Annotated in this window: 39 protein-coding genes, 1 tRNA gene and 2 pseudogenes; 9 read left to right on the forward strand and 33 right to left on the reverse strand. The window is 40.8% G+C overall.

Going from position 1 to position 41,387, the window contains the following annotated elements:
* From HMPREF2728_RS05465 to HMPREF2728_RS05500, 8 genes and pseudogenes are all read right to left on the reverse strand, one after another.
* Positions 1-1,137: pseudogene (locus tag HMPREF2728_RS05465) on the reverse strand (oligoendopeptidase F); the annotation flags it as partial.
* Between the two features lie 10 nt (positions 1,138-1,147).
* Positions 1,148-1,891, reverse strand: a complete 744-nt coding sequence (locus tag HMPREF2728_RS05470; RefSeq protein ID WP_075227298.1) for a 16S rRNA (uracil(1498)-N(3))-methyltransferase — start codon at positions 1,889-1,891, stop codon at positions 1,148-1,150.
* A gap of 1 nt (position 1,892) precedes the next feature.
* Complete coding sequence (prmA, locus tag HMPREF2728_RS05475) at positions 1,893-2,843, reverse strand: 50S ribosomal protein L11 methyltransferase (protein WP_007555662.1); 951 nt, start codon at positions 2,841-2,843, stop codon at positions 1,893-1,895.
* 137 nt (positions 2,844-2,980) lie between these two features.
* A complete protein-coding gene (locus tag HMPREF2728_RS05480) occupies positions 2,981-3,454 on the reverse strand; it encodes a GNAT family N-acetyltransferase (protein ID WP_075227299.1) in 474 nt (157 codons plus the stop codon).
* Positions 3,451-3,885, reverse strand: a complete 435-nt coding sequence (locus HMPREF2728_RS05485; RefSeq protein ID WP_075227300.1) for an NUDIX hydrolase — start codon at positions 3,883-3,885, stop codon at positions 3,451-3,453. The genes HMPREF2728_RS05480 and HMPREF2728_RS05485 overlap by 4 nt, the downstream gene beginning before the upstream one ends.
* A 49-nt stretch (positions 3,886-3,934) precedes the next feature.
* Positions 3,935-4,468: a hypothetical protein gene (locus HMPREF2728_RS05490; RefSeq protein WP_049527777.1), complete on the reverse strand. Its 534-nt coding sequence runs from the start codon at positions 4,466-4,468 to the stop codon at positions 3,935-3,937.
* A gap of 28 nt (positions 4,469-4,496) precedes the next feature.
* Entirely contained in the window at positions 4,497-5,570 is a 1,074-nt protein-coding gene (locus HMPREF2728_RS05495) for a site-2 protease family protein (protein WP_049527780.1), read from the reverse strand.
* A gap of 18 nt (positions 5,571-5,588) precedes the next feature.
* Entirely contained in the window at positions 5,589-6,059 is a 471-nt protein-coding gene (locus HMPREF2728_RS05500) for a DUF3013 family protein (protein WP_000257132.1), read from the reverse strand.
* A 115-nt stretch (positions 6,060-6,174) separates the two neighbouring features.
* Between HMPREF2728_RS05500 and HMPREF2728_RS05505 the strand changes: the two genes are divergently transcribed.
* From HMPREF2728_RS05505 to HMPREF2728_RS05520, 4 genes are all read left to right on the forward strand, one after another.
* Positions 6,175-7,446 (forward strand): replication-associated recombination protein A, encoded by a 1,272-nt coding sequence (locus HMPREF2728_RS05505; RefSeq protein WP_049527783.1) that lies wholly within the window; start codon positions 6,175-6,177, stop codon positions 7,444-7,446.
* A gap of 262 nt (positions 7,447-7,708) precedes the next feature.
* Positions 7,709-7,781 (forward strand) — tRNA-Lys (locus tag HMPREF2728_RS05510).
* Between the two features lie 96 nt (positions 7,782-7,877).
* Positions 7,878-8,294 (forward strand): helix-turn-helix domain-containing protein, encoded by a 417-nt coding sequence (locus HMPREF2728_RS05515; RefSeq protein WP_239684830.1) that lies wholly within the window; start codon positions 7,878-7,880, stop codon positions 8,292-8,294.
* 223 nt (positions 8,295-8,517) lie between these two features.
* Entirely contained in the window at positions 8,518-9,033 is a 516-nt protein-coding gene (locus tag HMPREF2728_RS05520) for an HdeD family acid-resistance protein (RefSeq protein WP_006150850.1), read from the forward strand.
* Positions 9,034-9,748: 715 nt separating this feature from the next.
* Here HMPREF2728_RS05520 and HMPREF2728_RS05525 read toward each other — a convergent pair.
* The 3 genes from HMPREF2728_RS05525 to HMPREF2728_RS05535 all read right to left on the reverse strand — a co-directional run bounded on the left by HMPREF2728_RS05525 (position 9,749) and on the right by HMPREF2728_RS05535 (position 13,441).
* On the reverse strand, positions 9,749-10,837 hold the full coding sequence (locus HMPREF2728_RS05525; RefSeq protein WP_004250750.1) for an AI-2E family transporter: 1,089 nt from the start codon (positions 10,835-10,837) through the stop codon (positions 9,749-9,751).
* Positions 10,838-10,846: 9 nt separating this feature from the next.
* A complete protein-coding gene (locus HMPREF2728_RS05530) occupies positions 10,847-12,136 on the reverse strand; it encodes a hypothetical protein (protein WP_075227301.1) in 1,290 nt (429 codons plus the stop codon).
* A 645-nt stretch (positions 12,137-12,781) separates the two neighbouring features.
* Entirely contained in the window at positions 12,782-13,441 is a 660-nt protein-coding gene (locus HMPREF2728_RS05535) for a hypothetical protein (protein WP_004250746.1), read from the reverse strand.
* 238 nt (positions 13,442-13,679) lie between these two features.
* On the opposite strand from HMPREF2728_RS05535, the gene HMPREF2728_RS05540 reads away from it, so the two are divergent.
* Positions 13,680-14,213 carry a hypothetical protein gene (locus HMPREF2728_RS05540; protein WP_004250745.1) on the forward strand — a complete coding sequence of 178 codons (534 nt, stop codon included), beginning with the start codon at positions 13,680-13,682 and terminating at the stop codon, positions 14,211-14,213.
* Positions 14,214-14,394: 181 nt separating this feature from the next.
* On the opposite strand, the gene HMPREF2728_RS05545 is transcribed toward HMPREF2728_RS05540, so the two are convergent.
* The 11 genes from HMPREF2728_RS05545 to rpsL all read right to left on the reverse strand — a co-directional run bounded on the left by HMPREF2728_RS05545 (position 14,395) and on the right by rpsL (position 27,465).
* The gene (locus HMPREF2728_RS05545) at positions 14,395-14,949 is read right to left on the reverse strand and encodes an ABC transporter substrate-binding protein (RefSeq protein ID WP_075227302.1); all 555 of its coding nucleotides are present in this window, start codon (positions 14,947-14,949) and stop codon (positions 14,395-14,397) included.
* 179 nt (positions 14,950-15,128) lie between these two features.
* On the reverse strand, positions 15,129-16,157 hold the full coding sequence (gene queA, locus HMPREF2728_RS05550; RefSeq protein WP_049548401.1) for a tRNA preQ1(34) S-adenosylmethionine ribosyltransferase-isomerase QueA: 1,029 nt from the start codon (positions 16,155-16,157) through the stop codon (positions 15,129-15,131).
* Positions 16,158-16,196: 39 nt separating this feature from the next.
* Positions 16,197-17,105, reverse strand: a complete 909-nt coding sequence (locus tag HMPREF2728_RS05555; RefSeq protein ID WP_049548400.1) for a LysR family transcriptional regulator — start codon at positions 17,103-17,105, stop codon at positions 16,197-16,199.
* A 171-nt stretch (positions 17,106-17,276) separates the two neighbouring features.
* Complete coding sequence (locus tag HMPREF2728_RS05560) at positions 17,277-17,507, reverse strand: GlsB/YeaQ/YmgE family stress response membrane protein (protein WP_049504434.1); 231 nt, start codon at positions 17,505-17,507, stop codon at positions 17,277-17,279.
* Positions 17,508-17,516: 9 nt separating this feature from the next.
* On the reverse strand, positions 17,517-18,758 hold the full coding sequence (locus HMPREF2728_RS05565) for an aminopeptidase (protein ID WP_075227303.1): 1,242 nt from the start codon (positions 18,756-18,758) through the stop codon (positions 17,517-17,519).
* A gap of 22 nt (positions 18,759-18,780) precedes the next feature.
* Entirely contained in the window at positions 18,781-18,933 is a 153-nt protein-coding gene (locus tag HMPREF2728_RS10610) for a hypothetical protein (RefSeq protein ID WP_000776639.1), read from the reverse strand.
* A gap of 13 nt (positions 18,934-18,946) precedes the next feature.
* Entirely contained in the window at positions 18,947-19,624 is a 678-nt protein-coding gene (locus HMPREF2728_RS05570) for a hypothetical protein (protein ID WP_049527292.1), read from the reverse strand.
* Between the two features lie 37 nt (positions 19,625-19,661).
* Positions 19,662-24,056, reverse strand: a complete 4,395-nt coding sequence (locus HMPREF2728_RS05575; protein ID WP_049527295.1) for a PolC-type DNA polymerase III — start codon at positions 24,054-24,056, stop codon at positions 19,662-19,664.
* Between the two features lie 113 nt (positions 24,057-24,169).
* Positions 24,170-26,251, reverse strand: a complete 2,082-nt coding sequence (fusA, locus tag HMPREF2728_RS05580) for an elongation factor G (protein WP_049527297.1) — start codon at positions 26,249-26,251, stop codon at positions 24,170-24,172.
* Positions 26,252-26,558: 307 nt separating this feature from the next.
* Positions 26,559-27,029, reverse strand: a complete 471-nt coding sequence (gene rpsG / locus HMPREF2728_RS05585; protein ID WP_000087876.1) for a 30S ribosomal protein S7 — start codon at positions 27,027-27,029, stop codon at positions 26,559-26,561.
* A gap of 19 nt (positions 27,030-27,048) precedes the next feature.
* Positions 27,049-27,465, reverse strand: a complete 417-nt coding sequence (gene rpsL, locus HMPREF2728_RS05590) for a 30S ribosomal protein S12 (protein WP_001142333.1) — start codon at positions 27,463-27,465, stop codon at positions 27,049-27,051.
* Between the two features lie 344 nt (positions 27,466-27,809).
* Here rpsL and HMPREF2728_RS05595 point away from each other — a divergent pair, with 344 nt between their 5' ends.
* Together HMPREF2728_RS05595 and HMPREF2728_RS05600 are read left to right on the forward strand one after the other, a co-directional pair.
* Entirely contained in the window at positions 27,810-28,250 is a 441-nt protein-coding gene (locus HMPREF2728_RS05595; RefSeq protein WP_049527299.1) for a LytTR family DNA-binding domain-containing protein, read from the forward strand.
* A complete protein-coding gene (locus tag HMPREF2728_RS05600) occupies positions 28,247-28,705 on the forward strand; it encodes a DUF3021 domain-containing protein (protein WP_049527302.1) in 459 nt (152 codons plus the stop codon). The genes HMPREF2728_RS05595 and HMPREF2728_RS05600 overlap by 4 nt, the downstream gene beginning before the upstream one ends.
* Positions 28,706-28,745: 40 nt before the next feature.
* Here the strand turns inward: HMPREF2728_RS05600 and mutS are convergent, their stop codons facing one another.
* Together mutS and argR are read right to left on the reverse strand one after the other, a co-directional pair.
* Positions 28,746-31,280 carry a DNA mismatch repair protein MutS gene (mutS, locus tag HMPREF2728_RS05605; protein ID WP_049527307.1) on the reverse strand — a complete coding sequence of 845 codons (2,535 nt, stop codon included), beginning with the start codon at positions 31,278-31,280 and terminating at the stop codon, positions 28,746-28,748.
* Between the two features lie 199 nt (positions 31,281-31,479).
* On the reverse strand, positions 31,480-31,926 hold the full coding sequence (gene argR / locus HMPREF2728_RS05610; protein ID WP_001231485.1) for an arginine repressor: 447 nt from the start codon (positions 31,924-31,926) through the stop codon (positions 31,480-31,482).
* A 142-nt stretch (positions 31,927-32,068) separates the two neighbouring features.
* Here argR and argS point away from each other — a divergent pair, with 142 nt between their 5' ends.
* Entirely contained in the window at positions 32,069-33,760 is a 1,692-nt protein-coding gene (gene argS / locus HMPREF2728_RS05615; RefSeq protein WP_049527309.1) for an arginine--tRNA ligase, read from the forward strand.
* Between the two features lie 603 nt (positions 33,761-34,363).
* Positions 34,364-34,612 carry a hypothetical protein gene (locus HMPREF2728_RS05620; protein WP_049527311.1) on the forward strand — a complete coding sequence of 83 codons (249 nt, stop codon included), beginning with the start codon at positions 34,364-34,366 and terminating at the stop codon, positions 34,610-34,612.
* Between the two features lie 34 nt (positions 34,613-34,646).
* Here HMPREF2728_RS05620 and HMPREF2728_RS05625 read toward each other — a convergent pair whose 3' ends face one another.
* From HMPREF2728_RS05625 to HMPREF2728_RS05660, 9 genes and pseudogenes are all read right to left on the reverse strand, one after another.
* Positions 34,647-34,856: a hypothetical protein gene (locus tag HMPREF2728_RS05625; RefSeq protein WP_049527314.1), complete on the reverse strand. Its 210-nt coding sequence runs from the start codon at positions 34,854-34,856 to the stop codon at positions 34,647-34,649.
* A gap of 70 nt (positions 34,857-34,926) precedes the next feature.
* Entirely contained in the window at positions 34,927-35,394 is a 468-nt protein-coding gene (nrdI, locus tag HMPREF2728_RS05630) for a class Ib ribonucleoside-diphosphate reductase assembly flavoprotein NrdI (RefSeq protein ID WP_049527317.1), read from the reverse strand.
* Positions 35,395-35,466: 72 nt separating this feature from the next.
* The gene (locus HMPREF2728_RS05635) at positions 35,467-36,000 is read right to left on the reverse strand and encodes an ABC transporter permease (protein WP_049527320.1); all 534 of its coding nucleotides are present in this window, start codon (positions 35,998-36,000) and stop codon (positions 35,467-35,469) included.
* A 61-nt stretch (positions 36,001-36,061) separates the two neighbouring features.
* The gene (locus HMPREF2728_RS05640; protein WP_075227304.1) at positions 36,062-37,348 is read right to left on the reverse strand and encodes a response regulator transcription factor; all 1,287 of its coding nucleotides are present in this window, start codon (positions 37,346-37,348) and stop codon (positions 36,062-36,064) included.
* Between the two features lie 2 nt (positions 37,349-37,350).
* A complete protein-coding gene (locus HMPREF2728_RS05645; RefSeq protein ID WP_075227308.1) occupies positions 37,351-39,024 on the reverse strand; it encodes a sensor histidine kinase in 1,674 nt (557 codons plus the stop codon).
* Complete coding sequence (locus HMPREF2728_RS05650) at positions 39,002-39,616, reverse strand: YesL family protein (RefSeq protein WP_075227305.1); 615 nt, start codon at positions 39,614-39,616, stop codon at positions 39,002-39,004. Before HMPREF2728_RS05650 ends, HMPREF2728_RS05645 begins: the two co-directional genes overlap by 23 nt.
* 630 nt (positions 39,617-40,246) lie before the next feature.
* Positions 40,247-40,453 carry a CsbD family protein gene (locus HMPREF2728_RS05655; RefSeq protein WP_075227306.1) on the reverse strand — a complete coding sequence of 69 codons (207 nt, stop codon included), beginning with the start codon at positions 40,451-40,453 and terminating at the stop codon, positions 40,247-40,249.
* A gap of 104 nt (positions 40,454-40,557) precedes the next feature.
* A pseudogene (locus HMPREF2728_RS10625) lies at positions 40,558-40,692 on the reverse strand (alkaline shock response membrane anchor protein AmaP); the annotation flags it as partial.
* 86 nt (positions 40,693-40,778) lie between these two features.
* Positions 40,779-41,018, reverse strand: a complete 240-nt coding sequence (locus HMPREF2728_RS05660; RefSeq protein WP_075227307.1) for a GlsB/YeaQ/YmgE family stress response membrane protein — start codon at positions 41,016-41,018, stop codon at positions 40,779-40,781.
* Positions 41,019-41,387 lie beyond the last annotated feature (369 nt).

Consider the following 41,387-nt stretch of genomic DNA (forward strand, 5'->3'; position numbering starts at 1 on the left):
ATCGCTCAAACGACCTGTCCAGCTCATGAGAACATATGGATGCACACGGTATGGATCAGCTGCATAGCCACCAGAATCCTTGCCACTATTGGCAGCAAAGTCCACCCAGCGTTCTTCTTGATAGCGAGCAACTTCCTGACAATATTCTTGTCCCAAAGGTTCTACCGACTTCATGACCAAATCGTAGGCATCGTCAATGGTCACTTCAGGATTAAGGGCGCTGTCCAGGTCTAGCTTCCAATCAGCAAAGGTCATCTTTTCAAGACCATTTACTTTGGCAACATGCTTGAGGTATCGCTGAGCAACTGGCGCAAAGTCCTTCATGATGAGGTCAATCTGACGATCAAACATGGCACGGTCTACTTCTTGTTCAGCCAGAAGATAATCAAAAACTGAGCCGTATCCCTTCATATCTGCCAATAGTTTTTCAGACTTGACTTGGGCTAGATAGGCTGCCGCAGCTGTATTTTGGTGCTTACGAAGTCCTTCTGAAAAGGAACGGAAGGATTTCTCACGAACCTCAGCGTCCTCGTGGTTTTGGTAGAAGTTTTCATAGGTCACAAAGCTGTTTTTGTAGGTTTTTCCATGGGCTTCAAAATCAGCCATTTCAAAGTCGCCAGCTCGCATCTTAGTATAGATATCCTGTGGACTATAGAAAACTTCACCCAGATTGGTCAAGGCCTTTTCCACATCAGCCCCAAGATAGTGGGCTTTTTTGATTTTCGCCTGACGAATAGCCGACGTCAAATGTGGTAAGTTACCCAAACGGTCCAAGACTTCCTCATCTGCAGCCACTAAGGCATCATCAAAGAAGGTTAAGGCGACACTGGCATCTGTCTCAAAGTCCATTCCAGCTTGGGCGATATTGGCAAAATCTTCATTGCTATAGTCTGTCGTCTGAGGCATAAAGCTGTAATTGCCGATATGACTCATCTGAATGTAGATTTGTTCCAATTCTGCAAAGGCCTTTTCAAAATCCTCAAAAGTATGAAGATTACCCTTGTAATCACGGCTAAATTGATTGATGTCTTCTCGAGCCTTCTCTATCGCACGCAAGAAGTCCTCACGGTCTTGATATAGGGCTGTTAAGTCCCAAAGTTCCTTTTCGGGAAATTCTGAACGGTGTTTTTGTTCCATCTTTTTCCTCTTATTTCTCTAATTCTAATAAAACACTAAGGGCTGACAGGGCATAAAGCGGTGCTGTTTCTGCTCGCAAAATACGAGGACCAAGACCTGCCAAGACTGCTCCTTTAGCTTCAAAACTCTCGATTTCTGCAGGTGAGAGACCACCTTCTGGACCAAAGATAAAGAGCAATTTAGCTCCTTTTTCCAGTCCAGCAACTGCTTGTATAAGTGCGGCTGATTCGCCTTCTTTAGCCGACTCTTCATAAGCCACCACGATGCGGTCAAATTGGCTCAGTTGTGCTAGAAAATCTGCCTTTTTCTCAAAAAGGGTGATGCTTGGGACAAAGTTGCGCTTGCTTTGCTCGGCTGCTCCAAGGGCGATTTTTTCTAGTTTCTCGACTTTTTTCTCTAGTTTTTTACCGTCCCATTTAGCAACTGACCAGTCCGCGGGGAAGCCCCAAATCTGGTTAGCGCCAAGTTCAGTTACTTTCTGGGTGATAAACTCCAACTTATCTCCCTTGGGAAAACCAGATGCGATAGTCACCTGGACTGGCAGTTCCACATTGTCATCCAATTCCTCAACCAGCTCAAACTGACGCGCCTCCACATTGACCACGCGCGCCAAACGCTTGATGCCATCATCAAATACTAAAGCGACCTCATCATCTTCTTTCAAGCGCATAACCTGAAACATGTGCTTGCTGGTCTCCTTGTCCTCGATGGTGACAGGTGAGACTGCACTGCCCTTGACAAAATACTGTTGCATACTAGCCTCCAATTACACCGGAGATATCCTTGGTCTTCTTGAAGACACAAGCATTCCACTCTCCTTGGATCATGTGGGTTTCAAGGAAAAATCCAGCCGCTTCTGCTGACTCACGGACCATGTCCCACTTGTCCTTGATAATGCCACTCATGATGAGGTAGCCTTCATCCTTGACCAAGCGATAAGCATCCTCCGTCAGATGAATAAGGATATCCGCTAAGATATTGGCCACGATAACATCTGCCTCAATTTCCACTCCTTTAAGCAAATCGCCTGGGGCTACATGGATGTTTTCCATACCAGGATTGAGCTCAATATTTTCCTGAGCGACACGAACCGCCACATCGTCCAGGTCATAGGCAAAAATTTCCTTGGCACCTAGAAGGGAGCTAGCAATAGAAAGAACCCCTGAACCAGTCCCTACATCTAGCACTGTTTCACCACCACGAAGAACTTGTTCCAAGGCAAAGAGGCTCATCTTGGTTGTTGGGTGGGTCCCTGTCCCAAAGGCCATACCAGGGTCCAGCTTGATAATTTTTTCTCCCGCTGTTGCCTCATAGTCCGTCCATGACGGTACGATGGTTAGGTCATGGGTGATGCGTGCCGGTTCATAATACTTCTTCCAGTTGTCCGCCCAGTCTTCCTCAGCCAAAGCAGTCGTCCCCATTTTGACTTCTCCTAAGTCCATAAAGTCAGTTAATTCTGCTAAGCGAGCCTTCAAATCTGCTTCAACTGCCGCTACATCAACCGTTTCCGGATAGTAGGCGGTCACCACAATTTCTTCTTGTTGCTCGACCTCAGGGAAAATCTCACCGAAGCGGTCCACATTTCCAACATAGTCCATGCTATCTTCAATTGCTACCCCTTGGGCACCTAACTCAATCAAGAGGTTGGAAACCAACTCCTCTCCCTCACGCTTCACTGTAACTTTTAACTCTTGCCATGTTTCCATCATTAAGATACCAAGCCCGTAAAACACAAAGCCAAAATAGGAAACTCTCTGAAGACGTTTGTGTCTAAGAGAAGTTTATCTTTTTGGCACAGTATTTAGGGCGGGTTCAGTTTAGAAATCTAACCGAACCATCCTTTCTATTTGTCAATCAATTTTTTCATGTAGACCATATCCATGCCTTCTTTTTCAGGCTCAATATGAGTTTGATGGTAGCCATTCTTCTCGTAGAACGCGACCATGCCTTCATCCTGTAACACCGTACACAAATCCCATTGTCTAACGGTTGGAAATTCCTCTTCTAGCAAGCGCAATCCCTCAGAGCCATAACCTTTTCCTTGATACTGGGGCAAAATCGCTGCCGTTCCTAACCAAGCTTTCGTTAACTCGTCATTGGTCTGAATTCGAAGAAATCCGATGTTTTCTTCATCTTCTTTTACAAAGTAGTAATAGCTATTGGGACGCTCGACTAATTTCCATTTGATTCGCTCGCGATCTTCTAGATAGGGATCGTATTCATCCTGGTATTTGTCATAGACAGCCTTAAAGCTAGCTCTTTGAATCGCAATGATGGTCTCCAAATCCTCTGCTCCTGCTTGTTCAAGTCTTATCATAGACTTTCCTCCAAATAATCCCTCAATCTCCCCTGTAACTGAGGTACTGCCTGTTTAGACTTCAAAAATTCCTCAATATTCATCAGTTTATAGGCCTGCCCTTCATCTCCAAAGGTGATATTGTCAAATTGTTCTTGTCTTAGCTGACCAACCATAAAGACCGATTGCTTGTCTTTAAAGATTACGCTAGGATAAATCTTGCTCCAAAGCAGACAGTCTTCATCTAAATGAATTCCCAGTTCCTCATAAACTTCACGCGCTGCGCACTCGAAAGGACTTTCGTTTCCTTCACGACCACCACCTGGCAACTCCCACATGTTGGGACAAGGGATATCGTCCTTGTCATCACGTAAGATAGTCAAGACCTTATCCCCACAAATCAAGGCAATCTTGCAACCTTGGAAATCCATTCTGCTATCCAATAATTCCATGATATTTACTCTTTTCTATGATAACAATTACTCTCTAGGAAAATACGAGCTAGCTTTCTTCGATTACTTTTTGGCACTCTGCATCCCAGTATGCTTGCCATCTGCCATGTTTTTTAGCAAAATAAACCGTAAACTCATCATTTACATAATCTGCAACATAGCGAAGATTAGGCGGGTTTTCCTCAAAACTTAATATCCAAGGATGGAAGTAAAAGGTTTTCTCCCACCTCTTCTGAGTATAGCCTAGATCCTTAGCATACTGAGGGATGGGTTGTTGCAACTCGCTTTCCAAATGGGACTGAATGGCATTATCAATACTATTTAAACGAGCTAATAGTTGCTGAAACTGCTCTTCTTCCTCCGTCTTAAAACCAACTAGAAATTCAAATTCCGCAAAATCTTCAGGAAATTCAAGTTCTGTGATTTTCCCATCCTCAGCATAGCGTCCTTCCTCATTAACAAGGCGACGAGCTCCTGACTTCAATACTCTCTCGAAATCTAGATCCGCAAAGCGATTGCGGGGAAGGAACGACTCACGTTCTTGGGATTTTTTACTAAATAACCGCTTAAATTTCTGAAGCATCGGACAGCTCCCTTTTCTATTTCTCAGCTCACTGAGTCTCTTCTTCCTGTATGGCTTGTTCCAACTCATCTAACCACTGCTGGTAGTAGGATTTCTCATCCCGTAACATCCGGCTGCTATTCATTTTTTGTCTAGCAATCTTCATAGCCTTGTGAGTTTGAACTACATCTTTCTTTGCCTTAAATTGATACCAAGCTTGAATGACCTGCATATCTGCTGTTTTTAGAGATAAAAAGGATTTGACCCCTCGAATACTTGCATATTCTTCCGCCTTCTTATTATCTCCTTCTATCAGAGCAATTTGAAGAAGGTATAATTGAGAAATAGATTTAGACATTGGATTATCTGTTTTCTCTAACACAGACTGAAACTGTTGCTTTGCAAGCTCTATATTATCATCCAATATGAATACCAATCCCTGAAGAGCCTGAACACTTTCTGCAAGCCCCCCTCTCACATCCTCATCAACAGAAATGATAAAGTCTTTTAAATCATATTCTTGAGGAGCTAGCAAGGTCTGGGCAGAATGCCTCAACATCAGGTAGGCGTATTTCGTATTTTCAGGGTGTTGTAGTAATTCCCAAATTTTTGCTCCATCGGTAATCCCAACTGGCAGAGCATTGAAAAGAAGAAGAGATAAATTAAGAAAAATCCAAGTCCCTGCAAAATACCAGTTTGTTGTCAAAAAACCAAAAAGTGTTGCCAATAATATCAAGCAAAGGTGAACTATCAAGCCTCCTGAAAGCATCAAGATGATTCTTTGATCACTTTCATTCTCTTTTAAACCAATATACTGAGCACCAACATTTTTCAAAACTGCTGTTCGACTAAGATGAAATCTGTCTGACTTTTTGGTCAAAAGAAAATGTCCTAACCCAAAAGCCACCAGCCGATAGCCTGTCAAGTAGCCACAAAAAGCATGACCCAACTCATGAAGAATAAAGATTAAATACATACTTAAAAGAGCGAAGGAATAACCAAAAGTAAAGACTAAAACTGCGGAATACCCCAACTCTGCAAATGCGATTGTTCCACAAGCAAAAGCTAGCATAATAAAGACAAAAGCTAGCACATAAACCAAATACGTCCCAATTTTCTTCATAAAATCTCCAACCAACTCCTAATACCTCGGATAAGGATAAAATTCTCCCTCTTCCAAGCCTGCTTTTCCTTCTTCAAAGACTTCTTGGTTCCATTCCATGACGAATTCTTCTGCTTCTGGGTCTTCCAAAAAGTCCATGAGGGCATCTAGTCCAACCTCTGCAGTATCTTTAAGGAATAGTGCAAAATAAGCTAAAAATTCACGAGAAAAACCTTTCTTAGGCAGGTAAGGGATGACCGTCAAATAGTCTTCTGCATTGACTGTTGACTTGGCAGGATTGTAAAAAAGCACCGCTTCTTCAAAAAGGATATCATCTGACGAAACCTCTCCGTCTTCATCTAGCATCTCCACCCCTGCAGCATTTTGTGCCTCTAATAGAAAACTCACTTCAACCGCATGATTGCGCTTGTCCCAGCTAATCTCATAATCAAAAGGAAAGTTCTTGTCCAACTCTTCTTGTAAAACATCTAAAAATCCGTATGTTGCCATTTTGTCCTCTTTCTATACGATTCTTTAATCGCCCCGAATACTCGGAAATATGCTAAAATAGATACTACCATATTACCACATATACATCAGAAAATCCATGTTAGAAAGGACTGCTATGCCAGACAATCTCGCACTTCGTATGCGCCCCAAAACCATCGACCAGGTTATCGGTCAGGAGCATCTGGTCGGCCCAGGAAAAATCATCCGTCGCATGGTGGAGGCTAACCGCCTATCGTCTATGATTCTCTATGGACCTCCGGGTATCGGAAAAACCAGTATCGCCTCAGCCATCGCTGGAACGACCAAGTATGCCTTTCGGACCTTTAATGCGACAGTTGATAGTAAAAAACGTCTCCAAGAAATCGCCGAAGAAGCCAAGTTTTCAGGTGGTCTTGTACTACTCCTAGACGAGATCCACCGCTTAGACAAGACCAAGCAAGACTTTCTCCTGCCACTTTTGGAAAGTGGCCTGGTCATCATGATTGGTGCGACAACTGAAAATCCTTTCTTTTCTGTCACTCCAGCCATCCGTAGCCGTGTTCAGATTTTTGAATTAGAACCCTTATCCAATCAAGACGTCAAAAAGGCCATTCAAATAGCCCTGACAGATCCTGAACGTGGTTTTGATTTCCCTGTCGAGTTAGATGATGATGCCCTTGATTTTATCGCAACATCTACCAACGGAGACCTCCGTTCTGCCTTTAACTCACTGGACTTGGCAGTTCTCTCCACTCCAGAAAATAATGACGGTATCCGTCATATCACGCTGAATATCATGGAAAATAGTCTCCAGAGAAGCTATATCACTATGGACAAGGATGGAGACGGGCACTATGATGTTCTATCTGCCCTTCAAAAGTCTATTCGCGGATCAGATGTGGACGCTAGTCTCCACTATGCTGCTCGCTTGATAGAGGCCGGTGACCTTCCTAGCCTAGCTCGTCGTTTGACTGTGATTGCTTATGAAGATATCGGTTTGGCCAATCCCGAAGCCCAGATTCATACCGTGACTGCTCTGGATGCAGCACAGAGGATCGGTTTCCCCGAAGCCCGCATCCTCATTGCCAATGTTGTGATTGATTTGGCCCTTTCTCCAAAATCCAACTCAGCCTATGTAGCTATGGACAAGGCTCTGTCTGACCTTAAAACCTCAGGTCACCTACCAATCCCACGTCACCTGCGAGATGGCCACTATAGTGGTAGCAAGGAATTAGGCAATGCCCAAAACTACCTCTATCCACATAACTACCCAGGTCACTGGGTCAAACAAGAGTACTTGCCAGAAAAAATTCGCAACCATAGCTACTTCTCACCAGAAGATAGTGGAAAATACGAACGTGCCCTGGCTCAACGCAAGGAAACCATTGATAAATTACGAAACTTATGAAATCCTTTTCAAAATTTTTAATTTTCCCTTGATTTTTTTTGAAAAAGTGGTATCATATAATCATAGAAACGCTGTGGTGTACGACTTCACATTTAAGTGTTGACCGACTATTTTTTGTATTATTAGGGAAACAAAAGTCTTCTAACAGCATGTAGGCCGTCTCACACGGAAACAGCTTCAGTTAGAGCGAGTTGCCCACCTGCTTAATTGCGCGGGTTCAATACAAACCGTGAAGTTTCGGCACCAATACAGCTTTTTATTTGCCTCCTTAGCTCAGTTGGTAGAGCAGTAGACTCTTAATCTATGGGTCACAGGTTCGAGCCCTGTAGGGGGCATCTAAATCAACAGGAAAAAGCCTTTATTTATAAGGCTTTTTTGCTTGTCTATAACTGATTTGCCCCATCATTTGCCCCACATTTTTTTTATGAGCAATCTTTCCAGACATCTCTGATTATGAAAAACAAAAAAGCTATCCTACCTTTGCAAATTTGGATAAGATAGCGGAATATTTTAATGCAACTCCAACCCAACTCTTTGGAACGAGTAAAGAGATTGAGTTAGAAAAGAGTGTTCTTGAATCTAATGAATACTCTGATAAAGTAAGTGAAATCTTAAAAGCTGTCAAATACATCGAGCATTTCCTACATACTGATGGACAGTACTTAGAGGATTTACTTTACCTAACAAGAGGCAACCAACTATACACAGAAGATGGAAAAGAGTTGTATATTGATCCAACTTCTCAGAAAAGAACACTTCATACCCAATATGAACCTGGTTTTATTGTAGCAAGAGAAAAATCTCCACTAGAACTCTTGATTGAAAATAAGGAATTGTTTGATAAATAGAAAAAGCGAGGATAACCTCGCTTCAGATTGAAGTTAAAATCTTTAGAAGACACTTTTATAAGGACTTTGTCTTAAATCTGTGAAAAGGAGTGAAAACTCCTTTTCTTTTTGTAAGTCAGACTGAAACTTCCAAATTGTTTATTTATTTTATTGACATTTTCTATAAAAATAAGTACAATAGTTTTATTAACAAACTATACTATACTATATAGGGGGTATTGAAATGAAATTTTCTAATCGTTTACTGCTATTCCTTGCAGGAGTTGTTTTTGTCCTTTTAGGACTTTTCCTATTTACAAACCCAGTAGCTAATCTTGTTGCTTACAGCTGGTGGATTTCATTTGGTTTACTGGTTTCTTCTATAGCAGCTATTTTAGGCTATTTCTCTGCACCAAAAGAGCTTCGCTCACCTGTTTATCTTTTCCAAGGATTTGTTAGTCTTCTCTTAGCTCTTTACCTCGTTGCTTATGGCTTTGTGACCCTGCCGGTCGTCATTCCGACCATTGTAGGAATTTGGTTAATTGTAGAAGCCATTATTGCTTTCTTTAAAGGCAATCGTCTAAGATTGATTTTCCCTATTATTGGTAGCAATATCACGTGGGTAGCCTTGCTTGAATTTTTACTAGGTCTAGTGATTCTGTTCAATCCAGTGGCTACAGGTGTCTTTGTCGTTTATGTCATTGCCTTTTCAGTTTTAGTTACTGGCTTCACCTACATTATTGAGGCCTTTCGTAAATAGTCTAGTTGCTATTTCTATCGCATTCAAAAAAGCTGGGAAATCATATTCTCAGCTTTTTTGTCTCTTTAATTATCACTTTTTCGCATTCCATTCTGCGTAGAAATTTGTTTTTCCATTTTATTCTCCAATTTGATCTCGCACTGACATTTATTTATAACAAAACTATATATCTAGAATAGCATAATCATTAGGTATTATAGGTTTTCAAACAAAATACGAGTCATTCGTTTTTGCCCCACTTTTGCCCCATTTTTAAATCCTGACATTGAAAATACCTAAAAGTATTTCCCTAAAATCAGCTATATTTCAACATTTTTGTTTATTTTCAATATGAAAAGTTCTTACAAATTCATGTAGGGGGCATCTAAATCAACAGGAAAAAGCCTTGATTTCAAGGCTTTTTTGATGTCAAATAACTTTTTGTAGCAAATCATTATAAAGGTTTTCCAACCTTATCAAACTTATCATTTATTCTCAATCAATTGCTAGCAATATTTGATAAGACCAACTGTTTTTTACAGTACAGAGCTAGTCTATAATTAACTAAACTATACTAATTTGTGCCCATATTACATGGCCAATCCGCATAGAGATTAAAATGGGCTATTATGAATTCATAAATTTTCGCAACAGAACAAGAGCAAGTCATTTAGAAATAAAAGAGAAGAGAATCTTTCACTCTCTTCTTAGTTTGTCTTATTAGATTCAGTCTTTCTCAATCTACCTGATTTTCCTTTGCAACGACAAATTCTTTAACCAATCGATAGATAACAGCAAATATGGGTGTAAAGAATATCATCCCAAGTAAGCCAAAGAGATTGCCTCCAATACTAGCAGCCGCAAGCGTGAAAAGGGCTGGCAAACCAATAGACTGACCTACAACTCTAGGATAAATAAGGTTTCCTTCAATCAGCTGTATAACTTGATATAGAAGAAGAGAAAGTAAGGCTTGAGTAGGACTCACTGTGAAGATAAAAATCGCTCCCACAACACAAGCAATCATAGGCCCTACATAAGGAATGAACGATAGCACTCCTGCAAAGATACCTGTCATTACTCCATAGGGTATCCCAAACACGCTGTAACCAACCGCTATCATAACTCCTATGATAACTGCTTCAATCAGCTGACTCATCAAAAATTGGTCATAAGTCTCTAGTGCTACTTGTCCAATGTAAGTCAACTTTATCACCACCTTCTCTGGAAGAAAAACTTTTAGAAGTCGACTCGTCATCGCTGCCAAATGTTCCTTACTGGATAAAAATAAAAAGGTGAAGACTATAATCAAAAAGGCATTCATCAAACTTGAAAAAATATTGCCGATATTACTAGTCAGACCTGATAAAAAACCTATCAAAGCTTGGCTAATAGAGCTAGACTGTCCCTGAATTCCTGATACGATAGTTGACAACATGTCTTTGGTTACAAATTCCGAGCTGCCTAGCAATTTCCCAAGTTGAGTAAGGACTGTTGAAAGGACTGTTCCCAGCTGACTAATAGTCTGGGCTAGGGTTGGCAGCACCAAAACCAAAAGAGCAATCACGATTAAGATAAGAGCTAGGAAAACAAGTACCATGGCAATCGGACGACGCAACTCTGCCTTTACCTTCAATTTAACTAAGTACTGTTCAATTTTTTTCATGGGAACATTGAGCACAAAAGCAATAACAGCACCATAAATCAAGGTTGATATTACATCAAAGAGAGAGATTGCTCCTGATATAAAGCTCGATGCATTCAGAATTACAAGAGCAACCAGCCCTATAAAAAGTATTAACGGGGTGTATTTTTTTACTAAGTTCATAAATTCTCCTTAATAAACATGTTTAGATACGACTATACTATTTGGTTTTTCAAACTCTCGATTAAGGTAGGCTTGGTAAGTTCCTGGAGCGATAAATCCTTTGGGTGAGAGGATATCGGTGCCAGCCTGACCGACTATGGTATCAGCCAAGAGCACACAGTTTGTAGATAAGACAAAGTAGGATTTAAACTTAGATTTGATAAATTTATAAAGTTCCCCATCCGTCTCATGTCTGATTTTATAAGCGTAGGTGTAGTCTTCCTTACCATCTTCCGTTTTAATTTTATCTGCGCTTGGCTCCCAAGGAATCGTTAGTTGTTTTAATTCAGCTAATTTTTCCTGAACCGCTTCTTCCATTTCCGGTGTCAAATCTATTCCGTAACCAAATAGCGTTTTTTGACTCTCCCGTTTACATAAGTCAATGTACTTATCACGGTCGCAAAAATATAAAACACCATCTCCAACCATACCAAATAAGGTCTCAGATGACGGATCATAGTTTCCATAAGAAATCACACGTCCTTGATAACAAAGGTCCACATGACCAATAGCTGAAAATAGAGAGGTCTCAGCTGTATGAATAAAAATTTCAAGCTCCGCTGTCTTACCAGACTTCACCATTCCAAGATGGATATCCTCTCTCTCATCAGCATTTTCCTGCATGAATTTGTTGATTTTTGCTAAAGTACTTGCAGGGATGAGAGCGGCTAGGGCAATAGGTAAGCTCATTCTGACACGACGTTTGAGATGGTTTTTCCCAATTTCCTTTTCAAATAAGAAACCGTCACGGATATTGGACACACCATAAAGGCAAAAATAAGCCCCTAAAACAAAGAGTTGAAAGACAGAATTTCCCGTAGAGGACAAAAGACTAGTCCCACCAAGAAAAACTAGTACGAGACCATCTAGTAAGAAACGAAAACGAGGTCGAATTTTGTTTTTGCGGTAGAGAACATAGGTGACAAGGTTGATACTAGCATGAAAAATCTGATAAATTCCAATCACAAGAGCCAAAATATAAATTGGCACATCAGTAGCAAGATTCGAGCCTAGCAAATATCCCATCACTAACAATTTAACCAGTGCAACTCCCAAGGTGTCCGTTGACTGACTTTTTTTGAAAATACGTAATACTAAATCTAAGACCGTTGCTATCCAAGCTAAAAACAGAACCAGTCGAATAACCGTCACTGGCAACCAAGTTCCCGTGACCATCAAGATAAGACCTAGCAGAACAAACAAGAAACCCTGAACAAGTAATTTCTTACCTGTCAGACCTAAAGAAAGAATTTTTTCCATAAAAGACCTTTCAAAAATAATAATTAAGCCCTTTGATCAAATTGACTGGTAAATAGCTGACGGCACAAACAGCCTGTGCCAGCAAGACATGGCGACTGACTGTAGCAATGTCACCATCTTGTCTTTTGCACTTCTGAAATTTGTTTTATTGATTCGAAAACAGAGCTTATAAAAACTAGCTAAACTTGAGAGATAAGTACAATTGAGACGAAAAAATGTCTAACCAATACTACTTGTAAAGGTAAGAAAATATTATTTCTATTCTATTAATGATTTATATACTATCTATTATGACACAATACTCACTATAGTTCAACTTTTTACCTATTTAAAACCATAAAGCCTACATAACTCTTTGAAGAGAACAAAAATCTGAATGTAATAAGATAGTACCCATTACCCATATTATAATTAGATTATGAATTGAAGCTTTTTGGAACTAAAATTAGGAATAATTGAGAAAGTAGGGAGGGAAATTTTGCTTTTACCCCATTTTGAAATAATTTCATTTTAGATTTTTCTAAGTTTCTTTCAAAGAGCCTGCAGGGGGCATCTAAACAACAGGAAAAAGCCTTGATTTACAAGGCTTTTTTGTTTTTCTAAAAGATTTTCTCTAGATATTTAGCAGAATCCCAAGATAGTTTCTCAATGTTCCACTTCTTCCTTAAATCGTACTTTTCCTTGGCTGTATAATCTCATAATCTTCACAAAGCGAACTGGATTGTTTTGGTTATACAAAAGAAATACTGAAAAGAATAACAAGCCAGCAAACCACAAACCATAGCCTTCATCACCAATCGGTTGGCCAAATTTTAGAGGAAGAATCAAGAAATACAAAAAGTAATAGATAGACACTATATTTACTACAAAGCGGGCAAATCGATAAGGTAAAGCAGACAGTTGTCTAGGATCAAACTGGTTTTTTACAAACAAATTATGAGATGCTGCAAAGAAAAAGACTTTCTCTGTCGTTGGCTGGGCCTTTCGAACATTTTTATAAAGTGCTCGTTCAAGTATAGCAACCAACAAGGAAAACTGCATCAACCAAAATAGAAGAATACAGGCTAGACTGAACCAGTTATAGACACCAATAAACTTGAGGGAAAAGAAGCCCGAAATTGCAGGTCCACCTACTAGTAAGAGAATTACCAATTCAGGAATAAAAGAATTCGTTTCACCAGCTTTTTCAGTATTGAGCAACTTACTCTTTGGAGCAGCTAAAGCCTCTCCTGTCTTTTGGTCATAATAAACAGCCTGACCATTGCATTCGCCGATAAAGACACGACGGCGTCCGAGAAAAAACATATTGACCTCTTTCTATTTATGAAAACAAGTCTTCAAATTTTGGAATTTTATTATCCTAGTATACCATAAACCAACTTGCTAGGTCATAAGATAGCTAAGAGCCACATCTTGCTAAAAGGTTGACAGAACTTCGCTCCATAGGATATGATGGGAATACCTAAAATTTTAACTCTGCATGATCTTTACGACTTCTACTGAAAAAGCGTTGGAGAGTTCAATTCTATATCTGGAGGTTTCTATGAAAATCTATTATTCAAAATTTGTCGGTGTCGGCTATCTAGTTTTTGCGGTAGGTATATTCTTTCAATTTTTCTTTTTTCTCGCGCATGGATTGATCGACTTTTCTCAGCTCAGTCTTCTCACTGTGGTACCAACCATCCTCTTTTTCACTGCTATCTATGCAACGATTGCAGGCATCAAAAGACTTTCTAGTCGCAGACTCTCCTTTGAATTCACCTTTGAAGGTATTTATGTCTATCCTGGGCTCTTCTTTTCCAAGGAAATTTTCATCCCAAAAGAAGAATTGTTGCGAGCATCTTATGTTGAAGTGGATGTCAGTGACCCTGACCATACCAACAGCAAAGCTTACTATTTAGATTTTGATCTGAGAGAGGTCACCCAGCTAGAAGATATTTCTAAGTCAAATGTTATCATCAATACAAGTGCCCTGATATTGCGACTCGCTCTTAGCCTCTGTCGATTTAGAGAGGAAGAAAAAGCCGAGTTGGCAACCTATCTAAAAGAAAACTACGGCATTGATTTCTTATACTAGCAAGTAAAAAAAGCCCTACATCAGGGCTTTTGTGTTGTTAGCGATTTAGTACTTGCGCTTCAAAGTGGGCAGGTTTATCGTCCAACTTAAACGTCGTGTATAGTTGAATGATAAAAAATTTATGCTTTGAGAACATAGAAAAGCAAGGACATTTCTCCACCCTTACTTCTGATTGATGTTCTTAGTTACGGTAAAACTGGTTATCTTTGTCGCTTACAGATTGACCGATAGACAAGACATCTTGACTGCCATCTGTACCTGTCACTTCGTTTTGGACACCAGCTGGGGTAAAGATCAGTCGTGCCCCTTGTCCACCACCGACAAGATGGATTCCTGTTGAGTAGTAGCCATCTTTTTCCTCTACTTGGCCCATTTCATACTGGAAGGTTCCTTTTGAACTTTGAATGGTCACGATTCCATCCGCTGTGACTGTAGCAGTTGTTCCAGCATAGTTTTCCCACGTTCCAAGGAATTTTGCGTAAGCTTCTGGCGACTTTTTCTTCTCTTCCTTCTTATCCGTTTGAGTGCTTGCGGAACTTGACGGGCTCGTCTCAGATTTCTGCTCTTCTTTTTGACTAGCTTCCGTTTTACTTGATGACTCCTTAGTTACTTTAGAAGAAGCCTCTTTGCTTGAAGATGCTGTAGTTTTTTCAGCATTTCCTCCACAAGCAGCAAGTGTCAAGGCAGCCAACAAGGCAAGAGCTGAAAGACTGGTGTAGCGCAATGTCTTTTTCATGATAATCTCCTTTTAAAATGATGATACAGTTTCATCTGCATCTAAAATAGCTAGCCTGAAATTACATATATTTTTGACGGCTAACCTGTAGTTTTCAGTGTATCATTTATTTCCATATAATTCAATAGCTATTTGACATCAAAAAAGGCTAATCCAATCAGGAATTAGCTCTTCTATTTTTAGTAGATAAACATGGCATCGCCAAAGCTAAAGAAACGGTATTTTTCATCGATAGCATGCTGATAGGCTTCGAGGACCAGTTCACGGCCTGCAAAGGCAGAAACGAGCATGACCAAGGTAGACTTCGGCAAATGGAAATTAGTAGAAAAAGCATCCACAACCTTCCAGTCATAGCCAGGCTTGATAAAGATATTAGTCCAGCCAGAGTCTGCTTGGATTTGCCCATCAAACTTGCTTCCGATAGTCTCTAGTGTACGGATAGAGGTTGTCCCCACAGCAATGACACGGCCACCATTTTCTTTGACCTGTCGCAAGGTCGCTGCAGCTTCCTCAGACAATTGGTAAAACTCTGAGTGCATCTCATGCTCATCCAAATTATCTACTGAAACAGGTCTAAAGGTCCCAAGTCCAACATGCAAGGTCAGGTAGACTAGGTGAACGCCTTTTTGCTGGATTTCTTCTAGTAATTCTTTGGTAAAATGTAGCCCTGCAGTTGGGGCTGCTGCTGATCCACTCTCCTTGGCATAGACTGTCTGGTAACGTTCACGGTCATCCAATTTTTCATGGATATAAGGAGGCAAAGGCATTTCTCCAAGACTTTCAAGTACTTCTAGGAAAATTCCTTCATACTCAAAACGGACAATACGGCCACCATGGGTTAATTCCTCAGTCACAACTGCGCTTAGTCGGCCATCACCAAAGACAACGCGGGCACCGACCTTGAGACGCTTGGCTGGTTTAGCCAACACTTCCCATTCGTCTCCTGCTGTGTTTTTCAGGAGCAAGAGTTCAACATGGCCCCCTGTTTCTTCCTTTTGGCCATGAAGTCGAGCTGGTAATACGCGGGTATCATTCATAACCAGCGCATCACCTGGCTCTAACATTTCGATAATGGAGTGAAAGTGGCGATCTTGAAATTCTCCAGTCTGGCGATTGACCATCAAAAGTTTAGAGGCATCGCGCTTTTCCAGAGGAGTCTGAGCAATCAGCTCCTCTGGCAAGTGAAAATCAAAATCATTGGTATTCATTGTAGTCATATTTCCTTTTCTTTTCTAATGTAGTTACGATTAGCTATCAAAACGAACTTCTTCAAGCAAATACTCGATGAAGCGTTCACCCATCTTAGATAAGCTAGTTTTCTCATGCTGGATATAAACCAGTTCAATCGGATCATCAATATCAAGTGGAATCGAAACGATATTGTCTCCATTGAGATTACTATTGAGGATACCAGTTGCGATAGTATAGCCGTCCAAACCAATCAAGAGATTGAACAAGGTCGCACGGTCACTAACCACGATGGATTTCTTGTGGTGTTCTTGTGACAAAATCTCTTCTGAGAAATAGAAGGAATTATGGGTTCCTTGGTCATAGCTCAAGTAAGGGAAGTCTTCTAGGTCTGCCAACTGCACCTTGTCTTTTTTGGCAAGTGGGTTAGACTTGCTGACAAAGATATGGGGCTGCGCTGTAAAGAGATGGTGGGCCACTAGATGATTGTCATCCAACATCTTCGAAAGAACATCTCGGTTATAGCTATTTAAAAAGAGAACTCCCACTTCACTGCGGAAGTTCTTGACATCATCGATAATCTCCCAGGTTCTGGTTTCACGCAAAAAAAGCTCATACTTTTCCATATCGCTCTTCTTGAGCAAGGAAACAAAGGCATTGACCACGAAGGCATAGTGTTGCGAAGACACACTAAAAAGCTCGCGATGAGCGATTGGGTTCTTATAGCGTTCTTCTAGAAGTTGCGTTTGCTCGACAACCTGACGGGCATAGGATAGAAACTCCATCCCATCACGCGTGAGGGTAATTCCCTTGGGATTTCGGATAAAAATCTCAATTCCCATCTCATTTTCTAGGTCACGAACTGCATTTGACAGACTAGGCTGAGTAATGAAAAGTTGCTTGGCAGCTTCATTCATCGAACCAGTCTCTACAATTTTGATAATATAGTGTAATTGTTGAATTCTCATGCTTTTATTGTACCATACTTGAGGCAATATAAAAAGAACCAGTCACTGAAAGCTCTGTGGCTAAGCTTAGATGAGTGCTTTCAAATGACTTTATCTAGCACTTTAAAAAGAGGTTGAAACAATTCCAACCTCCTTTAATCTTTATTATTATACAAGCTTTTTAATCGAAACTTAGCTTCCTCTTTCCCAGAAAATGGCTAGCAAAATCATAGCCCCGAGAACTGATGGAATAATGGCTGTACCGCTTAGGCTTGGTCCCCAAGAACCAAAGATTAATTGTCCTAAAAAGGCACCAATCCAACCAAGAAACATTTTCCCGAAGCAGCCCATTCGTTCGCCACGATTGGTGATAGCTCCTGCTAGTAGTCCGATTAAAAGCCCGACAAACATACTTCCAATCATAGTTTCTCCTTAAATTGCCCAATCTCCATTGCGGAAGAGTGGTACGCGTGTTCCATCCTCACGGATACCATCGATATCCATTTGACTCGAACCAATCATAAAGTCAACGTGAACATCAGAACGGTTAAGTCCTGCAGATTCAAGCTCTTCTTCACTCATCTCTGCTCCACCAACAACGCTAGTTGCGTAAGCTGCACCAATAGCCAAGTGGTTAGAAGCATTTTCATCGAAAAGGGTGTTAAAGAAGGTAATCCCTGACTGAGAAATTGGACTTGGATCTGGTACCAAGGCACATTCACCCAAGGCACGCGCACCAGCATTCTTAAAGACGAGGTCCTTCATTACTTGATCACCCTTTTCAGCTGTGATATCAACGATTTGACCATTTTCAAAGGTCACCTTGATGCCTTCGATGATATTTCCATTGTAGCTCAATGGTTTTGTAGAACTGACATAACCATCTGCGCGACGGAAGTCAGGAGCTGTAAAGACTTCTTCTGTTGGCATGTTTGGCAAGAAACCTTCGCCTTGAGCATTGATAGCACCGGCTGATTCCCAAACGTGGTTCTTCGGCAAGCCAAGTGTCAAATCAGTTCCAGGTGCTGTGTAGTGAAGGGCTGAGAATTGTTCTTTGTTGAGCATCTCTGCCTTGCTCTTCAAGATAGCTGCATGTTCTTCCCAAGCCTTAACTGGGTCTTCTTCGTAGATACGGCAAGTCTTGAAGATTTGGTCCCAAAGGAGATCCACTGCTTCTTCGTCGCTCGCTGCATTTGGAAAGACCTTCTTAGCCCACTCGAGTCCAGCTGCAGCAGCAACAGTCCAACTAACCTTGTTGGATTGAGTTGCGATACGCATTGGTTTCATGGCAATTCCCATAGCTTTGGCGGAAGCTGAAAGTTTTTCTGCATCAACTCCGTTCAAGGCACCTGGGTCAGAAGAACGAACACCGAGACGACTTGCTTTGTTTTCAAGAAGGTAATTCATCTCAGCAATCTTGTATTCTGGTACATTGTCCAAACGCTCTAGTGGCGCGTGAAGGAATTTCTCACGATTCACAAAGTCATCTGCCCATTGAACGATAACTTCGTGTGCACCAAGTGCATAAGCCTCTTTAACGATTAAGTGAGCCAACTCACGTTGCTCCACATCGATTGAGAGAGCCAAGGTATGACCAGGTTGCACATTCACACCGTTTGCAACCAACAACTTAGCATATTTTTCTAGATTTTCTTTAAAATTTGGTAAAACCATTCTTGTTTTCTCTTTTCTATTTTTATTTTTCTTTCAAAGCAGAAAATAATCCTGCCAAAGCAATAGCACCTGACAAGAGTGCTGTCGATAGAAGAATTGTCTGATCAACAAGTTCTAACTGATATTCAAAAACTTTTTGAGCTGGCTTGTTTTCCGCAAAAATTCTAAGTTTCATCAAATGTCCTTTCTTATTCTTCGTACTCTCCTAGATAGAGACGTTGAGCCTCTGGGCTGTTAGTGAGGATATCTACATAAGTTTCATAGTCATCAAGCAGGGGCTTTCCCAAAGAGATATCTTGTTCTGGATTTATATTTTTCCCATAAAGATAGCAAAGGTAGAGACGCTCATTGAGTGTTGGAAATACTTCAATGGACATGTGTTCAGCCTGACCTACTCGTTCCCAATCCTGTTCTTTGATATCTGGTATGATATAAGCTTGGAAGAGGCCCATAAGTGGATTATCCTCCGGTTGACCACTGTCCTTATCCGCTAGAACTAAAGAACAGCGTCGACCAAAACCAGCTACTTGGCGCTCCCGTCCCTTTACCGAAACAGTAATAGGATGCCCTCCAATATGGCTATAGATCCATTCTTTGGGTAGTCCATAATCTAACAGGGGGTTAATTTCTTTGACAATCGCTACAGGACTATAGCGTAGAAACTGACGAGTAACTGCTTTACAAAAAAGGATATCCTCCTCTTTCAAGGTCACTCCCTTCCAGGTATTTTCTTCGTTAAAATGGTTGAAAAATACCAGATAGGGATCACGCACCATTTGTGCTAATACGTAAACGCCATTTCGCAAACGTATAGAAATGACTTTCCCTGGTTTCCAGGGTGTTGCTCTTTTTTTCTTTTCCATCATGATACAACCTCAAACCTACACAAGACATTTCAAACTATTAAAACAAATCATCAAACAGACTCAACTGGTTGTCCTCTGGCATATTACCGAGAATTCCCATTTCGTCCATCTTTTCAACCAAGGTTGATGAGAGTCCACCACGCTTGCGTAGTTCGGTTTTAGAGAGGAATTCTCCCTCTTGACGAGCACGAACCAATTGCTTGGCAACGTTCTCTCCTAGACCATCCATAGCGACAAATGGTGGGATGAGGGTGTCTCCATCAATGATAAATTCAGTCGCATCACTGCGATAGAGGTCCAACTTGCCAAATTTGAAGCCACGTTCCCACATCTCGTTGACGATTTCAAGCGTTGTATAGAGGTCGATTTCCACGTTGGAAGCTTCATTGTTCTTGCGCTTCTCAGCAATTTCTTGCATCTTGCGTTTGATAGCTTCCAAGCCTGCACCCATGGTCTTGATATCAAAGGCCTTGGCACGGATGGAGAAGTAAGCACAGTAATAATAAATCGGATGGTGAACCTTGAAGTAGGCCACGCGAAGGGCCATCATAACGTAGGCTGCCGCATGGGCTTTAGGGAACATGTACTTAATTTTCCCACAAGATTCGATATACCACTCAGGTACATTGTTAGCCTTCATAGCTTCGATATAACCATTGCGCTCTTCTTCTGAGATTTTAAGCCACAATCCCTTACGTACACGCTCCATGATGGTAAAGGCCATCTTTGGATCCAGGCCAGCGTGCATGAGGTAAACCATGATGTCATCCCGACATCCGATAACGGTTGATAGGTCCGCAATTCCAGCCTTAATCAAGTCTTGGGCATTTCCCAACCAAACGTCGGTACCATGAGACAGACCAGAAAGCTGAAGTAACTCCGCAAAGGTCGTCGGATGAGTTTCATCCACCATTCCGCGAACAAAGTTGGTCCCAAACTCTGGAATTCCAAGCATACCGGTCGAAGTGCCGATTTGTTCAGGTGTCACTCCCAGGATATCTGTACCCGAGAAGAGGGCCATGACACCAGGATCATCCATAGGGATATCATTTGGATCAATGCCTGACAAGTCCTGGAGCTTGCGAATCATTGTCGGATCATCATGTCCAAGGACATCGAGCTTGAGGACGTTCTCATCGATATCGTGGAAGTTAAAGTGAGTGGTCTGCCATTCAGCAGTTACATCATCTGCAGGATACTGCACTGGAGTAAAGTCATAGACATCCATATAATTAGGGATAACAACGATTCCTCCTGGGTGTTGACCGGTCGTACGTTTAACACCAGCAGCTCCTTGGGCTAGGCGCTCAACTTCGGCTTCTCGGTAGAATTTGCCATAGTCACGCTCGTAACCCTTGACAAATCCATAGGCTGTCTTAGCAGCCACCGTACCAACCGTTCCTGCACGGAAGGCATATTCTTCCCCGAAGATATCACGAACATCCAAATGTGCGCTCGGTTGGTCTTCACCTGAGAAGTTCAAATCGATATCAGGTACTTTATCCCCATCAAAACCAAGGAAGGTCTCGAAAGGAATATCCTGGCCATTTTTGCTGAGTTTGTAGCCACAGTTTGGACAGTCCTTATTGGGCATATCAAAACCTGAACCGTAAGAACCATCTGTGATAAACTCACTGTACTGACACTGACCACAGACATAGTGAGGAGAGAGCGGATTGACCTCGGTAATTCCAATCATGGTCGCAACGAAACTAGATCCAACAGACCCACGGGAACCAACCAAATAACCTCGTTCGTTGGAACGATGCACTAGCATCTGTGAAGCCAGATAAATTACGGCGAAACCATTCCCCAAGATAGAGGTCAATTCCTTTTCAATCCGTAGATCAACGATATCAGGTAGTGGATTTCCATAGATTTCAAAAGCTTTTTTATAGGTTAACTCGGCGACCGTTTCTTCAGCTTGGTCAATGAACGGTGTATATAAGTCGCCTTTAACAACCTCGACAGGCTCAAAGATTTCTGCCAAGGCATTAGTATTTTCAATGACAATCTTACGAGCCAAATCTTCTCCTAGAAAGGCAAACTCATCCAACATTTCATTGGTTGTTCTAAAGTGTGCCTTGGGTAGCGGAGCTGGTTGGGCAGCTTCTCCATGGCCGATAGTTCGGTTAATCATGGCACCCTGACCTAGACTTCGCACGATAATCTCACGATAAATCTCATCCTCTGGTTCGATGTAGTGGACATTTCCTGTCGCAAGAACTGGCTTACCGAGACGGTCTCCGACCTCAATCAAGCTCTTGATAATGGTCTGAAGCTCCTCCATGTCCTTAACCTGCTCTTTGGCAATCAGAGGTGCATAGATAGCTGGAGGCATCACCTCGATAAAGTCATAGTATTTAGCTACTTCGACTGCCGCATCTACACCTTGTGATACGACTGCATCAAAGACTTCTCCTTCTGTACAAGCAGAACCCAAGATTAAACCTTCTCGATGGGCATCCAGAACCGTACGTGGAATTCGTGGAACTCCTTCAAAATACTGGGTATTTGAGAGAGAAACCAGCTTAAAGATATTTTTTAAGCCCACTTGATTTTTCACATAGATGGTCGCATGCTTGACGCGAGCTTTTTTATAGGAATCTGGGCTGATTAAATCAAGGTTTAATCGTGCCAAATCTGTCACACCATGTTTTTCTGCCACTTCCTTGATAAAGATAAAGAGCAGACGGCCAGTTGCTTCCGCATCATAGTTGGCCATATGGTGGTGTTCTAGAGCTACGCCAAAACGTTTGGTTAAGGGACCCAAACCGTGGCGTTTGTACTCAGGATAGAGATTTCTTGCGAACTCTAGCGTATCGATGACAGGTTGGCTAATTTTTGGAAGTCCATGACGCTCGTAGTTAGCATTCATAAAGCCAACGTCAAAGGTTGCATTGTGGGCTACAAGAACGGTATCTTTACAGAATTCTTGGAATTCTTTCAGAACTTGAATCAAGGGTTTGGCATTTTTTACATGATCGTCAGTAATTCCAGTCAACTCAGTAGTAAAAGCTGATAAGGGGTGTCCAGGATTGATAAATTCATCAAACTCAGCAATGATATTGCCCTTATACATCTTGGAAGCCGCCACCTGAATCAAGTCATTATAGATAGCTGATAGGCCTGTCGTTTCCACGTCAAAGACTACATAGGTAGCTTCAGAAAGATCCATCTCCACTTCGTTATAGACGATAGGAACACGGTCTTCTACGATATTAGCTTCCATTCCATAAATGAGCTGAATACCAGCTTTCTTGGCCGCCTTATAACCATGAGGGAAAGACTGAACATTGCCGTGATCTGTGATTGCTACTGCTTTATGACCCCATTTGGCAGCTGTCGCAACGATTTCCTCGACCTCAGGAAGAGCATCCATGGTCGACATGTTGGTATGGGCATGAAACTCAACGCGATACTCACCTTCTGGCATCAAGTCCTTACGCTCATAGTGAACAACTTCCTGCACATCTTGCACATTCATGGTCAGGTCTCGCGTGAAATTATTGACCTCGACATTTCCTCGAACACGGAGCCAAGAATTTTTCTTGATCATGTCAAACTTCTGAGCTTCTTCTTCATTTTTGACCCATTTTTGCATAGAGAAACTGGAAGTATAGTCCGTCATCTTAAAGTTAATCAAGACACGACCTGTTCTCGTCACCTTATGCTCAACATCAAAGACAACTCCTTCAAAAACCAATCTATTTTCTTCGGTATTGACCTCGATCATAGGAGTAATCTCTGCCTTATCAAGTTTAGGCTTAGCAGCTGCCTTCTTGGCTTGAAAATCAAAGACAGGTTTGTCCTCAACTGGAGGAGGCGGGGCCATCTGTTCTAACTGTTCCATAGCGCGAAGAGTTTCTTCATTGGCTGCTTGAATAATCATTTGATTTTCCGTCTGAAAGGCTTCTTGCTCTTCCCTCGTGAGATCTTCATTTTTTTCTAAGATGCAAGAAAGTTTAGGAAAACCAAAAAGTTCCAGCTGTTTGCTAAGATTCGGCAGATGATTTTTTCTAAAATGCTCTGTATCTGCCGCTTCTGAAGCTTCAATGATTAACTGGTCATTTTCAAAGCGAACCTGAAAATTCTGATAAATAGAACGAAAACCTTGACTAGCACAAGGACCTTCCGAAAAAGCCTCTCGATAGTAGGCTTGTAAAAGTTCTCTAGAAAATTCCTGATTTCTCGTTTTTATCTCAAAACTAGCCTGATTTCCTGTTTTTGAGAATTCTTCTTTTAAGCCCCTTTTCAACTCTAGAAAAAGTTCAAAAGGCAAGATATTTTCAAAAACAAAACGAAACTCCCAAACTTTACTTCGTTTATGAACAATAACTTGTTCTATTTCAGCCTGAGAGAAGGCCTCATGATTACTCATTTCAGCGGGTATTCCCAACTGATTCATTAAAATTTCAAAAGTGGTTGACATCCATTTTCCTCACAATATACTCCTTCTATTTTACCATATTTGAGGCACTTTTACCTATTTCTACCAAACAGAAAAAGAAGCCACAAAGTGACTTCTTTTAAAGTGACGGTGAATTATTCTTCACCTTTGTTTTTCTTAATGATTTCTTCTTGTACTGACTTAGGTACATCTTCGTAGTGGTCGAATACCATCATAAATGTACCACGTCCTTGTGATGCAGAACGAAGAACTGTTGCATAACCGAACATTTCAGCAAGTGGAACGTAAGCACGAACGATTTGGCTGTTACCGTGTGCTTCCATACCATCTACACGTCCACGACGAGCAGTTACGTGACCCATAACATCACCAAGGTTTTCTTCTGGAACAGTGATTGTTACAAGCATCATTGGTTCAAGGATAGCTGGTTGTGCAGTCTTAGCAGCTTCTTTAAGTGCAAGAGATGCAGCGATCTTGAAGGCAGTTTCAGATGAGTCGACATCGTGGTATGAACCATCGTAAAGCTTAGCTTTAACGTCAACCATTGGGTAACCAGCAAGAACACCGTTAGCCATAGATTCTACCAAACCTTTTTCAACCGCTGGGATAAATTCACGAGGAACCACACCACCGACGATTGCGTTTTCGAATTCGAATCCTTTTCCTTCTTCGTTTGGAGTAAATTCAATCCATACATCACCGAACTGACCTTTACCACCAGACTGACGTTTGAAGAATCCACGTGCTTGAGTAGAAGCGCGGAATGTTTCACGGTAAGATACTTGAGGAGCACCTACGTTCGCTTCAACTTTGAACTCACGACGCATACGGTCAACAAGGACATCAAGGTGAAGCTCACCCATACCAGAGATAACTGTTTCACCAGTTTCAACGTTAGTTTCAACGCGGAATGTTGGATCTTCTTCAGCCAATTTTTGAAGGGCGATACCCATCTTATCTTGGTCTGCTTTAGATTTAGGCTCAACCATCAATTGGATAACTGGTTCTGGAACGTTGATTGACTCAAGGATGATTTTAGCTTTTTCATCTGTCAATGAGTCACCAGTTGTAGTGTCTTTCAAACCAACGGCAGCAGCGATATCACCTGAGTAAACAGTGTCGATTTCTTGACGGCTGTTAGCGTGCATTTGAAGGATACGTCCGATACGTTCACGTTTACCTTTAGAAGTGTTCAATACGTAAGAACCTGATTGAAGAACACCTGAGTAAACACGGAAGAATGTCAAACGACCTACGAATGGGTCAGTCATGATCTTGAAGGCAAGAGCTGCAAATGGCTCTTCATCAGATGCAGGACGAGTTTCTTCTTCATCTGTATCTGGGTTGATACCTTTAATCGCTGGGATGTCAAGTGGGCTTGGAAGGTAGTCGATAACCGCATCAAGCATCAATTGAACACCTTTGTTCTTGAAGGCAGAACCACACAATACTGGGAAGAATTCAACGTTGATAGTCGCTTTACGGATACCAGCTTTCAATTCTTCGTTAGTGATTTCTTCACCTTCGAGGTATTTCATCATCAATTCTTCATCAGTTTCAGCAACTGCTTCGATCAATTTTTCACGGTATTCTTGAGCTTGCTCAAGGTATTCAGCTGGAATATCTTCTTCAAGGATATCTGTACCAAGGTCGTTAGTATAGATTTCAGCTTTCATCTTGATCAAGTCGATGATACCACGGAAGTCATCTTCAGCACCGATTGGCAATTGAATTGGGTGTGCGTTTGCTTGAAGACGATCGTGAAGTGTGCTTACTGAGTAAAGGAAGTCAGCACCAATTTTGTCCATTTTGTTGGCAAATACGATACGTGGAACTCCGTACTCAGTTGCTTGACGCCAAACTGTTTCAGTTTGAGGCTCAACACCTGATTGTGAGTCAAGAACTGTAACCGCACCGTCCAATACACGAAGAGAACGTTGTACTTCGATTGTGAAGTCCACGTGTCCTGGTGTGTCGATGATGTTTACACGGTGGTTGTTCCATTGAGCTGTTGTCGCAGCAGATGTGATAGTGATACCACGTTCTTGCTCTTGCTCCATCCAGTCCATTTGTGACGCACCTTCGTGAGTTTCACCGATTTTGTGGATTTTACCAGTGTAGTAAAGGATACGCTCAGTAGTAGTTGTTTTACCAGCATCGACGTGAGCCATGATACCGATATTACGAGTTTTTTCAAGTGAAAATTCGCGTGCCATGAGGTTTGTTTCTCCTATATTTTTTATTTCTATTCTATTATAACACGATTTAATAAAAACGGATAGGCAGGACCTACCCGTTCTCAATGTTTATCTTGTTATTGTTGGTTTCAACTTACGAAATGGTAAGTTGAGTTATAGCTAAGAGCTGACCGAGCTAAATTGAACCCGGGCTAAAAGCTCAAGTTAACTGATTTGAACCCGAGCGAGGCCCGGTGCAAAAAAGATAAACCGCTTTGTGTTCACGGAACACTGCATCAGTTTCCTATTTTTGCCTTGTGCCTTTGCCGCTCTTAGTATCATTTTATTACCAACGGAAGTGTGCGAAGGCACGGTTAGCTTCAGCCATACGGTGAGTGTCTTCACGTTTCTTAACTGCTGCACCAGTATTGTTAGCAGCATCCAAGATTTCTTTTGCAAGACGGTCTTGCATTGTGTGTTCACCACGAAGGCGAGCGATTGTTACCAACCAACGAAGTCCAAGTGTTGTACGACGTTCTGGACGAACTTCAACTGGGACTTGGTAGTTAGAACCACCAACACGACGTGCACGTACTTCAAGTACAGGCATGATGTTTTCCATAGCTGTTTCAAATACTTCAAGTGCATCGTTACCAGTAACTTCTTTGATTTGTTCAAAAGCACCGTAAACGATTGAAGCAGCTGTACCACGTTTACCGTCAAGCATAACGCGGTTGATAAGACGAGTAACTAATTGTGAATTGTAAAGCGGATCTGGCAATACGTCACGTTTTGGAGCTCTATTTTTACGACTCATTTCTCTTTATCCCCTTTCCTTATGCTTTTTTCGGACGTTTAGTACCGTATTTAGAACGGCCTTGTTTACGATCGTTAACACCTGCAGTATCAAGTGCACCACGGACGATATGGTAACGTACCCCTGGAAGGTCTTTTACACGTCCACCGCGAAGAAGCACCACACTGTGCTCTTGCAAGTTGTGTCCGATACCTGGGATGTAGGCAGTAACTTCGATAAGGTTGCTCAAACGTACACGAGCAAATTTACGAAGGGCAGAGTTAGGTTTTTTAGGTGTCATAGTTCCAACACGAGTTGCAACACCACGTTTTTGTGGTGAAGAAACGTTTGTTTGAACTTTTTTATGACTGTTGTAACCAACGTTCAAAGCTGGTGATTTAGATTTTTCTACTTTTGATTTACGCGGTTTGCGAACCAATTGGTTAATTGTAGGCATCTACATTCTCCTGTGTTTTTTTTATTTTTGGTGATGATACACTTGGTGACAGCTATCATCTGTGTGTACTTTTGCAACATTTGTCAGCACGTCCCTGTACACTCTTGAGAGACCAAAAGTAAAAAGTACCGTCTATTATTGTACCACGTTTTTTCTATTTTTGTCAATATATTTCTTCTTATTTTTTGACTTCTTTGCTCTAAAAATTCTATGAAAACGATCACCTGCCAGATAGACTCTTCAACCGACCACATAGACAAAGCTTCTTGTAATTGTCAACAAAATGGTGTTTAATAGATTTGTAAGTAAGAGATCTCTATTACAACTTTTACAAAGGAGAAAATATGAAAGTTAGACTTGACATTGATCAACAATACTCCGAAGAACAAATCATCATAGAAGCACCATCTTTGTCCCCTAGAGTTCAAAAAGTTCAAGATTTTGTTCAATCACTGGATCAAAACGAAACTCTTAAAGGAAAATTCCAAGACCAGGTCTACTTGATTCAGATTAGTAAGATTCAACGTATATATATTGAAAATCGCAAAGTCTTAGCTGAAACGGATAGCCAAACCTATGCGCTCGACATTCGTCTTTACCAAGCAAGTGAAATTCTACCTGCTTCCTTTATCCAAATTTCCCAATCGGAAATTGTCAACATCGATGCTATTAGTCATCTAAAACTAACCTCTAACGGCTTGATTGAAATCTATCTAAAAAATGACAGTTTCACCTACTCATCTCGCCGTTACCTCAAAGCTATTAAGGAGAAATTAGAACTATGAAAAAACAAATTTTCCACGATGCCACAACTGGTGTCCTCATCGGCCTCATCCTATCTGTTATCTTTTCTTTTATCTATTCACCAAGAAACTATGCACCACTTAGCCCCAACTCTTTGATTGGCCAATTCATGATCCAACAACAGGTACATGGCGCTCTAGTTTTGCTCTACTGTTCTATCATCTGGGCAGCTATCGGAGTCCTCTTTAGTTTTGGTAGCCGTCTCTTTGCCAAAGACTGGAGCCTTCTTCGTGCTACTGTCACTCACTTCTTCCTCATGCTATTAGGTTTTGTTCCTCTAGCAATTCTGGCAGGTTGGTTTCCACTTCGCTGGACTTTCATCCTTCAACTCATCCCAGAGTTTGCCATCGTCTATCTCATCATTTGGGCGATTCTCTATAAAAGAGAATCAAAGAAGGTTGCCCACATCAATCAACTATTGGCTCAGAAAAAATAATACAACAGAAACCCACTCAGTCTTTTGAGTGGGTTTTGACTTATAATTTTTGCTTCAGCTCTAACAAGAGATTCATAGCCTGCATCGGTGTCATATTGTACACATCTACTTTAGCTAATTCTGCTAGAATAGGATTTTCTTCCGTCGAGTCAAATAGGGAAATTTGTTCAGAGACTGCATTCGTTTGCCTCATTGGAGCAGGACTTTCCTGACCTTGACTTTCTAGTTGAGTTAAAATCGCATCCGCTCTTTTTAGCAAGTCTGCTGGCAAACCTGCAATCTTAGCAACGTGAATACCGTACGATTTGTCTGCTGGACCTGGTTCAATCTTATGAAGGAAAGTGACCTGACCATTTTGCTCAAGCGTAGCCACGTGAACATTTACTAGATGTTCAAGACTAGCTTCTAGGCTGGTTAATTCATGGTAGTGAGTCGCAAAAAGAGTCTTGGCTCCGATATGCTCATGGATGTACTCGATAATAGACTGAGCTAGAGCCATACCATCATAAGTTGCGGTTCCACGGCCTAGCTCATCAAAAAGGATGAGAGAATGCTCAGTCGCATGAGAAATGGCATTATTAGCTTCCATCATCTCTACCATAAAGGTAGATTGTCCTGAAACCAAGTCATCTGCCGCCCCGATACGGGTAAAAATTGCATCAAAAATTGGCAAGTGAGCACTTTCTGCTGGAACATAAGACCCTATCTGGGCCATGACAGCTGTCATAGCTAGCTGACGCATATAGGTTGACTTCCCGCTCATATTAGGTCCTGTAATCAGCTGGATGCTAGTATCTTCACCCATTTGGATACTATTAGGGATATAGGTTTGGGCTCCCATAACCTTCTCAACGACAGCGTGACGACCTTTTTGAATGTCAATTCGCGAATCCTGACCAAACTCTGGACGGATCAAGTGCTGATTTTCTGCTACCACCGCTAGTCCTTGTAAGACATCGACAGTAGCGATTCCTTGGGCCAGGGCTTGTAGACGCTGGATATACTTACCAACCTCCTCACGGATACGCATAAAGATTTCATATTCAAGGCTGGCTGACTTCTCACGCGCCTCTAGCATTTCTCCCTCGATACGCGCCAACTCCTCTGTCCCAAAACGCTCTGAATTTTTCAGCGTAGCCTTACGGAAAAAGTGGGCTGGAACATTACCTAGCTGCGAGTTGGTTACATGGAAATAGTAGCCATCCTTTTTATTGTAATCGATCTTGAGCGTACTGATGCCAGAGCTTTCTCTTTCCTTAGCTTCAATCTCAGCAATCCAGCTGGTTCCTTCTCTTAGTACCCGACGATACTTGTCCAAGGTCTCATCAAAGCCCGTCCGAATAATGCCACCTTCGGTAATCACATGTGGAGCCTCTGGGGCAATGGCTGCGCTAATAAGACTTTCCAATTCAGGAATCGCATCCAGTTGTTCAATCAGATAGGTGAGGGCTGGTTGCTCCATTCCTTCTAAAATTGCCCGAATTCGAGGAACACTAGCTAGAGTAGTCGCTAATTGCAAGAGATCTTTAGGATTGCTTTTCCCAAAAGAGACTCGACTTGCCAGACGCTCGATATCGTAGACTCCCTTGAGGCTTTCTGTCAAATCACTACGTTCAAAGAAATAATCCAGAAAGACCTGTACAATCTCCTGACGTTCAAGGATACGATCCTTGTCAATCAAGGGACGATGAATCCATGAGCGCAAAAGACGCATTCCCATGGCGGTCTTGGTTTCATCTAATAACCAGAAAAGACTCCCTTGTTTCTTGCCAGAACGAGCATTTTCTACTAGATCTAAACTAGCCTTGGTCGCATAATCCATCTGCAAGAAATCCTTTATTTCATAGCGAACAACTGGCTTCAAGTGGTTGAGTTCTCTCATCTGAGTCCGATGAACATACTGGAGGAGCTTACTGCTGGCAGCTTGTTCAACGGGTGCCAATCGTGGATCCAGCAGATGGATGTCTTCAAATGATTCTTGCTCATAGGAAAGCACCAAATTCATTTGACGGCCGAGAATCTGTTCTTCCTCTTCAGTTAAGGCATAGCCGATGACGACTTCTCTTGCCTTAAGATTTCGAATTTCACCACAGACCAGGGTAAAATCCAATAAACCTGTCACATAGAAATCACCCGTCACTAGATCCATATAGGCCAAACCAAATTGCTGACCGTCACGGTCGATGGCCACCAAAAAGTTGTTTTGGCTATCTGGTTTACTACTATCAACGACTGTACCTGGTGTAATCACCTGCACAACCTCACGCTTAACAACCCCTACTGCCTGCTTAGGATCCTCCATCTGCTCAGCAATGGCAATCTTGTAGCCACGCTCCACTAGGACATCAATATACTGTTGCGCTGAATGATAGGGAACTCCAGCCATGGGAATAGGATTGTCAGCATTTTTATTGCGACTGGTTAGTGAAATTTCTAGTATCTGAGCAGCATTGACTGCATCTTCGTAAAATAACTCATAAAAATCACCCATACGAAAGAGCAAAAAAGCATCTGGATATTGTTTTTTAATATCCACATACTGTTGCATGCCAGGTGATAATTTTTCTGTCGTCATCCATTCTCTCCTTGTTAAAAATAGAGTGTGGGACAGAAATCGGTAATTCGTTAGAATTCGATTTCGTCGTCCCACCTCCGCACAGTTGAGTAGGGCTGTAAAAGCTGATGAAATCAGCGTAGTAGAGCCCACTCAACCACTGCGTCTTGCTCGACAATCCAAAGACAATTGAGAGGCTAGGACTTTTGTCCCAACCTCCTTATCTATCCTTCATCAAATCTAACAAACGATCTTCCATGAGTTTAGCAACATGCTGATCTCGACAGATCACCAAGAGAGTATTGGCACCCGCAACTGTTCCTAAAATCCATTCATCCTTGTTGGCATCGACAACATTGGCTAAAACTGCGGCTTCACCCAATTTAGTGTGCAAAACTAAGGTAAACTCAGCTCTTGCTACACCTTCCAAATGATGGGACAAGAACTCAACCAGGTCAATCTTCTCTGTCTCATTTGCTAGTACATAGTAGACCTTATCATTTTTCTTAACCTTGGTCAAGCCCAGTTCGCGAAGGTCACGCGACAAGGTCGTTTGCGTCACAAAAACATTGCGTGCTTCCAACCGATCCTGGATCTCTTTTTGAGTCCCTAATTTTTCCTCAGTGATCATCTGCTTGATCAACTGATGACGTTCTCTTTTTCTCATAACATCCTCTCGAGTGAATATTTATAACATTTTACAACTATTTAATAAGAACATTATACCAAAAAAACTGAATATTTCAAAAAAATTCTTATCATTCCTCAAAATTATGATAAAATAGAAGAAAAGTCCAAAGGAGTTTATAATGAATACAAAACAATTGATTGCTAGCGAATTGGCTAGCGTCATTGACAGCCTGGCTCAAGAGGCTATTTTAAATTTACTAGAACAACCCAAAAACTCTGACATGGGAGACATCGCCTTCCCTGCCTTTACTCTAGCAAAAGTTGAGAGAAAAGCTCCACAAATGATTGCAGCAGATATCGCTGAAAAAATCAATAGCCAAGCCTTTGAAAAAGTCGTCGCTACTGGACCTTATGTTAACTTCTTCCTTGATAAAAATGCTATTTCTGCTCAAGTATTACATGCTGTTATCACTGAAAAAGAACACTATGCTGACCAAAATATTGGTAAACAAGAAAATGTTGTTATCGACATGTCTAGTCCTAATATTGCTAAACCATTCTCTATTGGTCACCTGCGCTCAACTGTTATCGGAGATAGCTTGTCACATATTTTCCAAAAAATCGGTTATCAAACAGTCAAGGTCAACCATTTGGGAGACTGGGGTAAACAGTTTGGAATGCTAATTGTTGCCTACAAAAAATGGGGCGACGAAGAAGCTGTAAAAGCTCATCCGATTGATGAACTTCTTAAACTCTACGTTCGCATCAATGCTGAAGCTGAAAATGACCCTAGCTTGGATGAAGAAGCACGCGAATGGTTCCGTAAACTTGAGAATGGAGACGAGGAAGCTCTCGCACTTTGGCAATGGTTCCGTGATGAAAGTTTGGTGGAATTTAACCGCCTTTACAATGAATTGAAGGTTGAATTCGACAGCTACAACGGGGAAGCCTTCTACAATGACAAGATGGATGCAGTTGTAGATATCCTTTCTGAAAAAGGACTTCTTGTTGAGTCAGAAGGAGCCCAAGTTGTTAATCTTGAAAAATATGGAATTGAACACCCAGCTCTTATCAAGAAATCTGACGGTGCAACTCTCTACATCACACGTGACTTGGCTGCGGCCCTCTACCGTAAAAACGAGTACCAATTTGCAAAATCTATCTATGTCGTTGGTCAAGAACAATCTGCCCACTTTAAACAACTTAAGGCTGTCTTGCAAGAGATGGGGTACGATTGGAGTCAAGATATTGTCCATGTTCCTTTTGGATTGGTAACAAAAGAAGGGAAGAAACTCTCTACTCGTAAAGGGAATGTTATCTTGCTAGAGCCTACTGTCGCAGAAGCCATCAGCCGTGCCAAAGCGCAAATTGAAGCCAAAAATCCGGAACTTGAAAATAAAGACCAGGTGGCTCATGCTGTTGGAGTTGGAGCCATTAAATTCTATGACCTTAAAACTGACCGTACAAATGGATATGACTTCGACCTTGAAGCTATGGTATCCTTCGAAGGGGAGACTGGCCCTTATGTTCAATATGCCTACGCTCGTATCCAATCAATCTTGCGTAAAGCTGATTTCAAACCTGAAGCAGGTGCCAACTATAGCTTGAACGACGCTGAAAGTTGGGAAATCATCAAGCTCATCCAAGACTTCCCACGTATTATTAAACGTGCAGCTGATAATTACGAACCTTCTATCATCGCTAAATTTGCAATCAGCTTAGCTCAAGCCTTTAACAAATACTACGCCCACACTCGTATATTAGATGAAAGTCCAGAACGTGACAGTCGTCTAGCTCTCAGCTATGCAACTGCGGTTGTTCTCAAAGAAGCACTTCGTCTGCTGGGTGTGGAGGCGCCAGAGAAGATGTAAATCGCCAAAGTTACTTGATTGCGAAGCAATCTAAGTAACTAACGCCAAATCCTATAAGGAATTTGGCTAGGCGCTTCACTAGTCTTTCGATAGAAATATTATCGATTTCTACCGAAAGACGTCGTAATCTTAAAGTTACTGGAACTAAAGTTCCTAATTGTTAGACGCTAGCCGATTTTATGCGGACTAGCTAACTGCTTCACTAGTCATGGCCACTAAATATAATCGATTTAGAGGGCCACTACGTCGTAAATGAGGTGACTTACCTAAACGCTTCACTAATTCACCTAACCAAATAATATCGATTTGGTTAGGCTCATATCGTAGGCTTTTAATCACTTTATTGTAAAACAGTCTAAGTAACTAACGCTAAATCCTATAGGGGATTTGGCTAGGTGCTTCACTAGTCTTTCGATAGAAATATTATCGATTTCTACCGAAAGACGTCGTAATCTTAAAGTTACTGGAACTAAAGTTCCTAATTGTTGGACGCTAGCCGCTTTTATGCGGACTAGCTAACTACTTCACTAGAATGACTTGAAAAGCGGAGACTCTTCGCTTTTCTCTTGCTATTCATTTCTTTATCACTTAGGGAGAATTTTTATGAGCCAATACGCTTATATCTTAGTTGTTATTAGTCTTCTTTTTCTCTTTCTTGTCAACAAATATGAAAAAGAGAAACTTCAAAGACTGCTTCAGGACCAACTATTGAAAGATCAAGATTTTCGTGCAACTATCAAAGAAAAAATCCAAACGATAGAAAACATCAACGATGTCATTGACTACATCAACAAAGGTTACCGTTTAGGAATTCCCATTTCAAAAGAAATCGTTGACGAAATTCGCAACTAACAAAAAGACTCGAGATGACATTTCTCGAGTCTTTTTATTTATTTCTGACAGCTAAGATTTCTACCAGGATAACAATCCCTAAGGATACCATGGTTCCAAGTGGTTCTACATTTTCATCAAAAATTTTCTCAGAGAACCGTAGCAGAGCAATCGCTAATAGTAGCAAGGCACTGCATAGCATAATATCCTTGAAGCTTGGTTTGCGTTTTATATACTTTAAAAATGATCTCTGTAGTTTATTCATTTCGTTTGTTCCCTTTTGGAGTAAATCCTTTATCCATAGAATAATGCTCTTCCTCAGAAAATCTAGCCTCTTACAAAGCTTCTAATTCATAGAGTTCCGCAATAATCCCTGCAACCTTCTTGATATCTCCCAGCATACCACGCATCTCAAAGTCTGCTAGAACAGGGAAACCAAAGCGCTGGCTGTATTGTTTAGCCGTCAAACAGTATTGGTTGTTAAAGTTACGGTTGCCTGATCCTACGACACCAAAACACTTACTGGCATTGTCTCCATAGGCGATAAAATCACCTACTGGAGTCGTCAAAATCTCCACATCTCCATTGTCAACACCATTGCCACCTTCTAAATAAGTCGGTAGAAAAGCCACATATGGGTTGGTCATTTCAAAGAAATCTTCTCCTTCCTTGACCAAATCTTTAATATGAATTTTTTCTACTTCAATATTCTCATACTGTTCTAATAGGTAAGCCTTCAATCGTGTTACGAAACTCTCCGTATTTCCGCTCAGACTGATATAGACTAAGGAAATTTTTTTCATTTTCTCCTCCTTTTTTGAATCATAAAAAATAACTACCAAGATTGTATCTTGATAGTTATCCTTTGTCAACTCTTAGACAAGTTCTTCCTCTTCTTGAGCTTCTGTTAATTCTTTTTGCTGACGCCACATCTTATAGAAGACGATTGCTAGGAAGATAACATTGAGTACGATCCCAAAAATAGCAGAACCTTTGGCACCAAGCTCCGCTCCCATACGGATGTTAGGGTCTGTAAAAAGTGAAACCGCATCCTGAACGCCGATAAAGTTGTAGATAGAACCAACGATGGCAACGAAGACATAAGCAAGATAAGTGTAGTTAGCCAATTGGATGTTTTTACGAATAAGGAAAACCAAAGCCACAACAACTAGAATAACAGATAAGACAACCAAGAGAATGCTGAAGACAGAATGACCATGCTCCGATACCTTAATGGTGTAATCAACGAGCTCCTTAGCATAAGTAGCATTAACACCTGATGCTGATGTTTCTAGATTGCTCATACTCTCCGCAGTAGGTACTGGAGATATGATTCCAAATAGTGACATTGCTGAGAGTAAGGCTGATAAAATCAGCAATACCCATAGATAGATTGGTTTCTTTTTCATCAAAGCAACCCCCTTATGTTTTTTAGTTTATTATAGCATATTTTAACAAGCAAAACAAATCCTACAAGTTTGCTTCCACCTGTTTACGGTAGGCTTTGGGAGACTTCCCACATAGTTTTCGAAAGACCTTATAGAAATAACCCACATTACTGTAACCAACCGTATAGCAAATATCCTCGATACTATCATTTGTAGATAGCAAGAGCTGCTGGGCAGCCTTGATGCGTTGCTTATTGAGAAGCTCTGCAAAGGTTGAATTGGTTTCCTTCTTGATTAGCTGGCCCAAATAAACGGGATTGATAAAGAGATCCTTGCTGATATCCTTTAGAGAAAGCTCTTTTTGGTAATCTCTACCAATGACCTCGAGCACGCTGACGACATTTTCATTCATGCGGTATTGGCCAAAGAAGGAAGTCAAGGTCTCCTTGGTATAAGCGACTAAGTCCTCAAAAGTTGTAATGGCATGGATGTTCTTGACGATATCTGTCATGTCGTCAGCCTTCAAATGCTCAAAAAGATGGAAAACATCCATAACAAACTGAGTAAAGAGCTGCTTAGTGATAGAGACTCTCGGTGTATTTTCAAGAACAATCTTCTCAAGTAAGGTCAACTCCTCGATAATCTGCTGGAGATTTCCTTGGATAATCACTCGATAGATGGGTTCGTAGTAAGAAAAGAGACTTTCAGACTGATCTAAATTGACCGATCCATAAAAGAGAGTCTTTTCAATATCACGCTTCCATTTTTCAAAGTTGGATTGATAAGGTGCTTCAAAAGGCATGACCAACAATCCCTCAAATTCCTGATCAGCAAGGACAATCTGCCAGTCTTGACCTAGAACGTAGTAAGGAATGACAAAATTCCCTTGTTTTTCTTTTGAAAGTCCAATCCACCAGTTTTCTTTTTGGCTGAGATGAGTCTTGAAGGCTTCTTCATCGAGTTGTTGACTCAATATTTCGGGCTCATGAGATTTTTCACCAAGCTGACTGGCAATCTTTTCAAGCAAGCGTTCCAGTTCAACCTTATCGACCGGTTTAACCAGATAATCAACGACATTGAGATTCATGGCTTTTTTGACATAGTCAAATTCTTGGTAGCCTGAAAGAAGGATATAGTAAGCATTTGGCAACAACTCCTTCATCTCCCCAATCATTTCAAGCCCTGTCTTGTCAGGCATATTGACATCTGAAATAACAATATCGACGGGATGTTCTCGAACGTAGTCCAGAGCATCGTCAGCATGATTGGCTGTTGCAACGACTTCCATATCCCACTTATCAAAAGGAATCAAACGTTTGAGACCTTCTGTAATCATGTACTCGTCGTCCACTAAAAGTACTTTATACATCTTTATCCTTTCTCTTCATTTTTAATGGTAATTCGATAGCGAACACCTTCTTTTTCAACAGATTCTACACTGATATCATACCGGTCACCAAAGTAGAGCACAAAGCGCTCATGCACATTGACAATCCCAATGGACTGCCGTTTCCCACTATAATCCACTGTATGTTCAAAGGTTCTTTGAGCTAATTTGTCCTGGATCTCTGCTAATTTTTCGGCAGGCATTCCACGCCCATTATCGGTTACCAAAATTTCAACATAACCTTCTTTTTTCAAGGCCTTGATACTGATCACATTATCTGTACGTCGATGATCAACTCCATGAGCAAAATAATTCTCCACCAAGGGTTGGAGGGTGAATTTTGGAATGCGCATTTCTTCCAAGCCAGGGTCGATCTTAAATCCGTAAGCAATGGATTTTGGATAGCGAACCATACAGAGATAACTGTACTTCCGACAAAACTCCACTTCTTGCTTTAATGTTGTTTCTCGCTCATCAGAGATGTTGTTGCGCAGGAGACTACTGAATTCGTAGATAATATCCGCTAGTTCATTTTGGTTTTCCATGACCGCGTACATCCGTATAAACTCGAGGGTATTGTACATGAAATGTGGATTTATCTGAGCTTGTAGGGCGCGCATATGGGCATCTTTTTGACTCAGTTCAAGCTGGTAAATATCATGGATATTTCTCTCCAATCGGTCCAACATATCATTTGTCGTCTCAGCGATTAAAAGCAATTCCTGGTCTTTTTTCGTGAGATCAATTCTTTTTCCCTGCTCCCCTTGCGCAATATCATGGATTGTTTCCACTAGGTCAACAACCTGTGTTTGATACTTCGAAAATGTTTTTTTCAAGGTTACATATAAAATAACGATAAAGAGGAGACTCAAAGCAAGAATAAAGACAGAACTAGAGATACTACCACTAAGGACATAACCTCGCGGAACAGCAACCTGAACCTGATAACCATGAGCAGTCTCATCTTGCAACCATTCCTCTCGATCACTTTTTTCACCTTGGTGAAACATATCCGTTTCAAAAGGAGAGGTTATGCTCACAGCAATTGGGATATTTCCTCTGGTATTGTCAATAGCCTTATAAAAAACATCGGAAGATACAGAAACATAAATAACTCCAAGAGCTTGATCCGATACTGGATCGGATACGGGAACGGCAAAACTATTAGGATCTGGCTTAAAGGCGTCTGCAGAAACCTTGTAACCACTACGATTGTCCCTAGTCGAAACATAAACTTCTGTTGAGTCTTGCAAGACAATGGCTACACCCGTTACAAAATCGTTGCGCACATAAAGGTCATCGATATTTTCATAAATAGATACAGAAATATAGGGTGATGCCTTACGCTCCAGTTGCCAATAGAAATAATCTGGTGTACTAAGGCTAAAATACTTATAAATTCCCTCGATTCGCGCTTGATTATCTACTAAACTTTGGGCTGAACGCGCTGATTCTCGATAATAATACTCAACCTCGCTCACCGTCCGAGTCAAAACCCGCTGGGAAACCTGTCTTGCTTCTTTTTCGCGACTATCCCAGTTTACATAGGAAATCAAAAGAGCAAAACTAGCAATGATAACAATCATCACCCAACTATAGGTTCTAAGGAGCGAATGAAGCCAAAATTGTTTCATTCTATTTGGACGCCAATTTTTCATGAATGTTTTCATAAACAGGCTCCAATAAATCACTAATAAAGAAATGCCACATTCCAATCCCTACAAAAATGATAAGGGCTGGCATATAGAAGCCAATGATGGCTAACAAGACGCTACCAAGAAGAACCTTAGCCACTGCTGACAAGCTCATAAAAATTCCGATAAAGGCAAGCTTTAAGGTGTTTTGATAGGATAAGTCAAAATAAACTTGCAATTTTAAAGACACAGTATAGGCCAAAAATACCAAGGCTACCAAAAAGATATTTAAAAATGTTGCTGCCAAGTGGATAATGGTCTGATGCGGCAATTGGATCATGAGATACAAACCATAAATCAAGAGCAAGTCAAGTCCCATAAAGGTGTAGAAACTGAGATTGCTTTTAACAAAATTGCTCTTAAATAAAGCCCATGCTTCCTTGAAGCGATAAGCACGGTAAGAATAGCCGTGTTCTGCAAATAAACTCATGAGAGTCGCACTAGCTGGTGCTATACCAAAAACCACACCTCCTGCTAGTGTCAATAACCAAAAATAAACCGTTGCAATCATCCCCAAAAAGAAACGATGAAAGACTAGCTCAATAAAATTTCCCACGGTTTGCCTCCAAAAAAATAATCTAGAACTATTATAACATATTTCAAGCGCTCTCAAAAATAGGAGGAGAGAAAAGGCAGTGAGAGTTGAACTTGCTACCTTTTAGAAGCAAGTTCGGAGCAGCTATCCATCCTTGTCAAATGGCCAAATGTTAGTTTATAAAGGATAAATATAATTGTTTAATAAGGATATTTGTGCTATAATAAAGATAGATAGAGATACCGATTAATGACCAAAGGAGTTTTCGGAAAAGATAAACATATTTGCAGATTAAATACTTACTATTCAACTTATTTACTGGATTAACAAAATAACGAAAGGAGTATGAATCATGACTTTAAGAACTACTTTGTTTTGTGTTGCGCTTGTATTGACTCTTTTCTCTGATAAATTGTTCAAACAACAATATGTAAAAATCGGAAAAATAATTTGCGCTATAATCTTATTAGTCGCTTCATTATCATATCTGTTCTAAATCATATCTGTTCTAAGTTATTTTAAGAATACAGGAATTTGTTTATCCTGTATTCTTTTTTTCTCTATAAAACGTGCATTGATAAAAACGAATAACAAAAACACCCCGTTTATGCGGGGTGCAGTAAAGAGAATTAATAAGGTGATATAATCTAATTATTTTTCTTCATCTTTTTTAAAGATGTTTTTAACACCTTCAACAGCGCCTTCAATAGCGTCTTTTGCATCTTCAGCGACTTCTTTCACTTTAGAAGCAACTTTTTCAGCAGCTCCTTCGCTTTCAAGTTCTTTGTCGCCTATCAATTTGCCAACGCCTTCTTTAACAGATCCTGCTGCTTGGTTTAATTTTTCTTCTGTAGACATAAGTATGTCCTCCTTTTATTTTTTTCTAAATTAGTAATTATTGAACACGTGGTTCTGCTTTGGCTGCAACGTCTTTAACATTGTCAACACCTTGGCCAACTTTTTAATGATGTCTGTCGCCAGCTAGTCAATTGAATTCCTAAATCACTAACCTGGTGATAATCTATCAAAATAGGAAGGAAAATTGTCAAGATTAAAATACAGAAAATAAGTAATAATATTTTCTTTGATTTTGACATATAAAATCCTTTCAATTAAAGCACTAAACTATAGGTTTACCCGTCAATACTAAATTTAAATCTATAGTTTATGATTGAGTAAAAAGTTAACCTTTTTTACCCAAAAGGAATGATACTACAGCGACAACAATCACCGCACCAGCAATCGATGGAATAATTGACATTCCCGCTAGAGAAGGTCCCCATGTCCCAAAAAGCGATTGGCCGACGGATGACCCAATTAAACCAGCAAAAACATTTGCAATGATTCCCATTGAACCACCTTTTTTAGTAATTGCTCCTGCAGCGAGACCGATAAAACCTCCTACAATAATGGACCACAACATAATATGCACCCTCCTTTCACAACCCCAATATTTGGGTTAAATATAGTATATCATAATGTGAGAGCGCACACAAATTATATGCTCACGAATATATGCTTTAATAAAATTGATGTTTGATTTTAAAAAACTACACGAAAAATGTAATTATTTAGTTAATTTTTATTGAAATTGGCAAAAAGAAAAAACGCTTGAAATCAGCGTTTTTCCTATGTATTGATTCGTATTGAATGCTTACTTCACTTCTATAAAAGATTAAATAATTTCTATTTTAGCTGTTAGAAACGTTGGTACATCAATGTTTTTAGAATGCTACATAATAAAAGGTAGAGTGAATGGTAGAGTAGTAAAAATAGTTGTTATCCTAGTTGA

Origin of the sequence: Streptococcus sp. HMSC061D10, assembly GCF_001808865.1 — a bacterium.
GTDB lineage: Bacteria > Bacillota > Bacilli > Lactobacillales > Streptococcaceae > Streptococcus.

Excerpts from the sequence above, each read along its gene's own strand:
- mutS (WP_049527307.1), bottom strand. The coding sequence starts at position 31,280 with ATGACGACAGAAAAATTATCACCTGGCATGCAACAGTATGTGGATATT.
- HMPREF2728_RS05595 (WP_049527299.1), top strand. The coding sequence starts at position 27,810 with ATGAAAGTTAGACTTGACATTGATCAACAATACTCCGAAGAACAAATC.
- HMPREF2728_RS05535 (WP_004250746.1), bottom strand. The coding sequence starts at position 13,441 with ATGTTTTTTCTCGGACGCCGTCGTGTCTTTATCGGCGAATGCAATGGT.
- HMPREF2728_RS10610 (WP_000776639.1), bottom strand. The coding sequence starts at position 18,933 with ATGAAACTTAGAATTTTTGCGGAAAACAAGCCAGCTCAAAAAGTTTTT.
- prmA (WP_007555662.1), bottom strand. The coding sequence starts at position 2,843 with ATGGAAACATGGCAAGAGTTAAAAGTTACAGTGAAGCGTGAGGGAGAG.
- rpsL (WP_001142333.1), bottom strand. The coding sequence starts at position 27,465 with ATGCCTACAATTAACCAATTGGTTCGCAAACCGCGTAAATCAAAAGTA.
- HMPREF2728_RS05525 (WP_004250750.1), bottom strand. The coding sequence starts at position 10,837 with ATGAACTTAGTAAAAAAATACACCCCGTTAATACTTTTTATAGGGCTG.
- HMPREF2728_RS05600 (WP_049527302.1), top strand. The coding sequence starts at position 28,247 with ATGAAAAAACAAATTTTCCACGATGCCACAACTGGTGTCCTCATCGGC.
- HMPREF2728_RS05545 (WP_075227302.1), bottom strand. The coding sequence starts at position 14,949 with ATGAAAAAGACATTGCGCTACACCAGTCTTTCAGCTCTTGCCTTGTTG.
- HMPREF2728_RS05480 (WP_075227299.1), bottom strand. The coding sequence starts at position 3,454 with ATGATAAGACTTGAACAAGCAGGAGCAGAGGATTTGGAGACCATCATT.
- HMPREF2728_RS05470 (WP_075227298.1), bottom strand. The coding sequence starts at position 1,891 with ATGCAACAGTATTTTGTCAAGGGCAGTGCAGTCTCACCTGTCACCATC.
- queA (WP_049548401.1), bottom strand. The coding sequence starts at position 16,157 with ATGAATACCAATGATTTTGATTTTCACTTGCCAGAGGAGCTGATTGCT.
- HMPREF2728_RS05645 (WP_075227308.1), bottom strand. The coding sequence starts at position 39,024 with ATGAAAAATTGGCGTCCAAATAGAATGAAACAATTTTGGCTTCATTCG.
- rpsG (WP_000087876.1), bottom strand. The coding sequence starts at position 27,029 with ATGAGTCGTAAAAATAGAGCTCCAAAACGTGACGTATTGCCAGATCCG.
- HMPREF2728_RS05640 (WP_075227304.1), bottom strand. The coding sequence starts at position 37,348 with ATGTATAAAGTACTTTTAGTGGACGACGAGTACATGATTACAGAAGGT.
- HMPREF2728_RS05520 (WP_006150850.1), top strand. The coding sequence starts at position 8,518 with ATGAAATTTTCTAATCGTTTACTGCTATTCCTTGCAGGAGTTGTTTTT.
- HMPREF2728_RS05500 (WP_000257132.1), bottom strand. The coding sequence starts at position 6,059 with ATGGCAACATACGGATTTTTAGATGTTTTACAAGAAGAGTTGGACAAG.
- fusA (WP_049527297.1), bottom strand. The coding sequence starts at position 26,251 with ATGGCACGCGAATTTTCACTTGAAAAAACTCGTAATATCGGTATCATG.
- HMPREF2728_RS05560 (WP_049504434.1), bottom strand. The coding sequence starts at position 17,507 with ATGATTGGAAGTATGTTTGTCGGGCTTTTAATCGGACTACTAGCAGGA.
- HMPREF2728_RS05620 (WP_049527311.1), top strand. The coding sequence starts at position 34,364 with ATGAGCCAATACGCTTATATCTTAGTTGTTATTAGTCTTCTTTTTCTC.
- HMPREF2728_RS05540 (WP_004250745.1), top strand. The coding sequence starts at position 13,680 with ATGAAAATCTATTATTCAAAATTTGTCGGTGTCGGCTATCTAGTTTTT.
- HMPREF2728_RS05565 (WP_075227303.1), bottom strand. The coding sequence starts at position 18,758 with ATGGTTTTACCAAATTTTAAAGAAAATCTAGAAAAATATGCTAAGTTG.
- nrdI (WP_049527317.1), bottom strand. The coding sequence starts at position 35,394 with ATGAAAAAAATTTCCTTAGTCTATATCAGTCTGAGCGGAAATACGGAG.
- HMPREF2728_RS05490 (WP_049527777.1), bottom strand. The coding sequence starts at position 4,468 with ATGCTTCAGAAATTTAAGCGGTTATTTAGTAAAAAATCCCAAGAACGT.
- HMPREF2728_RS05570 (WP_049527292.1), bottom strand. The coding sequence starts at position 19,624 with ATGATGGAAAAGAAAAAAAGAGCAACACCCTGGAAACCAGGGAAAGTC.
- HMPREF2728_RS05555 (WP_049548400.1), bottom strand. The coding sequence starts at position 17,105 with ATGAGAATTCAACAATTACACTATATTATCAAAATTGTAGAGACTGGT.
- HMPREF2728_RS05575 (WP_049527295.1), bottom strand. The coding sequence starts at position 24,056 with ATGTCAACCACTTTTGAAATTTTAATGAATCAGTTGGGAATACCCGCT.
- HMPREF2728_RS05660 (WP_075227307.1), bottom strand. The coding sequence starts at position 41,018 with ATGTTGTGGTCCATTATTGTAGGAGGTTTTATCGGTCTCGCTGCAGGA.
- HMPREF2728_RS05495 (WP_049527780.1), bottom strand. The coding sequence starts at position 5,570 with ATGAAGAAAATTGGGACGTATTTGGTTTATGTGCTAGCTTTTGTCTTT.
- HMPREF2728_RS05625 (WP_049527314.1), bottom strand. The coding sequence starts at position 34,856 with ATGAATAAACTACAGAGATCATTTTTAAAGTATATAAAACGCAAACCA.
- HMPREF2728_RS05655 (WP_075227306.1), bottom strand. The coding sequence starts at position 40,453 with ATGTCTACAGAAGAAAAATTAAACCAAGCAGCAGGATCTGTTAAAGAA.
- argR (WP_001231485.1), bottom strand. The coding sequence starts at position 31,926 with ATGAGAAAAAGAGAACGTCATCAGTTGATCAAGCAGATGATCACTGAG.
- HMPREF2728_RS05530 (WP_075227301.1), bottom strand. The coding sequence starts at position 12,136 with ATGGAAAAAATTCTTTCTTTAGGTCTGACAGGTAAGAAATTACTTGTT.
- HMPREF2728_RS05485 (WP_075227300.1), bottom strand. The coding sequence starts at position 3,885 with ATGGAATTATTGGATAGCAGAATGGATTTCCAAGGTTGCAAGATTGCC.
- argS (WP_049527309.1), top strand. The coding sequence starts at position 32,069 with ATGAATACAAAACAATTGATTGCTAGCGAATTGGCTAGCGTCATTGAC.
- HMPREF2728_RS05505 (WP_049527783.1), top strand. The coding sequence starts at position 6,175 with ATGCCAGACAATCTCGCACTTCGTATGCGCCCCAAAACCATCGACCAG.
- HMPREF2728_RS05635 (WP_049527320.1), bottom strand. The coding sequence starts at position 36,000 with ATGAAAAAGAAACCAATCTATCTATGGGTATTGCTGATTTTATCAGCC.